At 72.7% G+C, this 56767-nt stretch carries 48 protein-coding genes and 3 pseudogenes (1 of these 51 cut by a window edge); 16 read left to right on the top strand and 35 right to left on the bottom strand.

Translation table 11 applies throughout. The annotated features are described in order from the left end of the window. A protein-coding gene (locus AB0L21_RS14925; protein WP_365784311.1) for a hypothetical protein crosses the window boundary here: on the bottom strand, window positions 1–232 show its beginning. The gene continues 1124 nt to the left of window position 1, outside the view; only the first 232 of its 1356 coding nucleotides appear in the window; its start codon is at window positions 230–232; the stop codon falls past the left edge of the window. 112 nt (window positions 233–344) lie between these two features. Here AB0L21_RS14925 and AB0L21_RS14920 point away from each other — a divergent pair, with 112 nt between their 5' ends. Next, window positions 345–1610 (top strand): molybdopterin-dependent oxidoreductase, encoded by a 1266-nt coding sequence (locus AB0L21_RS14920; protein ID WP_365707245.1) that lies wholly within the window; start codon window positions 345–347, stop codon window positions 1608–1610. A gap of 313 nt (window positions 1611–1923) precedes the next feature. On the opposite strand, the gene AB0L21_RS14915 is transcribed toward AB0L21_RS14920, so the two are convergent. Genes AB0L21_RS14915 through AB0L21_RS14905 form a run of 3 tightly spaced genes read right to left on the bottom strand, consistent with a single transcriptional unit; the run spans window position 1924 to window position 4015 of the window. Next, window positions 1924–2718 (bottom strand): methyltransferase domain-containing protein, encoded by a 795-nt coding sequence (locus AB0L21_RS14915; RefSeq protein WP_365784309.1) that lies wholly within the window; start codon window positions 2716–2718, stop codon window positions 1924–1926. Continuing rightward, window positions 2715–3347, bottom strand: coding sequence for a DUF2064 domain-containing protein (locus AB0L21_RS14910; RefSeq protein ID WP_365707241.1), 633 nt, complete (start codon window positions 3345–3347; stop codon window positions 2715–2717). Before AB0L21_RS14910 ends, AB0L21_RS14915 begins: the two co-directional genes overlap by 4 nt. Further along, window positions 3344–4015, bottom strand: coding sequence for a glycosyltransferase family 2 protein (locus tag AB0L21_RS14905; protein ID WP_365707333.1), 672 nt, complete (start codon window positions 4013–4015; stop codon window positions 3344–3346). Before AB0L21_RS14905 ends, AB0L21_RS14910 begins: the two co-directional genes overlap by 4 nt. A 193-nt stretch (window positions 4016–4208) precedes the next feature. Between AB0L21_RS14905 and AB0L21_RS14900 the strand changes: the two genes are divergently transcribed. Beyond that, window positions 4209–4955: a response regulator transcription factor gene (locus AB0L21_RS14900; RefSeq protein WP_365784345.1), complete on the top strand. Its 747-nt coding sequence runs from the start codon at window positions 4209–4211 to the stop codon at window positions 4953–4955. A 1-nt stretch (window position 4956) separates the two neighbouring features. Beyond that, complete coding sequence (locus tag AB0L21_RS14895) at window positions 4957–6066, top strand: HAMP domain-containing sensor histidine kinase (RefSeq protein WP_365784307.1); 1110 nt, start codon at window positions 4957–4959, stop codon at window positions 6064–6066. Between the two features lie 84 nt (window positions 6067–6150). On the opposite strand, the gene AB0L21_RS14890 is transcribed toward AB0L21_RS14895, so the two are convergent. Then, a complete protein-coding gene (locus AB0L21_RS14890; RefSeq protein ID WP_365784305.1) occupies window positions 6151–7140 on the bottom strand; it encodes an NAD-dependent epimerase/dehydratase family protein in 990 nt (329 codons plus the stop codon). A gap of 95 nt (window positions 7141–7235) precedes the next feature. Further along, window positions 7236–8162 (bottom strand): RNA polymerase sigma-70 factor, encoded by a 927-nt coding sequence (locus AB0L21_RS14885; protein ID WP_365784303.1) that lies wholly within the window; start codon window positions 8160–8162, stop codon window positions 7236–7238. A 189-nt stretch (window positions 8163–8351) separates the two neighbouring features. Between AB0L21_RS14885 and AB0L21_RS14880 the strand changes: the two are divergent. Continuing rightward, window positions 8352–8669 (top strand): annotated as a pseudogene (locus tag AB0L21_RS14880) (protein kinase); the annotation flags it as partial. A gap of 64 nt (window positions 8670–8733) precedes the next feature. Here AB0L21_RS14880 and AB0L21_RS14875 read toward each other — a convergent pair. The 4 genes from AB0L21_RS14875 to AB0L21_RS14860 are packed head-to-tail and all read right to left on the bottom strand — an operon-like array spanning window position 8734 to window position 13236. Beyond that, window positions 8734–10131, bottom strand: a complete 1398-nt coding sequence (locus AB0L21_RS14875; protein ID WP_365784301.1) for a GH1 family beta-glucosidase — start codon at window positions 10129–10131, stop codon at window positions 8734–8736. 32 nt (window positions 10132–10163) lie between these two features. Continuing rightward, window positions 10164–10991: a carbohydrate ABC transporter permease gene (locus AB0L21_RS14870; protein ID WP_365707231.1), complete on the bottom strand. Its 828-nt coding sequence runs from the start codon at window positions 10989–10991 to the stop codon at window positions 10164–10166. 5 nt (window positions 10992–10996) lie between these two features. Beyond that, window positions 10997–11950, bottom strand: a complete 954-nt coding sequence (locus AB0L21_RS14865; protein WP_365784299.1) for a sugar ABC transporter permease — start codon at window positions 11948–11950, stop codon at window positions 10997–10999. A gap of 11 nt (window positions 11951–11961) precedes the next feature. Next, on the bottom strand, window positions 11962–13236 hold the full coding sequence (locus AB0L21_RS14860) for a sugar ABC transporter substrate-binding protein (RefSeq protein WP_365784297.1): 1275 nt from the start codon (window positions 13234–13236) through the stop codon (window positions 11962–11964). Between the two features lie 280 nt (window positions 13237–13516). Between AB0L21_RS14860 and yicI the strand changes: the two genes are divergently transcribed. Beyond that, on the top strand, window positions 13517–15787 hold the full coding sequence (yicI, locus tag AB0L21_RS14855; RefSeq protein WP_365784295.1) for an alpha-xylosidase: 2271 nt from the start codon (window positions 13517–13519) through the stop codon (window positions 15785–15787). Between the two features lie 328 nt (window positions 15788–16115). Here yicI and AB0L21_RS14850 read toward each other — a convergent pair whose 3' ends face one another. The 8 genes from AB0L21_RS14850 to AB0L21_RS14815 form a co-directional block, all read right to left on the bottom strand. Beyond that, entirely contained in the window at window positions 16116–18533 is a 2418-nt protein-coding gene (locus AB0L21_RS14850) for a SpoIIE family protein phosphatase (protein WP_365784293.1), read from the bottom strand. 103 nt (window positions 18534–18636) lie between these two features. Further along, window positions 18637–19485 (bottom strand): oxidoreductase, encoded by an 849-nt coding sequence (locus tag AB0L21_RS14845; RefSeq protein WP_365784290.1) that lies wholly within the window; start codon window positions 19483–19485, stop codon window positions 18637–18639. Window positions 19486–19776: 291 nt separating this feature from the next. Continuing rightward, a complete protein-coding gene (locus tag AB0L21_RS14840; protein WP_365784288.1) occupies window positions 19777–21987 on the bottom strand; it encodes a xanthine dehydrogenase family protein molybdopterin-binding subunit in 2211 nt (736 codons plus the stop codon). Then, window positions 21984–22973 carry a xanthine dehydrogenase family protein subunit M gene (locus AB0L21_RS14835; RefSeq protein ID WP_365784286.1) on the bottom strand — a complete coding sequence of 330 codons (990 nt, stop codon included), beginning with the start codon at window positions 22971–22973 and terminating at the stop codon, window positions 21984–21986. The genes AB0L21_RS14840 and AB0L21_RS14835 overlap by 4 nt, the downstream gene beginning before the upstream one ends. Window positions 22974–22975: 2 nt before the next feature. Then, the gene (locus tag AB0L21_RS14830; protein ID WP_365707215.1) at window positions 22976–23494 is read right to left on the bottom strand and encodes a (2Fe-2S)-binding protein; all 519 of its coding nucleotides are present in this window, start codon (window positions 23492–23494) and stop codon (window positions 22976–22978) included. 183 nt (window positions 23495–23677) lie between these two features. Further along, window positions 23678–24574 carry a helix-turn-helix transcriptional regulator gene (locus AB0L21_RS14825; RefSeq protein ID WP_365707213.1) on the bottom strand — a complete coding sequence of 299 codons (897 nt, stop codon included), beginning with the start codon at window positions 24572–24574 and terminating at the stop codon, window positions 23678–23680. A 43-nt stretch (window positions 24575–24617) separates the two neighbouring features. Continuing rightward, window positions 24618–25466: an oxidoreductase gene (locus AB0L21_RS14820; RefSeq protein ID WP_365784284.1), complete on the bottom strand. Its 849-nt coding sequence runs from the start codon at window positions 25464–25466 to the stop codon at window positions 24618–24620. A 49-nt stretch (window positions 25467–25515) separates the two neighbouring features. Continuing rightward, window positions 25516–26772 (bottom strand): MFS transporter, encoded by a 1257-nt coding sequence (locus AB0L21_RS14815; protein WP_365784282.1) that lies wholly within the window; start codon window positions 26770–26772, stop codon window positions 25516–25518. Between the two features lie 737 nt (window positions 26773–27509). On the opposite strand from AB0L21_RS14815, the gene AB0L21_RS14810 reads away from it, so the two are divergent. The 4 genes from AB0L21_RS14810 (at window position 27510) to AB0L21_RS14795 (ending at window position 33752) form a co-directional block, all read left to right on the top strand. Then, the gene (locus tag AB0L21_RS14810; protein ID WP_365784279.1) at window positions 27510–27968 is read left to right on the top strand and encodes a hypothetical protein; all 459 of its coding nucleotides are present in this window, start codon (window positions 27510–27512) and stop codon (window positions 27966–27968) included. Window positions 27969–28522: 554 nt separating this feature from the next. After that, window positions 28523–28912 carry a hypothetical protein gene (locus AB0L21_RS14805; RefSeq protein ID WP_365707205.1) on the top strand — a complete coding sequence of 130 codons (390 nt, stop codon included), beginning with the start codon at window positions 28523–28525 and terminating at the stop codon, window positions 28910–28912. A 56-nt stretch (window positions 28913–28968) separates the two neighbouring features. Further along, window positions 28969–30783 carry a peroxidase family protein gene (locus AB0L21_RS14800; protein ID WP_365707203.1) on the top strand — a complete coding sequence of 605 codons (1815 nt, stop codon included), beginning with the start codon at window positions 28969–28971 and terminating at the stop codon, window positions 30781–30783. A gap of 74 nt (window positions 30784–30857) precedes the next feature. Continuing rightward, entirely contained in the window at window positions 30858–33752 is a 2895-nt protein-coding gene (locus tag AB0L21_RS14795; protein ID WP_365784277.1) for a hypothetical protein, read from the top strand. 414 nt (window positions 33753–34166) lie between these two features. Here the strand turns inward: AB0L21_RS14795 and AB0L21_RS14790 are convergent, their stop codons facing one another. From AB0L21_RS14790 to AB0L21_RS14770, 5 genes are all read right to left on the bottom strand, one after another. Further along, window positions 34167–35132: a pirin family protein gene (locus AB0L21_RS14790; protein ID WP_365784275.1), complete on the bottom strand. Its 966-nt coding sequence runs from the start codon at window positions 35130–35132 to the stop codon at window positions 34167–34169. A 53-nt stretch (window positions 35133–35185) separates the two neighbouring features. Beyond that, complete coding sequence (locus AB0L21_RS14785; protein ID WP_365784273.1) at window positions 35186–35527, bottom strand: hypothetical protein; 342 nt, start codon at window positions 35525–35527, stop codon at window positions 35186–35188. Beyond that, window positions 35524–36204: a sigma-70 family RNA polymerase sigma factor gene (locus AB0L21_RS14780; RefSeq protein WP_365707193.1), complete on the bottom strand. Its 681-nt coding sequence runs from the start codon at window positions 36202–36204 to the stop codon at window positions 35524–35526. Before AB0L21_RS14780 ends, AB0L21_RS14785 begins: the two co-directional genes overlap by 4 nt. Before the next feature lie 63 nt (window positions 36205–36267). Then, complete coding sequence (locus AB0L21_RS14775; protein WP_365784271.1) at window positions 36268–36714, bottom strand: hypothetical protein; 447 nt, start codon at window positions 36712–36714, stop codon at window positions 36268–36270. Between the two features lie 200 nt (window positions 36715–36914). Beyond that, window positions 36915–37610, bottom strand: coding sequence for a type 1 glutamine amidotransferase domain-containing protein (locus AB0L21_RS14770; protein ID WP_365784269.1), 696 nt, complete (start codon window positions 37608–37610; stop codon window positions 36915–36917). 167 nt (window positions 37611–37777) lie between these two features. Here AB0L21_RS14770 and AB0L21_RS14765 point away from each other — a divergent pair. Next, window positions 37778–38335: pseudogene (locus AB0L21_RS14765) on the top strand (LysR family transcriptional regulator); the annotation flags it as partial. 459 nt (window positions 38336–38794) lie between these two features. Continuing rightward, window positions 38795–39130: pseudogene (locus tag AB0L21_RS14760) on the top strand (LysR substrate-binding domain-containing protein); the annotation flags it as partial. 18 nt (window positions 39131–39148) lie between these two features. Here AB0L21_RS14760 and AB0L21_RS14755 read toward each other — a convergent pair. After that, the gene (locus AB0L21_RS14755) at window positions 39149–39727 is read right to left on the bottom strand and encodes a GNAT family protein (RefSeq protein WP_365707185.1); all 579 of its coding nucleotides are present in this window, start codon (window positions 39725–39727) and stop codon (window positions 39149–39151) included. A 2-nt stretch (window positions 39728–39729) separates the two neighbouring features. Next, window positions 39730–40329, bottom strand: coding sequence for an HD domain-containing protein (locus AB0L21_RS14750; protein WP_365784267.1), 600 nt, complete (start codon window positions 40327–40329; stop codon window positions 39730–39732). 205 nt (window positions 40330–40534) lie between these two features. On the opposite strand from AB0L21_RS14750, the gene AB0L21_RS14745 reads away from it, so the two are divergent. Next, window positions 40535–40891: a cupin domain-containing protein gene (locus tag AB0L21_RS14745; protein ID WP_365707181.1), complete on the top strand. Its 357-nt coding sequence runs from the start codon at window positions 40535–40537 to the stop codon at window positions 40889–40891. A 70-nt stretch (window positions 40892–40961) separates the two neighbouring features. Here the strand turns inward: AB0L21_RS14745 and AB0L21_RS14740 are convergent, their stop codons facing one another. The 3 genes from AB0L21_RS14740 to AB0L21_RS14730 all read right to left on the bottom strand — a co-directional run bounded on the left by AB0L21_RS14740 (window position 40962) and on the right by AB0L21_RS14730 (window position 44275). Then, window positions 40962–41936: a D-cysteine desulfhydrase family protein gene (locus AB0L21_RS14740; RefSeq protein ID WP_365784265.1), complete on the bottom strand. Its 975-nt coding sequence runs from the start codon at window positions 41934–41936 to the stop codon at window positions 40962–40964. Between the two features lie 129 nt (window positions 41937–42065). Then, on the bottom strand, window positions 42066–43421 hold the full coding sequence (locus AB0L21_RS14735) for a VWA domain-containing protein (protein WP_365784263.1): 1356 nt from the start codon (window positions 43419–43421) through the stop codon (window positions 42066–42068). Continuing rightward, a complete protein-coding gene (locus AB0L21_RS14730; RefSeq protein WP_365707175.1) occupies window positions 43418–44275 on the bottom strand; it encodes a MoxR family ATPase in 858 nt (285 codons plus the stop codon). Before AB0L21_RS14730 ends, AB0L21_RS14735 begins: the two co-directional genes overlap by 4 nt. A gap of 135 nt (window positions 44276–44410) precedes the next feature. Between AB0L21_RS14730 and AB0L21_RS14725 the strand changes: the two genes are divergently transcribed. The 4 genes from AB0L21_RS14725 to AB0L21_RS14710 all read left to right on the top strand — a co-directional run bounded on the left by AB0L21_RS14725 (window position 44411) and on the right by AB0L21_RS14710 (window position 47724). After that, on the top strand, window positions 44411–44983 hold the full coding sequence (locus tag AB0L21_RS14725) for a TetR/AcrR family transcriptional regulator (RefSeq protein WP_365784261.1): 573 nt from the start codon (window positions 44411–44413) through the stop codon (window positions 44981–44983). A 454-nt stretch (window positions 44984–45437) separates the two neighbouring features. After that, window positions 45438–46118, top strand: a complete 681-nt coding sequence (locus AB0L21_RS14720; RefSeq protein WP_365784259.1) for an ABC transporter permease — start codon at window positions 45438–45440, stop codon at window positions 46116–46118. After that, on the top strand, window positions 46115–46786 hold the full coding sequence (locus tag AB0L21_RS14715) for an ABC transporter permease subunit (RefSeq protein WP_365708362.1): 672 nt from the start codon (window positions 46115–46117) through the stop codon (window positions 46784–46786). Before AB0L21_RS14720 ends, AB0L21_RS14715 begins: the two co-directional genes overlap by 4 nt. Then, complete coding sequence (locus tag AB0L21_RS14710) at window positions 46783–47724, top strand: ABC transporter substrate-binding protein (protein ID WP_365708364.1); 942 nt, start codon at window positions 46783–46785, stop codon at window positions 47722–47724. The genes AB0L21_RS14715 and AB0L21_RS14710 overlap by 4 nt, the downstream gene beginning before the upstream one ends. A 6-nt stretch (window positions 47725–47730) precedes the next feature. Here AB0L21_RS14710 and AB0L21_RS14705 read toward each other — a convergent pair whose 3' ends face one another. The 7 genes from AB0L21_RS14705 to rhaI form a co-directional block, all read right to left on the bottom strand. Then, the gene (locus AB0L21_RS14705) at window positions 47731–48885 is read right to left on the bottom strand and encodes a betaine/proline/choline family ABC transporter ATP-binding protein (protein WP_365708366.1); all 1155 of its coding nucleotides are present in this window, start codon (window positions 48883–48885) and stop codon (window positions 47731–47733) included. A gap of 74 nt (window positions 48886–48959) precedes the next feature. Beyond that, complete coding sequence (locus tag AB0L21_RS14700; RefSeq protein ID WP_365708368.1) at window positions 48960–49601, bottom strand: lactate utilization protein C; 642 nt, start codon at window positions 49599–49601, stop codon at window positions 48960–48962. Next, the gene (locus tag AB0L21_RS14695; protein WP_365784257.1) at window positions 49598–51076 is read right to left on the bottom strand and encodes a LutB/LldF family L-lactate oxidation iron-sulfur protein; all 1479 of its coding nucleotides are present in this window, start codon (window positions 51074–51076) and stop codon (window positions 49598–49600) included. The genes AB0L21_RS14700 and AB0L21_RS14695 overlap by 4 nt, the downstream gene beginning before the upstream one ends. After that, on the bottom strand, window positions 51073–51828 hold the full coding sequence (locus tag AB0L21_RS14690; RefSeq protein ID WP_365708372.1) for a (Fe-S)-binding protein: 756 nt from the start codon (window positions 51826–51828) through the stop codon (window positions 51073–51075). The genes AB0L21_RS14695 and AB0L21_RS14690 overlap by 4 nt, the downstream gene beginning before the upstream one ends. A gap of 72 nt (window positions 51829–51900) precedes the next feature. After that, complete coding sequence (locus AB0L21_RS14685; protein WP_365784255.1) at window positions 51901–53352, bottom strand: rhamnulokinase family protein; 1452 nt, start codon at window positions 53350–53352, stop codon at window positions 51901–51903. A gap of 8 nt (window positions 53353–53360) precedes the next feature. Continuing rightward, complete coding sequence (locus AB0L21_RS14680) at window positions 53361–55400, bottom strand: bifunctional aldolase/short-chain dehydrogenase (protein WP_365784253.1); 2040 nt, start codon at window positions 55398–55400, stop codon at window positions 53361–53363. A gap of 133 nt (window positions 55401–55533) precedes the next feature. Continuing rightward, window positions 55534–56694, bottom strand: a complete 1161-nt coding sequence (rhaI, locus tag AB0L21_RS14675; protein ID WP_365708378.1) for an L-rhamnose isomerase — start codon at window positions 56692–56694, stop codon at window positions 55534–55536. Window positions 56695–56767 lie beyond the last annotated feature (73 nt).

Raw genomic sequence — 56767 nt, 5'->3', positions numbered from 1 at the left:
GCCCGTACGCCACCACGGCGACCGCCACCAGGACGGCGGCCGGGGTGCCCGGGCCCGGATGCGGGTCCCAGTCGGCGAACAGCGGCGGCCAGTGCACGAACAGGGTGCGCCGGGTGTCCTGGATGTGCCGGCCGACCAGCACGGCGACGAGGACGAGCAGGGCGGCGGCCGACGCGGCACAGAGATCGGCGCGCAGGCCGGCGTACCGGTCACGGAGGGGAGCCTGGGTCACACCGGAACGCTAGGGCGGCGAGCGGGGGAACGAGGGGACCGGCGGCCCGACGTCAGGGTTTCGTCATGGGTCGCGGCCCCGGTCAGGGGTGGTTGCGGCCTACCGTCGGAGCATGCGAGACGACGACCCGCGGCTTCCCTCCTCGCCCGGTTTCTGGCGCAGTCCGCTGCGCGGCCCCTGGTTCACCTCGGTGCTCGGCACCGTACTGCTGGCGGGCATCACGGTGCTGTTCGTGACGGGCCTGGTGTCCTACGCCGCCTACAACCCGGGCCTCGCACGGGTGAACGACCAGACGCCGGACAAGGGGATCCTGGGCTTCTACCTCTTCGCCTGGCCGACGAACCCGTACTGGCTGTACCGGCTCACCCAGGGCCTGCACGTCACCCTCGGCCTCGCCCTGATCCCGGTGCTGCTGGCCAAGCTCTGGTCGGTCGTGCCGAGGCTGTTCGCCCTGCCCCCGGCCCGCTCGCTCGCGCACGCCCTGGAGCGGATCTCCCTGCTCCTCCTCGTCGGCGGCGGGCTGTTCGAGTTCACCACCGGCGTCCTCAACGTCCAGCTCGACTACGTCTTCCCCGGCTCCTTCTACCCGCTGCACTTCTACGGCGCCTGGGTGTTCTTCGCCGCGTTCGCGGCGCACGCGGCGCTGAAACTGCCGACCGCCGTACGAAGCCTTTGCCGGCGGCGCGAAGAGCGGGGCGAGCCGGTGTCCCGTACGCCCGAGGCGGGGGAGTTGGTGTCCCCCCGCCCGCTGCCGCCGACCGTGTCCCGCCGTGGGGCGCTGTGGTTCGTCGGGGGTGCCTCGCTGCTGCTCCTGGTCACCACCGCCGGCCAGAGCGTCGGGGGCGTGCTGCGGCGCACCGCCCTCCTCGCACCGCACGGCGGAGCCGACCCCGGCAGCGGGCCCAACGGCTTCCAGATCAACAAGACGGCCGCCTACGCCGGGATCGACGCGGCGGAGACCGGAGAGGAGGCATGGCGGCTCGTCGTCACCGGCCGCACCGGAACGGTCCGCCTCAGCCGCGCCCAGCTGCTCCGACTGCCGTTGCACAGCTCGGCGTTGCCCATCGCCTGCGTCGAGGGCTGGTCGACGGAGGACCAGTGGTGGCGCGGGGTGCGGCTGCGCGACCTCGCCGCGCTCGTCGGGTACGACGGCGACCCGCCGGATCTCTTCGTGGAGTCCCTCCAGCGGCACGGAGCCTTCCGCCGCGCCGCCCTGCGCGCCAACCAGGTGGCAGACCCGCGCTCCCTGCTCGCCCTGTACGTCAACGGCGAGGACCTGTCCCCCGACCACGGCCACCCGGCGCGGATCATCGTGCCCGCGGCGCCCGGTGTGCTCAACACCAAGTGGGTCGCCCGGCTGACCTTCGGAGAGCTGTGATGCGCCCGCGCCCGACCCTCGGCAGCCCCTTCCAGATCCTGCTGCTGGCCTGCTCCTTCGCGCTCGCCGGCTATGCCGGCGTACGGCTGTTCGCGGGCGACTGGCAGGCCGTCGCGCTGTGGCTGGTGGGCGCGGCCCTGCTGCACGATCTCGTGCTGCTGCCGCTGTACGCGGTGGCGGACCGGGCGGTCGTCCGCGCTCTCGGCGCCGCCGGGCGACGGGAGCGGACGATGTACGTCCGGGTCCCGGCCGCCCTGTCCGGGCTGCTGCTGCTCGTGTGGTTCCCGCTGATCACCGGCATGGTGGACCGGCCCTACCGGTCCGCCACCGGCCTGTCGGCGGACGGCTTCCTCGCCCGCTGGCTGCTGATCAGCGCGGTGCTGTTCGCGGGCTCCGCGCTGCTGCTGGCGCTGCGGGGGCTGCGGCTGCGCAGGGCGGCGAAGCGGCGCCCGCCGGCCGTCCACTGACCGGCGGTCCGCCAGCCCGCCCGGCCCGCGTACCGCAGCAGGGCCGGGGTGCCGAGCCGCGCCCACGGGAAGGCGCCATGGCCGCCCGTCTCCACGCCGGTGCCGTCGACGACCTGCACCTCGGACCGTTCGTCGACGTCCACCGCGGCCGTCTCGGCGATCAGCAGACCGCCGGGCCGCAGCAGCCGGGCCACCCGGCCCAGCAGGGCGCACGGGTCGCCGCCGATGCCGACGTTGCCGTCCATGAGCAGCACGGTGCCCCAGCGTCCCTCGCCGGGCAGCGGCTCGAACACCGAGCGTCGCAGCGCCTGGCCGCCGAGCCGCACGGTGTGGTCGACGGCGGCCTCGCTGACGTCGATGCCGAGGACGGTACGGCCCCGGGCGGCGAGTTCCGCCACCAGCCGCCCCGGTCCGCAGCCGACGTCGAGCACGGCACCCTCGCACCGGTCCAGCACCGCCCGGTCGACCGGGTCCGCCCGCGCGCACCACCGCTCGACCTCCAGCGGCAGCAGCCAGCCGTCGGTCCGGCGCAGGAACAGCGGGCCGTGCCCGGTGCGCAGCGCGACGGCGTAGGGACCGGCCCCGGCCCAGGAGACGACCGGCGGCGAGCTCAACGCCCGGTCCCGGCTCCGGGTGCTCATCGCCCCGTCCCGGGTCCGGCGGTGTGCGCGGCGCACCGGGCCAGCCGGGCGGCGAACCGGCCGTACGGCGCCCGGGCGGCGACCGCGACCGCGTCGGCGGCCGTGTCCACGTCCCGCAGCCGGGGCAGTTCGCGCACCCGCAGCCCGGCGGCCACCAGCCGCCGCCGCTGGACGGCACCCGTCCACGGCGTCGACATGGGCACGCCCCGCAGCAGAGCCGGGTCGGGCTCGGCCAGCCCCAGCGCCCAGAAACCACCGTCCTCCGCCGGGCCGAAGCACGCGTCGTACCCCGCGAAGTCCACGGTGAGCAGCTCCGGGGTCACCTGCGGGGTGTCCATGCCGATGAGCAGGGCGGGACCTGTGCACCGCGCGAACGCGTCGGCCAGCCGCAGGTCCAGCCCGCCCGCGCACTGCGGTACGACCTCGAAGCCGGGCGGCAGCCAGGGGCCGGGGCTCCCGTCCAGCACCAGGACGCGCCGGGTGGCGGGGGTCGCCGCGACCGCGCGCAGGGTGTCGGCGAGCGAGGCCTCGGCGAGCGCCGCCGCCTCGGCGGGGCTGAACGGCGGGGTGAGCCGCGTCTTGACCCGCCCCGGCAGCGGTGCCTTGGCGATGACGAGCAGCGTGGTCACGGCGCGGTCCTCCCGCCGGCCGGCGGCTCGGCCAGGACGCGGCTCATGTCCCGCACGGCCTGCCAGGTGCCGCGCCAGGTGCCCGTGACCTTGGAGGTGCCGGTGCGCGGCAGGTACGGCACGTCGTGCTCGGCGATCCGCCAGCCCGCGTCGGCCGCGCGCACCACCATCTGGAGCGGATAGCCGCTGCGCCGGTCGCTGAGGCCGAGCGCCAGCAGCGGCTCCCGGCGGGCGGCACGCAGCGGGCCGAGGTCGTGCAGCCGCAGCCCGGTACGACGGCGCAGCAGCCGGGCGAGCGCGAAGTTGCCGGCCCGGGCGTGTGCGGGCCAGGCACCCCGGGTCCGCGCCCGCCGCCGGCCCAGGACCAGGTCGGCCCGGCCGTCGAGGACGTCCCGGACGAAGGGCACGAGGTGCCCCGGGTCGAGGGAGGCGTCGCAGTCGCAGAAGCAGACGACGTCGGCGGTGGCGGCGGTCAGCCCGGCGTGGCAGGCGGCACCGAAACCGCGCCGCGGCTCGTGCACGACGGTCGCGCCGAGGGCGCGGGCGATGTCCGCCGAGCCGTCGGTGGAGCCGTTGTCGACCACGAGGGCGCGCCAGCCCGCCGGGATCCGGGCGAGCACCCAGGGCAGGGCCTCCGCCTCGTCCAGACAGGGCAGCACCACGTCCACGCTCGCCGCCGATGAGGGGGATGAGGGGGTCACGCCGTTCACCCTACGAAGGGGAACCGGGCATATCGGGCCGGCGCTGCTTACGAAACGCGGACGTCCGGGCCGGAACCCGGCCATGGGTGCGACACCCGCTACGGCCCGGTGCCAGGCTGGAGGCATGCAGCAGCCGCACGTGCCCGCCGGGCGCCCAGCCATGGACGGGACCGCACCCGACACCGCCGCGCCGGCCCCCCGGTCCGCCCCCGGTGCCGCCCGGGTCCTGGTCGTGGACGACGACGCGACCGTCGCCGAGATCGTCGCCGGCTATCTCGGCCGCGCCGGGTACGTGGTCGACCGCGCCGCCGACGGCCCCACCGCCCTCACCCGCGCCGCCGCCCACTGGCCGGACCTGGTGGTGCTGGATCTGATGCTGCCCGGCATGGACGGCCTGGAGGTCTGCCGGCGGCTGCGCGCGCGGGCCCCCGTCCCCGTCGTCATGCTCACCGCCCGAGGTGACGAGGACGACCGCATCACGGGTCTGGAGGTCGGCGCCGACGACTATGTGACCAAGCCGTTCAGCCCCCGCGAACTGGTCCTGCGGGTGCGGTCGGTACTTCGCCGCGCGCTGCCCGGCACGGGCACCGGCCCGCTGGCCGCGGCCGGCGTCACCGTCGACCCCGCCGCCCGCCGCGCCACCAAGAACGGCACCGGACTCGCCCTCACCCTGCGCGAGTTCGACCTCCTGGCCTTCTTCATGCGGAACCCGGGGAAGGCGTACAGCCGGGAGGACCTGATGCGGGAGGTGTGGGGCTGGGACTTCGGCGACCTGTCCACCGTGACGGTCCACATCCGCCGGCTGCGCGGCAAGGTCGAGGACGACCCCGCCCGGCCGCGCCTGATCCAGACCGTGTGGGGTGTCGGCTACCGCTTCGAGCCGAGCGGCGCGGAAGCGGAGGGCTGACGTGCGCGACACCGTCCTCATCGCCCTGCTCGCCTTCGCCGGGGCCGCCGTCACGGGCCTGGCCGGGGCCGCCGCTCTCCGGCTGCTGCGGCGCCGCTCGCTCACCGTGTCCCTCGCCGTGATCGCGGCGGTCGGCGTGGGCGGCGTGCTCGCCGGCACTCTCGCGGTCGCCTGGGCGATGTTCCTGTCCGCCCACGACCTGACCGTGGTGACGACGGTCGTCGCCATGGCGGCCGTGGTGTCCCTGGCGACCGCCCTGATACTGGGCCGCTGGGTCGTCGCCCGCAGTCATGAACTCGCCATGGCGGCACGCTCGTTCGGCGAGGCCGGCGACTTCGCCGCCCCCGAGGGCCCGGCCACCGCCGAACTGGCCGAACTGAGCCGCGAGCTGGCGGCCACCAGCGCGAGACTCGCCGAATCCCGGGAACGGGAACGCCTGCTGGAGACCTCACGCCGGGAACTCGTCGCCTGGATCTCCCACGACCTGCGCACCCCGCTCGCCGGTCTGCGCGCCATGTCGGAGGCCCTGGAGGACGGCGTCGCCGACGACCCCGACCGCTATCTGAAGCAGATCCGCACCGAGGTCGAGCGCCTCAACGACATGGTCGGCGACCTCTTCGAACTCTCCCGCATCCATGCCGGCACGCTCCCGCTGAGCCCGTCCCGGATCTCGCTCTACGACCTGGTCGGCGACGCCCTCGCGGGAGCCGACCCGCTCGCCCGCGCCCACGGCGTACGGCTGGTCGGCGACCGGGTGGAGCCGGTCCCCGTCGAGGTCGACGCCAAGGAGATGAGCCGCGTCCTGGGCAACCTGCTGGTCAACGCCATCCGCCGGACGCCCGCCGACGGCACCGTCGCCGTCGCCGCCGAGCGCTCGCCCGACGGCGTGGTGCTCTCCGTGACGGACGGCTGCGGCGGCATCCCGGAGGACGACCTGCCCCGCGTGTTCGACACCGGCTGGCGCGGCACCCACGCCCGCACCCCGCCGGCCGGCGCGGGCCTGGGCCTCGCCATCGTGCGCGGAATCGTGGAGGCCCACCAGGGCCGGGCCACCGTCCACAACATCCCCGGCGGCTGCCGCTTCGAGGTCACGCTTCCCGCGGCTCCCTAGGCGCCTTCCCCCCCCCTTCTGCGTCAGCCGGACACCGAGGACGATGCCGGCTGAGCGGGGTTCCGAAGAGACCGCCGGCCCCGGTCACCCCGAGGCCGCGAACTCCCGCATGCCCTCCTGGAAGCCGACCTCCGGCTTCCAGCCCAGCTCCGCCCGCAGCCGTGAGGAGTCGGCGGTGATGTGCCGTACGTCGCCCAGCCGGTACTCCCCGGTGACGACCGGCGCGGGACCGCCGTGGGCGTCGGCCAGCGCGCGGGCCATCTCCCCTACGGTGTGCGGCTCGCCGCTGCCGGTGTTGTACGTGGTCAGCGCGCCCGGCGCGGACCCCGCCTCCAGCGCCACGACGTTGGCCGCGGCCACGTCCCGGACATGCACGAAGTCCCGGCGCTGCCGCCCGTCCTCGAAGACGCGGGGCGCCTCACCCCGGGCGAGTGCGGAACGGAAGAAGGAGGCGACGCCGGCGTAGGGGGTGTCGCGGGGCATCCGGGGCCCGTACACGTTGTGGTAGCGCAGCGACACGGCGGATCCGCCGGTCGACCGGGCCCAGGCGGCGGCCAGATGCTCCTGCGCCAGCTTGGTCGTGGCGTACACATTGCGCGGATCGGCCGGCGCGTCCTCGCCGACCAGCCCGGGGGTCAGCTCCGCGCCGCACAGCGGGCACCTCGGCTCGAACCGCCCCGCGTCCAGATCGGTGACGGCCCGCGGCCCCGGCCGTACGACCCCGTCGCGCGGGCACACGTACCGGCCCTCGCCGTACACGACCATCGACCCGGCCAGCACGAGATGCCGTACCCCGGCGTCCGCCATGGCGGTGAGGAGTACGGCGGTGCCCAGGTCGTTGCGGGAGACGTACTCCGCCGCGTCCGCGAACCCCGCCCCCAGCCCGACCATCGCGGCCTGATGGCAGACGGCGTCCACGCCGGCCACGGCCCGCGCGACCGCCAGGGGATCGCGTACGTCGGCGGCCGGGGCCGTACGCACGTCGAACACGACCGCCTCGTGCCCGCGCGCCGTCAGCGCCTCGGCCACATGAGACCCGATGAACCCGGCGCCGCCGGTGACCAGTACCCGCATGCCCCCCACGCTAGGCCCGCCGCCGTACCGGGCCGGGAGGCCGCGCCCGCACGTCACGACTCCGTAAGACGGGCGCGCAGCAGGGGGGAGGCGGTTCAGCGGCGCAGGACGGTCTCACGCTCCATGCGCGACAGCTTCTCGGGGTTGCGGACGGCGTAGAGGCCGGTGATACGGCCGTCGCTCAAGTGCGCCGCGATCACCGTGTCGATCCTGCCGTCGATCCGGAAGACCAGCGCCGGGTAGCCGTTGACCTGGGCCGGCTCCAGCGACGCGGCGGGGCCGAACCTGTTGAGCCCGGCAGCCAGCGGAGCCACCCGCTCCGCACCCACGACCGGCACCGGTGTGGCCTGGGCGACTCCGCCGCCGTCGCCGAGGAAGACGACGTCGGGCGCCAGGATGTCGAGCAGGCCTTGCAGGTCGCCCGTTTCGACCGCCCGCCGGAACGCCTCCAGCGCGGTGCGGGTCTCGGCCGCGGAGACGGCTCCGCGGGGCCGGCGCGCGGCGACGTGCGCGCGTGCCCGGCGGGTGATCTGGCGGACGGCGGCCTGGCTCTTGCCGACGGCCTCGGCGATCTCGTCGTACTCCACGCCGAACACCTCGCGGAGCACGAACACGGCCCGTTCGGTCGGTGTGAGCGTCTCCAGCACCAGCAGCATCGCCATCGAGACGCTGTCGGCCAGCTCGACGTCCTCGGCCACGTCGGGGGCGGTCAGCAGCGGCTCGGGCAGCCAAGGGCCGACGTAGGACTCCCTGCGCCGGGCCAGCGTACGCAGCCGGCCCAGCGCCTGGCGGGTGGTGATCCGGACCAGGTACGCCCGCTGGTTCCGCACCGTCGCCGGGTCGACGTCCGCCCAGCGCAGCCACGTCTCCTGCAGGACGTCCTCGGCGTCGGCGGCCGAACCCAGCATCTCGTAGGCGACGGTGAACAGCAGATTGCGGTGGGCGAGGAAAGCCTCGGTCGGGGAGCCCAGACGGCTCCCGCCCGCGAGGTGCCCGGCTCCGCCCGTCTCCCGTTCACCCATGTCCGGCCCCCGCTTCTTCGCGCTCGACTCTGCCACTCCCACGAGATGCCGGTCTCCGTCGCCGTGTGACAGTCTCGGTCCGTGGCGTGCGTCACACCCCGTCAGAATCTGTCGCGGTGGGGCGCGTTCGTTCACGCCGTCGATCGCTCGACCGCCGGTTCAGCCCGTCGGCGCCGCGCACCCGCCGGGATGGGCCGCGTCCACCCGGGGCGCACGCCGGCCGGCAGCGCGGCGGCGGTCGAGGTCGTCCACCGCGCATACTGGGGCGGTCCGTCCTTCCGCCAGCGCTTCGAACAGGAAGTGGCCGCGGCCCGGCGCGTCCAGGGCCTGCACACCGTGCCGGTGGTCGACGCGGACCTGCGGGCCGACCAGCCCTGGCCGGCCACGGCCTACGTCCCCGGGTCCTCCCTCCAGGGGAGCGGGCCGCAGCCGGTCGACGCGGCCCTGGCGCTGATCGCCAGGGTGGCCGAAGCCCCGCAGTCCGTCCACGCCGCCGATGTGGTCCACATCGCCCGGGCCGCGGACGTCACGGCCGTGACCGCCACCCCAGCGCGTCCGCCAGGAACCCGCGTCACCCCCGCTGTGCCGCGATCATCGCCTTGTACCAGTGGTAGCTGTCCTTCGGTGTGCGTCGCTGGGTGTCGTAGTCGACCCGGACGATCCCGAAGCGCTTGTCGTAGCCGAAGGCCCACTCGAAGTTGTCCAGCAGCGACCAGACGTAGTAGCCGCGGACGTCGACGCCGGCGTCGATCGCGGCGCGCAGCGCGGTGAGGTGGTCGCGCAGGTAGGCCACCCGGTCGGTGTCGTGCACCGCGCCGTCGGCGGAGAGCGTGTCGTCCTCCGCGGAGCCGTTCTCCGTGATGTGGACCGGCGGCAGCGCGTCCCCGTACCGCTGCTTGAGCTGGACCAGCAGATCGGTGAAGGAGCCGGGGACCACGGGCCAGTCCATCGCCGTGTGCCGTACGCCCGGCAGCCTGACCTCCGCGTAGCGGTTGTCCGTGGCCACCCGCCGTGCCGGGTCGGCCTCGCGGTGGGGGGCGTCGGCGACCACGATGGGCCGGTAGTAGTTGATGCCGAGGAAGTCCAGCGGCTGGGAGATCAGTTCCAGGTCGCCGTCCCGCCGGAAGTCCGCACCGGCGATCAGCTCGCCCCAGGTCTCCTCCTCGGTGGCCGGATAGCGTCCCGCGAGGATCGGCTCGGTCCACACCAGGTTGTGCTGGGTGTCGGCGCGGACCACGGCCGCGAGGTCGGCGGGGGAGTCGCCGGCCGGCAGATTGCGGTCGAGGTTGAGGGTGATGCCCACCTCGCGCACCCCGGCCGCCCGCAGTGCCTCGACCGCCAGGCCGTGGCCGACCAGCAGGTGGTGCGCGGCGGCCAGCGCGCCCCGGCCCTCCTGCGCGCCGGGCGCGTGCCGGCCCACGGAGTAGCCGAGGAAGGCGCTGCACCACGGCTCGTTGAGGGTGATCCAGCGCGGCACCCGGTCGCCCAGGTGCTCGGCCACGACGGCCGTGTACGCGGCGAACCGCTCCGCCGTCTCCCGCACCCGCCAGCCGCCCCGGTCTTCGAGCGCCTGCGGCAGGTCCCAGTGGTAGAGGGTGGCGGCCGGCTCGATGCCCGCCGCCAGCAGTTCGTCGACGAGCCGGGAGTAGAAGTCCAGCCCTTTCGGGTTCACCGGGCCGGAGCCGTCGGGCACGATCCGCGGCCAGGCGATCGAGAAGCGGTACGAGTCCACGCCCAGGTCGCGCAGCAGCGCCACGTCCTGCGGGTAGCGGTGGTAGTGGTCGCAGGCCACGTCTCCGGTGTCGCCGTTCGCCGTCCGGCCCGGCGTGTGGCTGTAGGTGTCCCAGATCGACGGCCCGCGGCCGTCCTCCCGGGCCGCGCCCTCGATCTGGTACGAGGCCGTCGCGGCACCGAAGACGAAGCCGGGCGGGAAACCGGGGAAGCCGGTGGCGTCGGGGAAGTCAGTCATGGAGGCCGTTTCCAGGTGTGCGGTGGGGCGGGTCACTTGACGGAACCGCCGGTGATGCCGGCGGCGATGTACTTCTGGGCGAGCACGAGCAGGATCGCCGCGGGCACCGCGGACAGCACGGACGCGGCCATCACCGAGCCCCAGTCGCCGACGTGCGCGCCGATGTACTGGTAGATACCCAGGGTGACCGGCTTGACGTCGTCGGTGGTGTTCAGCGTGAGGGCGAACATGAAGTCGCTCCACGAGAAGAGGAAGGCGAACAGACCCGATGTGATCAGCGAGTTGCGGCTCATCGGCAGCACCACCCGCAGGAACGTCCGCACCGGCCCGGCACCGTCCATCTGCGCCGCCTCGATCACCTCACCCGGGATCGACACCATGAAGGACCGCATCAGCACGATCGAGAAGGGGATGCCGAGCGAGGCGTCGGCCAGCATCAGGCCGAAGTAGGAGTTGACGAGGCCGAGATCGACGTACGAGTTGTAGAGCGCGTTGGCGATGACGATACCCGGCACCATCTGGGTGATCAGCGTGCCGAACACGATCGTCCGCGAGCCGCGCAGGCCGAACCGGGCCAGCCCGTAGGCCGCCGGGGCGGAGACCGCCAGGCAGATGACGACCGCGCCGAGCGAGACGGCCAGCGAGGTCAGCAGGTGACCCCCCTGGTCGTCCAGGGCCTTGGAGAAGCCGGACAGGTCCAGGCTGGAGGGGACCGGGTCGACCTGGAGCAGACCCGAGGCGGGCTGGAGCGCGGTGTTGAGCATCCAGTACAGCGGGAAGAGCATCACGCACAGGATGAGCACACCGGCGATGGTGGAACCCCAGCGGCGCCCGGATGTCGTGGGCGTGCGAGCGGCCATGGACGTCACTTCCCCTCGGTGCGGTTGGCCCGCAGGTAGAACACCGCGAACACCGCGGAGACAAGGATGAGTACGTTGCCGACGACCGCGCCCGCGCCGAAGTCCAGCCGTACGAACGAGTTCTGGTAGGTCAGCGTGCCCAGGGTCTGGGTGGCGTCGGCCGGCCCGCCGTCGGTGAGCGCGAGGATCAGGTCGAGGATCTTCACCGTCGACATGAAGCCGAGCACGAGGACGACGGTGATCACCGGCTTCAGCTGCGGCAGGGTGATGGAGCGGAAGGTCCGCCAGGCCGAGGCGCCGTCCAGGGAGGCCGCCTCGTACAGCTCCTTGGGGATCTCCTGGAGACCGCCGTAGAGGATGACCATGTTGAACGGGATGCCGATCCAGATGTTGACCAGGATCACCGACAGCAGGGCCATGCCGGGACTGGTCAGCCACGGGGTGTGGCCGCCGAGGCCGAGCGTGTCGAGGAACGAGTTCAGGACGCCCGTGTCCTGGTCGAGGACGCGGCGCCACACGATGCCGGACACCACCATGGGCACCAGCCAGGGCAGCAGGATCAACGACCGCAGGACGCCGTTCAGCGGGAAGCGGCGGCTGAAGAACACCGCGAGCGCCAGCCCGATGCAGAACTGTCCGAGCAGCGACCCGGCGGTGAAGACCAGGGTGTGCCAGAGCGCCTTGCCGAACAGCGGGTCCTGGAACACGTTCGACCAGTTGTCGGCGCCGTTGAAGGGCGCCTCACCGGTGAAGAACGTCTTCGGTGTGAAGTGCTGGAAGCTCATCACGACGTTGCGGACGAGCGGATAGCCGAAGAACAGCAGCATGAAGACGACCGCGGGGGCGACGAACCCCCACTGGGCCAGTCTGCGGCGGCGGCGCAGCCGGGCCGGGTCCGGCGCGGCGGCCGTCCTGGACGCCTTCTGGGGCGCCTGAGCGGTGACGATGGACGTGGTCATGGTGGCTTACCTCAGTTCCCGCTCGTGGCCCGCTGCTGGGCGCGCTTCAGAGCGGCCTCGCTGGACTGGCCGGTCAGGGCGGACTGGAAGGCGCTCTGCAGGGCGAGCGACACGCTCGGCCAGCCGGCGCCGAGCTTGGCGGTGCGGGACCGGGCGGCGGCCACCTGGTCGGCGAGCGCGTCCAGCTCGGGCACCCGCATGCGCCAGACGGCGGCGGCCTTGGCGTTGGCCGGGACCATCCAGCTGTTGAGCGCGTAGGTCAGCTGTTCCTTCTGGCTCGCCAGACAGGCGACGATCTCGCCCGCCCGCTTCTCCCGCGCCCTGTCACCGGTGTTGGGCACGGTGAGCACGGCACCGCCGAGCGGGCCGACGGAGGGCGCGCCCGGCCGGGGGACCGGGATCCGCGCGATGCCCCAGTGCAGCGACTTCTTGGTGTTGAGCGTCTCCACCTGCCAGGGGCCGTTGATCATCATCGCCGCGTTGCCGGCCATGAACTGGTCGTTGACGTCCGCCTGCGTCCAGCTGACCGTCGACTTCGACACCGAGCCGTCCGCCAGCAGGGCCTTCCAGTAGTCGAGCGCGCCGACGACCTGCGGGCTGTCCAGCTCGGTCTCGTCACCGCCGTTGGACCACATGAACGGCGTGAACTGGAAGACGCCGTCCTCCGCGCCGCCCGCGCTGAGCGCCAGCCCGTACCGCTTGCCCCCGGTGAGCTTCTTCGCGGCCTGGCGCAGCTCGGCCCAGGTGGTGGGGACCTTCACGCCGGCCTGGCCGAGGATGTCCTTGTTGTAGAACAGCGCCAGGGTGTTCACCGACCGGGCCGCACCGTAGTACGTCCCCTTGTACGAGCCGAAGTTCACGATGCCCTGGGGGATGTCCCGGGTGCTCAGGCCGAGCGTCTTGAGGTCGACCAGGCCGCCCGCCTCGGCGAACGTCGGCATCTCCGAGGCGTCGAACTGGACGATGTCGGGCAGCGACTTCGAGGACGCCATGCGCAGCGCCTTCGTCATCACCTGCGCGGCCGGGACGCTCTGCTGCTCGATGGTGACCCCGAGCTGCTTGCCGCAGCGGGCCATCGCCTCGGCGTCCCAGCGGTGGTAGGTCTCGTCGGTCGAGGAGTTCATCACGCTGTAGACGTCGCTGCCGCGCTGCTGACCGCATCCGGTCAGGGCCGCCCCGGCGACCAGGACCGACACGGCGGTGAGCGGTGCCACGGCCCTGCGGGAGCGTCCCCGGCGCCAGGCGGCCGGAGACCTCTCGGGAATGCGATTGAAGCGCTTCGACATGCTGCGGCCCTTGCTGTCGTCTGCCCGGCTTCGTCGCCGGGGCTTTTGTTTGGCGTGATGACTAATACGTCAATCCGGGGGTGTCACGCTAGACCCGAGTCCGTGTCGGTCCGGCCACGCAGCGAAGTGGCACTCCGTAACTCGATAGGAAAAGCGCAGGTCAAAGCGCTGATAGTCGGGTGAAGCAGGCTCGGCGACGATTTCTTCTGTGTACGATCAACTCGCCGGGCGACAGCCTCCGCCGTCCCCGCCGAACAGCCCCGCTCCCCCGAGGAAGACCATGAAGTTCACCAACGGGTTCTGGCGCATCCGCGACGGTGTCCAGGTCGCGTACGCCACCGAGGCGCGCGATGTGCGCGTCGAATCGAAGCGCTTCACCGCCCATGCCGCCGTGCAGAAGGTGACGCGCAGAGGGGACACGCTCAACGCACCGCTCCTCACCGTCGACTGCTTCTCACCCGCCGACGGCGTCATCGGCGTGCGGGTCACCCACCACGCCGGCAAGCGCCGTCCAGGACCGGACTTCGCCCTCGCGGCCGAGCCCGGCGGTGCGGGCGAGGTCCGCCGGAACGGCACCGTCACCGAGCTGACCAGCGGCCCGCTGACCCTGCGCCTGGACCGGGCCGCCCCGTGGTCGCTGACCTTCCACGACGCGGACGGGCGGGAGCTGACCCGGGCGGGCCGCAAGGGCACCGCCTTCGCCACCACCGACGACGGCGCCCACCACGTCCTCACCCAGCTCACGCTCGGCGTCGGCGAGCAGATCTACGGCCTCGGCGAGCGCTTCACCCCGTTCGTCAAGAACGGCCAGGTGGTCGACATCTGGCAGGCCGACGGCGGCACCAGCAGCGAGCAGGCCTACAAGAACATCCCCTTCTACCTGTCCTCACGCGGCTACGGCGTCTTCGTCAACCACCCCGGCGCGGTCTCCTTCGAGGTCGGCTCCGAGTCCGTCGGGCAGGTGCAGTTCAGCGTCGAGGACCAGACGCTGGAGTACTACGTCGTCGCCGGCCCCACCCCGAAGGACGTCCTCACCCGGTACACCGCCCTCACCGGCCGCCCGGCCCTGCCGCCGGCCTGGTCCTTCGGCCTGTGGCTGACCACGTCCTTCACCACGGACTACGACGAGCCGACGGTGATGTCGTTCGTGGACGGCATGGCCGAGCGCGGCATCCCGCTGTCCGTCTTCCACTTCGACTGCTTCTGGATGCGCGAGTACCAGTGGTGCGACTTCGAGTGGGATCCCGAGGTCTTCCCCGATCCCGAGGGAATGCTCGCCCGGCTGAAGGCCAAGGGGCTGAAGATCAGCGCCTGGATCAACCCGTACATCGCGCAGAAGTCCCCGCTGTTCGAGGAGGCCGCCACGCTCGGGCACCTGGTGCGCCGGCCGAACGGTGACGTGTGGCAGTGGGACCTGTGGCAGGCCGGCATGGGACTGGTCGACTTCACCAGCCCCGACGCCCGCGCCTGGTTCCAGTCCAAGCTGAAGCCCCTGCTGGACCAGGGCGTGGACTGCTTCAAGACGGACTTCGGCGAGCGCGTCCCGACCGACGTCGTCTGGCACGACGGCTCCGATCCGGAGCGGATGCACAACTACTACACCCATCTGTACAACCAGACCGTGTTCGAACTCCTCGAAAAGGAGCGCGGACAGGGCGAGGCCGTGCTCTTCGCCCGCTCCGCGACCGCGGGCGGTCAGCAGTACCCCGTGCACTGGGGCGGCGACTGCTGGTCGTCCTTCGAGGCCATGGCCGAGTCGCTCCGGGGCGGCCTGTCCCTGTCGCTGAGCGGCTTCGGGTTCTGGAGCCACGACATCGGAGGCTTCGAGGGCACGCCCGACCCGGCGGTCTTCAAGCGCTGGCTGGCCTTCGGCCTGCTGTCCTCCCACAGCCGGCTGCACGGATCGTCGTCCTACCGGGTGCCGTGGGCGTTCGGCGACGAGGCCGTCGACGTCGCCCGGCGGTTCACCCTGCTCAAGCACCGCCTCATGCCCTACCTGTACGGCGCCTCCGTCGAGGCACACCGCACCGGCGTCCCGCTGATGCGGCCCATGGTCCTGGAGTTCCCGCACGACCCGGCCTGCCGTCCGCTCGACCGCCAGTACATGCTGGGCGCCGACCTCCTGGTCGCCCCGGTGTTCAGCGAGGACGGCGAGGTGGAGGTCTACCTCCCCGAGGGCACCTGGACCCACCTCCTCAGCGGCGAGCGGGTCACCGGCCCGGTGTGGCGCACCGAACGGCACGGCTACGACAGCCTTCCGCTCTACGTCCGCGAGGGCGCCGTCCTGCCGCTGGCCACCGACGACAAGCGGCCCGACGGCGACTGGCTGGACGACCTGGTCCTGCTGGTCCACCCGTCGGCCTCGGCGACGTACACCCGTCAGGTCGGCGTCCCCGACCTGACGGGTGCGCAGGCCGCGGTGTTCCACGTCCGCCGGGACGGCGACCTGCTGCGTGTCACCGTGGACGGCACCGACCGCCCCTTCACCGTGCGCGTCGCCGGCGGAGCGAGCGCCGGGGGCAGCGGCGAGGTGACGGTCCCGCTGCGCTGACCGGGGAGCCGCACGCAGACCCACGGCGGTGGTGACCGGAGCTCCGGTCACCACCGAGAGGGTCCTGCGCGGGTACTTCCTGGAAGAGGTCGTCGCCTGGCTTCCGCGGTCGAGCGGGTACGAGTTGCTCTCCGCGGCGGACGACAGGGAGACGCACCCCGCACCACCGCGTCCTCGCAGAACGGCCCAGCGGGCCGGCCGTGCGCGGCAGGGGCGGGCCCCGGCGGCGGCGTCGACGGCCTGACCCGTAGCTATGAGCTGATCCTGCGGCATTACCGCGAACACGCGGCGCAGCAGGTGCCGGACAGCGACGACAGCGAGGACGCCGTCATCGCCCACGCTCGGGACAGTTCTGCTCGACCCAGACGGTCTTGCCGTCCTCGGTGTAGCGGGTGCCCCACCGTTCGGAGCACCGGGCGACGAGCAGCAGCCCCCGGCCGCCCTCGTCGGTGGTGCGGGCGTGCCGCAACCGTGGTGAGGTGCTGCTGCCGTCGGAGACCTCGCAGGTCAGTACGTGGCCGCGGATGAGGCGCAGCCGCACGGGAGGCCTGGCGTAGCGGATGGCGTTGGTGACGAGCTCACTGGCTATGAGCTCGGTGGTGAACGCCGCTTCCTCCATGCCCCACGCCGTGAGCTGCCGGGCGACGAGCGACCGGGCCCTGGAGACCACGGACGGATCGCTCGGCAGGTCCCACGACACGACCCGGTCCGGCCCCAGCGTGTGCGTGCGGGCGATCTGGACGGCGGCGTCTTCGTGGACGGGGTGCGGGATCAGTGCTTCGATCACCATGCCGCAAGCCTGGCGCGCGGAGCCGGGAAACCCGGCGAGGAGGGCGGCCAGGCGCTCGCGGCCACGGTCTCCGGGCTGCTGGAAGAGGCCTGGCGTGTACAGGGCGAGCATCGAGCCCTCGGGAAGGTCGATGTCGACTTTCTCGAACGGCTCATCGGCGCGGGCCAGGGCGGCGCCGACCGGCGCCTCCAGGGTCGCCACCGTGCCGTCGGGGTGCACGATCACGGGCCCGGGGTGGTCCGCACTGGAGACGGAGCAGCGCCGTGACACCGGGTCGTAGATCAGGTAAAGGCACGTCGCGCCGGCCCCGGTTCCGCCCGCGGACCTCAGCATGGCGCGCGCCGGCCCTTGTCGGCGCTCCCCGGTCCCGTGCCCGTTGTCGCCGTCGAGCCGGCGCACCAGATCGTCGAGCCTGGCGAGCAGTTCGTCCGGCTCCAGGTCCAGGTCCGACAGGGTGTGCACCGCTGCGCGCAGCCGTCCCGCGGCCGCGGCGGTCTGTACGCCGTGACCGGGCACACGGCCCGCGACGAGGGCCACCCGTGCTCCGGAGAGCGGTATCGCGTCGACCCAGTCGCCGCCGGAGCCCGCGTGCACGTACTCGTGCGCCACATCGAGAGCGTGGTCGGGAGGAAGTCCGCCCGGACGCAGCGCGTACCGCAGGGCGGTCAGGGAATGGCGCTCCCGCAGGTAGCGGCGGGTGTTGTCGAGGCACGCCGCCGTGCGCGACGCGAGTTCTCCGGCCAGGGTCAGATCGTCGGGTTCAAAGGCCCTGCGCTGTCCCCAGCGGCAGAACGTGGCCAGCCCGAGGGCCCGGCGCTGGGAGAGCAGCGGTACGAGCATCAGCGAGTGGACCTTCTCCCTGGGCGCCCGCAGGCTGTGCAAGGCCCGCTGTCCGAGGGAACTCAGCGGATCGACCATGCGCGGCTCGAGAACGGCGAGTGCCTCCGCTGCGGCCACCGGCGGCAGGGCACCGTCCTGGTCGCAGGCCGTCCAGTGCTCCGCGTCGTCCCGGGACCGGCATGCCGCCCGGCGCAGCACGGTGTCGCCTCGTACGGGACCGGGTTCGAGGTCCTCTCCCGCCAGTACCGGCTCCACCACCTCCACGGCCATGCCGTCGGCCAGCCCCGGAACGGACACCTCCGCGAGACCCCGAACGGTGTCGAGCACATCGAGGGCGGAACCGATCCGTGTGCCGGCGCGCGCGAGCACCTTCAGCCGTTCCTGCGCCAGATGAAGGTCGGTGACGTCGACAGTGGCGTCGGCTACGCCCAGCAGCCGGCCATGGTCGTCCTGCAGGGGGAAGACGGAAGCCGAATAGACGTGTTCGTGCTCGGGGTCTCCCGGCGGGCGCAGGTGCTTCTCGACGCCGATGACCGGCTGCCCCGTGGCGAGCACCTTTTCCATCACGCGCTCCACCGATTCCGCGGGCAGGCCGGGCCACACCTCCTTGGGACGTCTGCCGACTGCTTCCGCGACGGAGGAGCCCTGCATGCCCTCGGCGGCGGGGTTGAACCGGACGATCCGCAGATCGGGATCGAGGAGGTACAGACCCACGGGGGACACGGTGAAAAGTGTCTCCAGGAGGGCCCGGTCGAGTGCGGCGGTCGGACTCGCCTGTTCCACCGGGGTGAGGGTCACCGCCCACCCCCTCTCCGCCTCGTCGTCGCGCGAGGGGCGGACGGTCAGCCGGCAGGGCAGGCAGGCACCGTCCTGGCAGCGCAGTGGTACGGCGATGTCGCTGATGGCTGCGAGCGGGCGCGCGGTGGGGCCGGCACCGCTGAGCAGGTCGGCCACCGGGCGGCCCACCATGGCACGAGCCGGGTAGCCCAGCAGCTCTTCGGCCGCCGGACTCCACTCGACCACGGTGCCCCGCTGGTCCATGACCATGTGGGCCTGGTTCTCCGCCGGGACGCCGTCGTGGGGGTCACCGCGGTTGGTGGCATGAGATGCACCCATGGTCATCAGCTCTCACTTGCCTCAGAGCTCGGTACGCCCCTCAGTGTCCTCCAGGAGGGGCGTCCGCGACATCCGGGCCGCCCGCCGGTCCTGGAAGTGACCTTCAGGCGATCTGCTGCCCGTCGGGGTAGTCGGTGGACCTGGACAGCTCGCTCCAGGCGGCCGTCTCCGCGTCGAAGGCGGAGCGGGCCTCGGCGACCAGCCGGAGCGCGTCGCTGCCTAGGATGAGGTGGGTCGGCGGGTTCTCGGCCTCGACGACCGTGAGCAGGGCACGGCCGGCCTGGGCGGGATCGCCGAGCTGCTGACCACTCATGTCGAGGCGGCGTTCGCGGACCGGGGCGAAGAGCGGTTCGTAGTCGGCGACGGTGCTCTCGACCCGGTCCATGGAGCGGCCCGCCCAGTCGGTGCGGAAGGAGCCGGGCTCGATCGCCGTGACGTGGATGCCCAGCGGGGCGACCTCCTGGGCGAGCGTGGCGGCGATGCCCTCGACGGCGAACTTGGAGCCGTGATAGGCGGCCAGGCCGGGGAAGGCGCGCAGACCGCCCATGGAGGTCACGAAGAGGATGTGACCGGCGCGGCGCTCGCGCATCCGGGGCAGGACGGCCTGGGTGACCGCGACCGCGCCGAAGACGTTGACGTCGAACTGCCGGCGGAAGGTGCTGAGCGGCGTCTCCTCGAAGGTGCCCTCGACCCCGTAACCGGCGTTGTTGACGAGCACGTCTATGGGGCCTGTCCCGTCCTCGATCGCCGCGACGGTCGGCGCGACGGCGTCGGTGTCGGTGACGTCGAGCACGCGGGCGTGGGCGCGGCCCGGGGCGAGCTGTTCGAAGGCGTCGATCTGGTCCGGTCTGCGGACGGTGCCGACGACGGTGTGGCCGGCCTGGAGGGCGGCGGTGGCGAAGGCGCGGCCGAGGCCGCTGCTCACGCCGGTGATGAGGAACGTGCGGGGCATGTGTCTCTCCGTTCGCGTCGCGGGATGTCCGCAGCTTCCGCCCAGGTCCGTCCCGGGCGGCACAGGGCCGCTGTGTCAGGGGGGAGGGGAGTACGCGCGCCGGTCAGGGTTCCGGTCGGCGACACCAGCTGGCGCGACCCTGTTTCGTGAGCGTGTGGCCGGCAGCGCGGACCCCGGGCCGGGTCACCGGCACGCGGACGAGCCGACGTCCGTGCCGGGCTCGTCCACGGCAAGCCGGACATCACGGGCTCGCTCGGTCATGGGGCACAGCTGGCGCCGGGGAGCCGTCTTTCAGAGCATGAGCTGGTCGATGGTGATCGGCAGGGAGCGGAGGCGGCGTCCGGTGGCGTGGAAGACGGCGTTGCCGATGGCCGCCGCCAGGCCGACCAGGCCGATCTCGCCGACTCCCTTGGTGCCGACGGCGGTTGCCCGGTCCGGGCCGCCGACGAACAGCACCTCCATGTCGGGGATGTCGGCGTTGACCGGCATCAGGTAGTCGCCGAAGGTGGCGTTGGCGATGCGTCCGGTGCCCGGGTCGGTGGCGGTCTCCTCGAACATGGCCTGGCTGATGCCGCCCACGGTGCCGCCGACGATCTGGCTGGTGGCGGTCTTCTCGTTGAGGATGCGGCCGCCGTCGATGGCGGAGACCACGCGTGCCACGCGCAGCAGGCCGAGTTCCCGGTCGATGCGCACTTCGACGAATTTCGCCCCGAAGGCGCCCGCCATGGCCATGCCCAGTTCCTCGCTGCTGGGCGGCGTGCTTCTGCCGTCGGCGCTGAGTTCCTCCAGGCCGTGCCGGGCGAGGATGTCGATGTAGGACTCGCCTTGTTCGGGATCCGTGATGCGGTGGATGCGCCCGTCGGTGACGGTCACCTCGTCCACGGTGGCTGCGCGCAGGGGGGAGTCCGTGTCGTCGCGGACCACGTCGAGGAATTCCCGCACCAGGCGCCGGCAGGCGGCGTGGACCGCGTTGCCGAGGGCACCGGTGAGACCGGAGCCGCCGGCCTGGGGCGCGTAGGGCATGTCGGAGTCACCGAGGTCGAAACGCACCCGGGTGACGTCCAGGCCCAGGAGTTCGGCGGCCAGCTGGGTCATGACCGTGTAGGTGCCGGTTCCGATGTCGGTGGCGGCACTGCGGACATACGCGGAGCCGTCGCGGCGCACGGAGGCACGGGCCTGGCACGGCACCTGGTAGAAGGGATAGGAGACACCCGCCATGCCGTAGCCGACGAGCCAGCGGCCGTCCCGCATGGAGCCCGGTTCCGGCGTGCGCCGCGACCAGCCGAACCGCTCGGCACCCTCCAGGAAACACTCCCGCAGCGCTTTGCTCGACCAGGGAAGGCCCAGGACCGGGTTCTCCTCCGCGTAGTTGCGCAGCCGGAACCGAAGGGGGTCCATGCCGACGGCGTGGGCGACTTCGTCGATCGCGGACTCCAGAGCGAAGTTGCCCTGCCCCTCGGCCGGCGCGCGCATGGAGCCCGGACAGGGGATGTTCAGCCGCGCCTGCCGGTCGCGGGTCAGGACATGGGGGCAGGCGTAGGCCACCGCGGATCCGAAGGAGACGGGTTCGTAGTCGTCGTCCTCCATCGCGACCGACGAGATGCCGTGATGCTCGATGGCGACCAGGTCCCCGTCACGGGTGGCACCGATCTTGATCTGCTGGACGCTGTTGGGCCGGTGTCCGACGGAGGTGAACATCTCCGGCCGGGTCAGGACCAGCTTGACCGGGCGGTTGACCTCGCGGGCCGCGAGCACGGTGAGGATCGTGTGGGGCCACACCCGCAGTCCCGCGCCGAAGCCGCCCCCGACGAAGGGGGCCAGCACGCGGATGCCGCTCTCGGGGACCTTGAAGATGGTGGCCAGCGAGGTCCGCACGTTGTGGGGCCACTGTGTGGAGTCGTGCACCGTCAGCGCGTCGCCGTGCCAGGACGCGACGGTCGTCATCAGACCGAGCGGGTTGTTGGTGTTGTCCGGGGTCGTATACGTCCCCTCGACCACGACATCCGCCTGGGCGAAACCGGTCTTCACGTCTCCGCGTTGGGTGTCCAGTCCCCAGGGGTTCTCGACGATCTCGGCACGCGGGTCTTCGACGTCGAGGAGGGCCTCGGTCGCCTCGTACTCGGCGCGTACCAGCCGTGCGGCGTGCCGGGCCTGCTCCGCGCTCTCGGCCACCACGACCGCGATGTGCTGACCGTAGTGCAGCACGCGGTCGTCCTGCAGCGGAGCCGGGGGTGATCCGCCCAGCAGCGTCATCGGGCCGCGTTCCAGCTTCGGCGCGTTCAGATGGGTGAGGACGGTCAGCACACCCGGTGCCGCCAGGGCATCGGTCACGTCGATGCCGCTGATGCGTCCCGCGGCGATGGTGCTGCCCACCAGGGCGGCGTGTGCCATACCGGGGAAGGAGAAGTCGTTCGGGTAGCGGGCCTCTCCGGCCACCTTCAGCGGGGCGTCCACGCGGTCGATGCCCGCACCGACGACCTTGCCGGCTTCCACAGTCGTCATGACAGCACTCCCGCGACGGTCTCCAGCGTGCGCACGAGCGTGCGCTTGGCCAACTCCACCTTGAACGCCGTACCAGGCAACGGCCTGGCCCCCGCCAGGGCCGCCTCCGCCGCGCCGCGGAAGGAGTCGGAGCCCGCGCGGGCACCCCGCAGCGTCTCCTCGGCGTCCCAGGCACGCCACGGGACGGTGCCCACCCCGCCCAGCGCCACGCGGGCCTCCCCGATGACGCCGTCCTCCATCACGAGAGCGACGCCGGCCGAGACCAGCGCGAACTCGTAGGAGACCCGGTCACGGACCTTGAGGTACTGGGAGCGCGTGCCTTCGGGCAGCAGGGGGACCTCGACCGCGGTGATCAGCTCGCCGTGCCGCAGTACGTTCTCGATGTGGGGGGTGTCGCCCGGCGGCAGGTAGAACTGGGTGAGGGGGATCGACCGGGATCCGTCAGCGCCCTGGACGTGGACGATCGCGTCGAGCGCGGTCAGCGGCACCGCGACGTCCGAGGCGTGCAGGGCGATGCAGTGGTCACTGGTGCCCAGGATCGCGTGCATCCGCTGGATTCCCGCGATGGCGGCACACCCGGAACCCGGGGCGCGCTTGTTGCAGGCGGCCACGGTGGGGTCTCTGAAGTAGCGGCACCGGGCTCGCTGGAGCAGGTTGCCGCCGATGGTGGCCATGTTGCGCAGCTGCGTCGAGGCGCCGAGCAGCAGAGCCTCCCGCACGAACGGCAGTCGCTCGCCCACGACGGGATCGGCGGCCAGTTCCTCCATCGTCGTCAGCGCGCCCACCCGGATCGACGAAGCGGTGTGCGTGATGCCGCCGAGCGGGAGACGGGTGATGTCGATGAGCCGGTCGGGGTGCAGAACCCCGTCCTTCATGAGGTCGAGCTGCGTGGTTCCGCCGGCGAGGAACGAGGCGTCGGGATCGGCGGTCACCACGGCCACGGCCTGGTCGGCGTCGGTGGCCCGGGCGTACTCGAAGGGGTGCATGGTCAGCCTTCCGCCGTGACGTCGCGGATCGCCGCGCGGATGTTCGGATAGGCGCCGCAGCGGCAGATGTTGCCGCTCATGAACTCACGGATGTCCTCCTCCGAGTTCGCACGTCCCTCGGCGATCAGGCAGACCGCGGACATGATCTGCCCCGGCGTGCAGTAACCGCACTGGAACGCGTCGTGCCGGGCGAAAGCCGCCTGCATCGGATGCAACTCGCCATCGACCGACAGGGCCTCGACGGTGGTGATCTCGCGCCCCTCGTACTGGGCGGCCAGCGCCAGACACGACACGATGCGCCTGCCGTCGACCATGACCGTGCAGGCCCCGCACGCGCCCTGGTCACACCCCTTCTTCGCGCCGGTCAGGCCCATGTGATCACGCAGCGCGTCGAGCAGCGTGACCCGCGCATCCAGCCGGAGCCGGTGCAGTGTGCCGTTGACATTCAAGGTGATGTCGACCTCGGGCACTGGTGGCCGTGACTGGGGGGCCGGGCGTGCATCGGGTTCCAGATGCTTCATGGTGCCTCACTTCTGATCTTCCCTGCGGGATTGGTGCGGAAGGGACATTCCGTTCAGGGGAAGACGCGGCTGCACACCTGCGGGAGGTTGTCGCTGGTGCGAAATTAGTCCGAGTAGGTGGGTTTGTAAACTTAGAGCCAAACCCCCCTTTTGTCGGAATTGACGGAGGGCGGTCCCCGCCGGTCACCGACGCGGCGACTGCTCGTCCTCGGACTCGGCCGCCGCGCCCGTCGCCCCCGCGGGGAGCTCGGTGGCGGCCCAGCCCGTCAGGAAGGTCAGGGCCTGCGCGCTCGGCGAGTGCGGTTCCGCGGTGTACACGAGCAGGCTCTGGTCCGTGGAGCCGCGCACATCGAGCACCTGGAAGTCCAGGCTGAGCTGGCCGGCGATCGGGTGGACGAACTCCTTGCGGCCATGCCGCTGGGCCCGGACCCTGTGGTCGGACCACCATCGGCGGAAGTCGGGGTCCTTCACGGAGAGTTCCCCGACGAGGCGGGCGAGTTCGGGATCGTTCGGGTAGCGGCCGGCATCCATGCGGAGATAGGCCACGCACTCCTGGGCGACTCTCTCCCAGTTCGCGTACAGCCCGCGGACCTCGGGGTCGAGGAAGGTGAGCCATATGTGGTTGCGGCGCTTGGCCGGCAGTCTGGCGTAGTCGGTGAACAGCGCCGCGCCCAGGCTGTTCCACGCCAGGATGTCCATACGGCGTCCGAGCACGAGCGCGGGGACGTTCACCATGCTGTCCAGGAGGACCTGGGTGGCCTGCGACACCTGCTGGTTTCTCGGCGCCGCCGGCTTCGCCTGGTCGGACAGGCCGGCTTCCGCCGCACACCGCAGGAGGTATTCCTCCTCGTCGGGACGGAGCTCCAGTGCCCGGGCCAGGGCGGTGAGGATGGCGGGCGAGGCGGACTTCACGCGGCCTTGTTCCAGCCTGACGATGTAGTCCACGCTGACGCCGGCCAGCGAGGCGAGTTCCTCGCGCCGCAGTCCCGGCACCCGGCGGTGCCCGGACGTGGGCAGCCCCACCTGCTCCGCACTGAGCCGGGCACGGCATGCGCGCAGGTATGCACCGAGCTCTGTCACGGCAGCCTCCTTCTCGTACGAGCCGTGCGCGTCACACGGCGGCTCACTTGGTGCCCTTCGCGTCGTCATGGTCGGTCGACAGGGCCAGCTGCCGCCAGGTGTCGGTCTCCTCGCGAAGCTGGGCGATCTTGTGGTCCATGGCCGCGGCGGAGTCGCTGCCGAGCTGGGCGCGCAGCGGCGGGTGGGCGGCGTCGGCGAGGGCGAGGATGGCCGTGGCGCCCTTGACGGGGTCACCGGGCTGGGCGTGGTTGAGCCCGGGAACGGCCTGGCGCACGGCGCCGGCGGTCTCGGCGTAGTCGGAGATGATCCGGCCCTCCGTGAGCAGGCTGGTGGCGTCGAGGAAGTCGGTGCGGAAGTATCCCGGCTCGACGATCGTGACATGGATCCCCAACGGTGCCAGTTCGGCGCGCATGGCCTCGGACAGGCCTTCCACGGCGAACTTGGTGGAGCAGTACACGCCGAAGCCCGCCACGCTCTCGAAGCCGCCGATGGAACTCAGGTTGAGAACGCGGCCCGACCTCTGCCGGCGCATGACCGGCAGTACGGCGCGGGTGACGTTGGCCAGACCGAAGACGTTGGTGTCGTAGACCGAGCGGAACGCGGCATCGGAGGTTTCCTCCACCGCGCCCAGCACGCCGCGTCCCGCGTTGTTGACCAGGACGTCGATCGTCCCGAACCTCTCCACGGCCGCCCCGGCGGCCTCGTGGGCCTGTGCCTCGTCGGTGACGTCCAGGGCGACGGCAAGCAGGCTGTCCCCGTACCGGGAGAGCGCGTCCTGTACGGCCTGGGGCCTGCGGGCCGTCGCCACGACCTTGTCGCCCCGCTCCAGTGCCTGACGGGCGATCTCCAGGCCGAAACCGCGGGACGCGCCGGTGATGAACCAAGTGGCCATGCCACTGCCTCTCATTCGTTTGATTCTAGAAAAATCGGGTGGGATGCAGCTATTTCTTCCGGGACTCGGCCCGGGCCGAGCGGACAGCGATGGCCCCTGCTGCTACGGCCAGCAGTGCCACGAGCAGCCCGAACCACGAGAAGGCTGCCGCGACGCCGAACCGGGGAACGGCGGCGCCCAGGGCGACCACCGGCACACTCACCGCCAGGTAGGCCAGGGCGAAGAACCCCGGCAGGAGCTGGGGATGGCCCCCCGCGATCACCGCCGCCGTCACGGTGCTCGTGGACCCCATGAAGGTCAGGCCGAACCCCGCGCCGGTGATCGCCGCGCCGATGAAGAACAGCACCGGGTGAGCCGTGTCGAACCCGGTCACGGACACCCCGACCCCGGCCACCAGCAACGCGCACCCCGTCACCGACGCCGCCCGGTCGCCAAGCCTGCGCAGCAGCATCGGAGCGATGCCGCCGCAGCCCTGCACCACAAGGATGACCAGCGAGGACAGCGCCCTGTCCGTGGTGTGCAGCAGCCCGGCGACCAGGTCGACACCCAGTGCCAGATACAGGCCCACGACCGCCCAGCCGGCCGTCACGATGGGGGCCACCCGGAGCAGGGTCCCGCGTGGCTCCGCGCCCAGCCGCAGCACCCGGGGGCGCCAGGGGCCGAGCCGGTCCGGCACGGTCTGCCAGGCGGGGATCGACCGCACCAGGAGCAGCCCGCCGATGGACAGGACGGTCAGCACGACGAACGGGGTGACCAGCGGCGCGGGAGCGAACTGAACGGCGAGACCGGAGAAGACCGCGCCCAGCGCGATGCCTGTCGAGGTCGCCGCGCTGTTGGCGGCCGACGCGGCCCGGTGACTGCGGTCCCGGTGAAGGTCGGCCAGTGCCGAGCCCGCGCTGCTGGTGAGCAATCCGACCGCGACGCCCTGGATCAGGCGGGCCAGGCACAGCGCCCAGGCCCCGGTGGCCACGAGGAACACGACGAAGCTGACGACGACGGTGGCCAGCGCCCCCACGATCGTCCGTTGCGTCCCCAGATGCTCGGCCAGGCCCCCGGCGAGGAGGAGGGTCACGATCGCACCGAGGGCGTAGCAGGCGTACACGACCGTCGAGGTGGTCGTGTCGAAGTGCCATCGCTGCTGGTAGAGCCCGTACAGCGGAGACGGCGCGCTGCTGGCGGCCATGACGACGAACACCACGCCGACCACGGTGCGGAAATGCCAGGGACGGTACGTCCGGCCGTGGTGAGCGGTGCGGTGCCGGGCCCTCCGGGACTGGAGGACAGCCGGCTTGTCGGTGGCGTTCATGAGGCTTGCCATCTCCGTGGGACGCTCGGTTCGCCGCCACATGGGCAGGTGTGGGGCGGGGGCGCCTTTCTGTGCGAAGGCGCCTTGCGGAATCCATCGTCGTGACGGAGAGCCCCGGCATACAGGGAGGCCTTTTCCTGGGCATGGCTCCCTAGGAAAGCCAGTACCAGGCACGCGGTGCGGGCCCGCCCGCGACGCGGCCAGGGCGGTTCGTGCCGCGCCGGGCCCCGGCCGGCCGGCCCCGTTCCACCATCCGTTTCAGCCGGGCTCTCCCCTCTTCGAGCCGGGAGGCGTACGCGCAGTCCCAGCCCGGCGCCACCGCCGCCCGCCGGGAGCCCAGCCCATCTCCTCCCGCTCCACGGCAGCGGCCGTCCACGCCTGGTGCTCCACCGACAACGCTCAGCCCTGGCCGCGCTGTCCGCCCGCCCTCAACTGGCGCGTGGCAGTTCCAGGGTTCCCTGCTCCACCACCCACCGTTGGGCACCCAGCGCCGAGTCCACCTGATGCCAGGTCGGGTCCCAAAGCCTCGCGCGCCTCAAGCGACAGCCTCGTCGGTTCGTTTGTTCACGATTCAGCAATCTTTGGCGGCCTGCCCCTCGTCCCCATCGGGCGCGCACCGCGCGGCTGTCGCATCGCACGGCCGCCGGGATGCCGGGGACGGACCGGCCGAAATAGGATGGCCGTAGCGACGGTGCACGGGAACGCATGCCCACGGCAGTGGGCCATGGAGGTGCACGATGAGCCACGCCACCGACACCGGCGCCGAACGGCTGCTGGGCATGTCGCGGCCCGACCTGGACCGGTTGTTCCGTTCCTCCCCGCCCGGGGAGATTCCCCGGGGAAAGGGCCTGGGGACGGTGCTCCTGGGTCTCGGCCCGAAGACGAACGCCGTGGCGGCCGTGCTGGCGCGCCGTCTCGTGTGGCAGGGCAAGGTCTTCGACCCCGACGGCCGTGAACTGCGCAACTGTGTCACGCCGTTCGGGATCCGGGCGGTGCGGGCGCGGGTCTACCCGGACTCCAGTTGGTCGGACAGGGGCGCGTGCATCGTCCTCGACTACTCGCACACCTCGCTCGTGGCCCACTGGATCCGGGACGAGATCCGCAGCGTCGGGCAGGGGGTCTACCTCGGCAACGTCTACTGGGGGCGGCGCAAAGTCCTGGATTTCAGCCTGACGTTCCCGGATGCGCGGACCTGAAGTCCTGCATGGCCTGGCCCGCGCCGAGGAGGTACGGTGCGCAGCTGCGGTAGCGGGCGACGGCAAAGGGGAACAACTCACCGGCGGTCCGCAGGCAGGGCGGTCTGGACGGTGACCGCCGTCTGATACGGCTTCGTGCCCCGCGACGGGACCCACAGCCGGGTGCCCCGGCACCCGCCCGACCACTACGGACAGACGCCCACCGGATGCCGGCCGAGAACGCGTCCGTGGTGCGGCCCGAACGTCTCTCGCCGTTCGTGCCGGTGGCCACCCTGCGCCTGCTCCGGCAGGACTGCGATCCGCGGACCGGTTCGCCCGTGCCGACCGGCTGTCCTTCGACCCCTGGAGCGCCGTGCCCGAACACCGGCCGCTGGACAGCCGGAACCGTGCCCGCCGCACGATCCAACTGCGGATCGCGCGGCTCAGACAGGCCATGAACGGCACACCGCACCAGGAGCGCCCCGCGGCCCGACGCGCGTATCAGGACCGCTTCCCATATCGTAGGGACGAGGGCGCGAACATCCTCTGGATGCCCGCCTGGAAGGGACGCTGAGATGGACGTGCGGACAGCCGCGCGCGGTTCTCTGGCCGTGATCCGACTGGTGAACGGCGCAGCGGCGCTGCTGACCCCGCGAGTGATGGCCCGCCGTCTGGGCGCGGACCCCGGACAGCCCGCCCTCGTCTACGTGCTTCGTATGTTCGGCGTGCGCACCGTGGTCATCGGCGCCCGACTGCTGTGCCCTGTGGACGCGGACGAACTCGACCGGGAGCTGCGGACCGGCACGCTCATCCACGCGAGCGACACCCTGGCAGCCGCCTGCGCCGGCCGCGAGGGCCTGCTGCCGCGCCGCATGGCCGTCGCGGCCACGGCGATCTCGACGGTCAACGTCGCCCTGACACTCGTCGCCCGGGGGTGGCCGTGCCGGCTGCCGGACGTCCGCTGACCCCGCGGGCCGCCGCGCCGGGCCTCCCGGGATGGGACGCCGGAAGGAATCCCCTCATGAGCACAGCACCACAAGGCCGGGCCCCGTGGTTCGTGCGGCTGCACGACCGGCTGGCGGTCGCCGTCGACCGGAAGGTCGGCTGGCAGCGCCTGCCCAAGCCCCTCGGTCTGCTGACCCTCGTCGGCCTGCGGGACAACCTGCGCCGCAAGAACCTCTTCGACACCGCCTCCTACCCGTCGTGCGACCTGCCGGAGGTCGGCCCCCCGAACGTGCAGAATCTGACGGCGCGCACGGCCGACGGGACCTACAACGACCTGGCCGACCCCCGCATGGGCATGGCCCGTTCGCGTTTCGGCCGCAACGTGCCGCCGGACCGGGCCTTTCCCGAACCCGAGCCACGCCTGCTCTCCCCGAGCCCCCGCGAGGTGAGCCGGGCCCTGCTGACCCGGCACGCGTTCGTCCCGGCAGAATCCGTCAACGCCCTGGTCGCCGCCTGGCTCCAGTTCATGATCAGGGACTGGGTCAGTCACGGGCAGGGCACCATGGACCGCCCCTGGCGCATCGATCTGGCCGACGACGACCCATGGCCCGCGCCACCGATGCTCGTGCCGCGGACCATCCCGGATCCCACCCGCCCGGACGGGCACGACCGTCTGCCGCCGACCTTCCTCAACGACAACTCGCCCTGGTGGGACGCGTCCCAACTGTACGGGAACAACCTGGACGAGCAGCGGTCGCTGCGCACCGGCCAAGGCGGCAGGCTCCGGGTCCCCGACGGCCCGCTGTTCCCAAACGACCCGGACAAGGACCCGGCGGGCGTTCCCGGTTTCTGGGTGGGACTGGCCATGATGCACATGGTCTTCCTGCTCGAACACAACGCGATCTGCGACGCGTTGCACGACGCCTACCCGGCGTGGTCCGACGAGGAGCTCTTCCAACGGGCACGGCTGATCACCGCGGCGCTCATCGCCAAGATCCACACCGTGGAATGGACCCCCGCCGTCATCAGTCACCCGACGACCGTCACCGCCATGCACGCCAACTGGTACGGCCTGCTGGGCGAGCGCCTGCACAAGCTGCTCGGCCGTCTCAGCGGGAGCGAGGTGCTCAGCGGCATCGTGGGAGGGCGCACCGACCACTTCGGCGTCCCGTACTCGCTCACGGAGGAGTTCGTCGCCGTCTACCGTATGCACCCCCTCATCCCGGACGACTGGAGCTTCCGGTCGGCCGCCGACGACTCGCTCCTGCAGGAGGCCTGCTTCCGGGAACTGACGGGGTGGCACGCGTACGACATCCTCGGCAAGCACACCCTGAGCGACCTGCTCTATTCCTTCGGCACATCGCACCCGGGCCTGGTGACCCTGCACAACTACCCCCGGTTCCTCCAGGAGTTCCAACGGCCCGACGGCAAGCTCATGGACCTCGGAGCCGTCGACATCCTGCGTTCGCGTGAGGTAGGCGTGCCCCGCTACAACGAGTTCCGGCGCCAGCTCCATCTCCGCCCTGCCGAGGACTTCCACACCCTCACGGACAACCCCGTCTGGGCCGAGGAACTGCGCCGGGTCTACGACGGGGACATCGAGCGCGTCGACCTCTCGGTGGGCATGTTCGCCGAACCCCGCCCCAAGGGCTTCGCGTTCAGCGACACGGCGTTCCGTGTCTTCGTCCTGATGGCCTCCCGCCGCCTCAACAGCGACCGGTTCCTCACCAGGGACTACACCCCGCAGGTGTACACCCGGACCGGCCTGGACTGGATCGAGAACACCAGCATGACCAGCGTGTTGCTACGGCACTTCCCGGGGCTGCGGGCGTCCCTGCGCTCGGTGGACAACGCCTTCGCCCCGTGGGCCGCGGCGGGGGTCCCGCAGTGAGACAGGATGCCGATGACGGGACGCGCAGCCTGCCGGCCTCGCCGGGAGACGCACGCCCCGCCACCCTGTCGCGCGTGCACAGCTGCGTCCTGGCCGTAGCGGCCCTCGTCGTCTTCGGCGCAGGGCTCTGGATCCGCCACCGTGCCCCCGCCGTAGACGACGTGGGGCTGCAACTGGCCGGCGGCGCGCGTGCGGCGCACACCCTCGTCGGCGACCGGGCGGCCGACTACCGTACGGCAGTGACGGCCGACTTCGTCCTCACAGGGACGTACACCATCAGCACGGCGCTCGCGTTCTCGCTGAGCGGCCGCACCATAGCGGTGCGCATGAGACACCGCTGCCTGCTCGTGTACGGGATCGGCGCGGTCGTCGCGGCGTGTGTGTGCGCCGTGACCGAGAAACTGCTGCTCCTCCATGGACTGAGCGGCGCGGACTGGGCGTTCGCGTGGGCGGCGGGCTTCGCGACGGTCAAGTGGCTGCTGCTCGTCGTCACCGTGCCGGTCGCCGCGGTCCTGGTCGCGATCGTCCTCAAACGGGCCGCGTTCTACGGCTGTGCCCAGCGCAGGTACGCCAGGGAGCGCGCATGCCACCGGACATGCGTGTGCGGAAGCAAGCACAGGGGCGACACGACCGACTCGGGCCCCGAGGGGCCCGACGTCGTCGCGCCCTGGCCCGTGATGGCGTGGGGCCGGATGCGCTGGCCGGGTACGGCGCGCGGCGACCCTCCCCGTTCCAGGGCGGCACGCTGGGAGAACGGCAGCCGGGTGCCGCCCGGCCGGGAACAGGGCGGGCTCGGCTTCTGCGTCTCGGGCGGCGGCATCCGCTCGGCCTGCGTCACCCTGGGCGCGCTGCAGGCCCTCCGCCCCCAGCTGCGCAGGGCGCGCTACCTGGTGTCGGTCTCCGGAGGCGGCTACACCACCGGTGCCCTGCAACTGGCGCTGGCCGGGACGAGCCGGTGGCGTGGGGAGGACCCGTACAGGGCTGGTCCCGGCGACGTCTTCATGCCCGGCACGCCGGAGGAGGACCACACCCGCCGGCACTCGAAGTACGTCGCGGAAGGCACCGGCCAGTGGCTGGCCGCCATCGGGGCCGTACTGCGGGGCCTGCTGGCGTCCCTCGGGCTGCTCACCGTGACTCTGCTGGTCCTGGGGCTCGCCCTGAGCTGGGGCTACCACCTCGTTCCGCTGGCAGACCCGACCCGGCTCCCGGGCTTCCGGGGACCCGCGCTGTGGGCCGTTCTGGCCCTCCTGTGCGCCGCGGCCGTGTTCTGGTTCCTCTGGCTGGTGTCCTTGTTCCTCGCCAGACAGTTCCTGTCGGAGGTGTTGAAGCAGGTCTTCCGCACGTTCGTGGTGGCGGGCCTGCTGCTGGCCGTCGTGGTGGTCGTCCTCCCCGCCCTGGAGTGGGGGACGGCGCGTCTGTGGACGCTCCATGCCCCGGCGACCGCAGTGAGCGGCGGAGTCGTGGGGCTGCTCACCTATCTGACCGTGCTGGTCGGCACCTCATGGCGGCGCATCGAGTCCACCGAGCACGCCGTCGAGTCCGCCAGGCGTTCACGACTGGTGCGCGCCGTGCCTGTGCTCGGCAAATATCTACTGGTGTGGGCGGTTCTCCTTGTGGTGACAGCGGCCTCGCTGCTCGTTCTGGGCTGGGCGATCCACGTCGGGCGGACATGGCCTGCGGCCGTCCAGATCGGCCTTCCCGTCGTCCTCTGCGCGGTCGCGCTGAGCCTCGACCAGACGTGGACCAGTCTCCACCCCTTCTACCGCGCCCGGCTGGCCACCGCCTTCGCCGTCCGCCGCAAGACCGACCCGGACGGCGAACAGGTGGCGGTCCCCTACGACTTCGACGAGCCGACCCCGCTCGCCTGCTACGGCAGGCGGCACCCCGGCTTCCCCCAGGTCGTCTTCGCCGCGGCGGCCAACCTGTCCGGCGCCGACCGCACACCGCCGGGGCGGCACGCGGTGTCGTTCACCCTGTCGTACGACTACGTCGGCGGTCCGGACGTCGGCTACGCCCGGACGGACGTCCTGTGGAACCGCACCAGACCGGTCATCCGCAAGGACCTGACCGTCGAGTCAGCCGTCGCCGTCTCCGGTGCGGCCTTCGCCTCCGCCATGGGACGCCAGGCGCGCGCGTTCCAGACGCTGTTCGCGCTCTCCAACGCCCGGCTCGGCACCTGGCTCCCCAACCCCGGTGTGCTCGGAGCCCTCTGGGGCGAGCGTGCCGACTGGGGGCTGCCTCCGATGCCCGGCATCCGCCGCCTGCCGTACCTGCTGCGGGAAGTGTCCGGCCGCTACCCGTTGGACGACCGGATGCTGCTGGTCACGGACGGCGGGCACTACGAGAACCTCGGCCTGGTCGAACTGCTCCGGCACGGTGTCACCACCGCCGTGTGCGTGGACGCCAGCGGGGGCTCCGGGGCCTTCGCCCCCGCGCTGGGCGAGGCCATCGCCCTGGCCAAGGAGGAGCTCGGGGTCGAGATCAGGATCGCGCGCGAGGACTGGCAGAAGCTCGTTCCCGGCAGCGCGCCTCCCCTCACACCGCAGCCGGCCCCGCCGGCCCCGCCGAGCCCACTGGCCGCCCTCGACCTCCGGCTCTCGGCCGACACGGTGGCCGAGGGTGAGATCGTCTACCCGCGCGCACTGGTGGACGAACGCGGCCGAACGCTGGGGACGCGGGGACGGCTGATCGTCGCCCGGGCCACGCTGACCCCCGACATGCCCTACGCACTCCTCGCACACGCCCAGGCCCACCGGGCATTTCCCCACGACGGCACCAGCGACCAGTGGTTCGACAGCCAGCGCTTCGACGCCTACCAGGCACTCGGCCACTGGATCGGCGAACGGGTCGCGAAACTGCTCCCGGTGGAGAGCGGCGCACCCCGGCATCCGGTCCGGGGTCCCGGAAGCCCGGGCGCCGCGCAGCAGACCCCGGTGCATGACGGGAGGGCGGGCGGAACAGTGCCCTGATGCATACTGTGATCCCCCGCGGCGCTCCCCTCCGGAACCGGCAGGCTCCCCAGGGGCGGATCGTGAGAAGGTGCGGTACGGCCCAGCAGAGGGGGGAGAATGGGACTGACCTACGGCTACGACATCTACCTGCGTCCCCGGAACGTCGCCAGGGCGCTGGCCCGTCTGGCCGATGGCGACGTCGGCGATGAGCCGCGTGTTCGCGCGGTCGGCCCGCGTCAGGGAGGTGTTCACCTCCCTCACCGCCGCCGGCGGCGGAGTGTGCTGCCTGTTCGACACCGGCGACGGAGGCCCCGAGCAAGTGTGCTGGCTCAACGGTGAGACGAGCCAGGAGATGGTTCCCGGTCCCCGCTTTCCGGATCTGCGCGCCCTTGCGGCGACTTGGCCCTGAGAGCGGTGACCGCGATTCCCGGGTCAGCGCACCCGTCCTCGGGGCTTGAGCGGCACGTCCGGCAGTTCGGGCGCGCGCAGCGGAGCTCCGTCGTAGCCCTTCACCTCGCCGAAACGGACCCCCTTCATCCAGTCCTCGCGCGCCTGTGCGATCTCCTCGTGAGACCGGCAGACGAAGTTCCACCACATGACCAGCTCCTCGGCGAACGGCTCGCCGCCGAGCAGCATGATGCCGGCGTCCGACTCGGCGCGCAGCGGGAGTTCGAAGCGGCCGCAGCCGAGGTAGAGCAGGGAGCCGGGGAGGACCGGCACGCCGTCCACGTGCACCTCGCCGGACATGGCCAGCACGCCGTACTCGAAGTCGGGCTCCAGCGGGAGGCGGGCCTCGGCGCCCCGGCGCAGGGCGAGGTCGGCGCCGATGATCGGGGTGTACGCCGTACCGGGGGAGCGGGCGCCGTCCAGGTCGCCGAGGATCACTGTGGCGGTCAGACCGGGCGCGGTCACCGCGGGCAGCTCGGGATGGTACTCGAACGTCGGGTCGGTGTGCCGGTGTTCGCCGGGCAGGGCGACCCACAGCTGGGCGCCGTGCAGGAAGCGTGCGTGCGGGCGGGGGCTCTCCTCGGAGTGGCTGATCGCGCGGCCCGAGGTCATCAGGCCCAGCTGCCGGGGCCCGATCGTCTGCAGGCTGCCGGTCGAGTCCCGGTGCAGCACCTCGCCCTCGTGCAGCCAGCTGACCGTCTGCAGCCCGATGTGCGGATGCGGCGGGACCTGCATGCCGGGCTCGTCGGCGATGTCGTCCGGGCCGTAGTGGTCGACGAAGGCCCACGCGCCGATCATGCGCCGGCCCAGGTTCGGCAGCAGCCGGCGCACCTCGGCCGACTCGCCCAGCCTCACCCGACGGGGACTCAGCAGTTCGCGCACGGGCTCGGCGACGACGAATCCGCGGCCACCGCAGACACTGGGCACGGGCGCGCGGTCAAGGTTGCTCATGCCGCCCAACCTAGCGCCCCGCGGTCCGTTGCGGAGGAGCCGTGCGGGTGGGCTCAGGGTTGTCGCGCGCTCGGGGACGGCTGGGTGGTGGACGGGTTCACCGGCCTCGGGACGGGGGCCGGCGTGCCGGTCGGTGGATGCGGGGAGCGGGCCGGCTCGGCCGGGCGGGCCGGCTCACGGCGCACCGAGAGGAACACCAGCGCGGCCACGGCGGCCAGGACCAGCACGCCCGCCACCGCCCGGCGCACCAGCACCCGCCGGGACCGCACCGGCCCGGTCGGCGGGCGCAGGGGCCGCAGGTCGGCCGGACCGACGGAGTGCGCCCGCGCGGCCAGTGCGGCCCGCAGCCGCTCCTCCACCGGCGTCGCCGTGGTCCCCGTACCGGACTCGTTCATCGCAGCCCCTCCAGACGCCGGCCCAGGGCGTCCAGCGCCCTGCTGGCCGTGGACTTGACGGCACCGCGCGACAGACCGAGCGTCGTCGCGATCTCGGCCTCGGTCAGATGCGACCAGTAACGCAGCACCAGTACCTCGCGCTGCCGCCGGGTGAGCGTGCCCAGCGCCGCCAGCACCTCCCGGTGGTCCTCGTGCAGCAGCACGTCCTCCTCGGGGGCGGGCGCGTGTCCCTCGGGGGCGGGGGTGTGCGCCCGTGCGGTCCTGCGCCGGCGCAGCACCGAGCGGGCCGCGTTGACGACACTGGTCCGCAGATACGCCTCCGGGTCGTCCAGCCGCGCGAGCCGGTGGCCGTGCCGCCGGAACAGTGCGGTGAACGCGTCCTGTACGACGTCCTCGGCCGTGGGCAGGTCGTCCACCAGCAGAACCGCCAGGCGCACCAGGGACAGCCGGCGGTGGTGGTACAGCTCCTCGATGCCCGGGGGCCGCCCGGCGTCCACGGCGGTCCGGGTGCCGGTACGGGGCTCGGTGCCGGGCGCGGCCGGTGTCGTACCCGTGCGGGTGCGGGCGAGGACGCGGGCCCGCAGCGCTCCTGTGAAGCGCCGCCAGGACGCGGCGGGCTTCCGGGTGCCGGGCCGCTCCCAGGGCACGGCCGTCGCCGGTGGTGTCGCTGTCGTCATGAATCTCCCCGAGCCGGCGGCGGGGGAGCCGCCGCGCGACGGCTCCCCCGCACCGGCCCTGCCTCAGTGCTGCTGCGGAACCGGCGCCGGAGTGGCGTGACGGTGGTGCGGTACGGGCGCCGGACGCGCGTGGTCCGGAGCGGGTGCCGGGTGCCGGGGCGCGGGAGCGGCGGTGGACGGCACCGGGCTCGGGGCGGCCGGACCAGGGGTGGCGGGGGCCGGGGCAGGGCTCGTCGTACGTACGGGGGACGGGACGGGGGACGGGGTTTCCGTGCGGACCGGCGACGGCACCGGGGACGGGGTCGCCTGGTCACGCGCCGGGGCCGGGGCCGGGGCGGTGGCACTCTCGGGGTGGGCGGCGCGGCTGCCGGCCGTGGCCGGGCTGTCGTCCTGGGCCGCCTGGGCGGTCAGGGCGCCGGCGACGGCCAGGGCCGCGCCTACGGCGGAGACCCCCAGGGCGGCGCGCAGCCGGTGGGTGCGGTTCGGGTGCGGGGCACGGTGTGCGGACATGTCTTCCTTCGGTCGCTCAGGGTCGGACAACGGACGGGGTGGAGGCCTCCACCCCGACAGACGTCCGACCCCGGGCGAGGTTGCGGGTGACGTCCGGGGAATTTTTCCGCCACCCGTTTCCGCCCCCGGTGCCACCACCCGCTTTCCGCACCCCGTTTCCCCGCCCCTCGCGAGCGAGGGCCCGCCCCGCCCGAGGTGTCTCAGCCCAGCCGCTTCAGCAGTTCCTCGGCGACCGGGGCCGAGGAGGCCGGGTTCTGGCCGGTGATCAGGTTGCGGTCCACCACGACGTGCGGCGCCCACGGCTCAGCCGCCCGCACCTCGACACCCGCCTCGGTCAGCCGGTCCTGGAGCAGCCACTTGGCCTGTCCGGCGAGGCCGCCCTGGGTCTCCTCCTCGTTGGTGAAGGCCGCCGCGCGGTAGCCGGCGAAGGCGTTGCCGCCGTCGGAACGGACCGCGGCGAGCAGGGCGGCCGGACCGTGGCACACCACGGCCAGCGGCTTGCCCGAGTCCAGGGCCGCCACCAGCAGCCGGCCCGACTCGGCGTCCACGGCCAGGTCCTCCATGGGGCCGTGCCCGCCCGGGTAGAACACGGCGGCGAAGTCGGCGAGGTCCACCTCCGCGAGCTTCACCGGCGTGCGCAGCTCGGTCATCTCCTCCAGCCCGCGGGCGATCTCGTCGGCCTTCTCCTGGCCGCCGTTGACCTCGGCGGCCAGGCTCGCCCGGTCGACCGGCGGCACCGCACCGCCCGGCGTGGCGACGACGACCTCATGACCGGCGGCCTTGACGGCGCGGTAGGGGACCACGGCCTCCTCGGCCCAGAAGCCGGTCGGGTGCGCGGTGCCGTCGGCGAGCGTCCAGTGATCGGCGCCGGTCATCACGAACAGGATCTTCGACATGGGGTTCTCTCTCCAGAAGGCTTGCGTCCACAGGCGGCTCGGGGCCGCGGATGCGGCGGCTCGGGCCTGTGACAAAGAACGTAGGCGAGACGAACCATAGGCATCCAATGAAGCACCGAATGGCTGACATTGGATTTCCTATGGCGCCCGGGGAATACTCGGCGCCCATACTCGGACCCGTGGAGACCGCTTCCCTCGCTTCCCTCGACCTGAACCTGCTGCGCACCTTCCTCGCGGTGTACCGCTCCGGTTCCTTCACCGGCGCCGCCCGGCTGCTCGGACTGTCACAGCCCACGGTGACGACGCAGATGCGCGCGCTGGAACGGCAGACCGGCCGGGAGCTGTTCGAACGGCTGCCGCGCGGGGTCACGCCGACCCCGGTGGCGGACGAGCTGGCGGCCCGGATCGCCGCGCCCCTGGACGAGCTGGCCGCCGTCGCCGGCCCCACCCCGCCGGCCGGGACCCGGGCCGAGCCCGTCCATCTGGCCGGCCCGGCGGAACTCCTGTGCACCAGAGTCCTGCCGGCCCTCGCGCCGCTGATCGCCGAGGGCGTACGGCTGCGGGTGGCGACCGGGCTGACCGATCCGCTGCTGGACGAACTGCGCGCCGGCCGCCACGACCTGGTGATCGCCACCACCCGCCCGCGCGGCCGTACGTTGCACGCCGTCCCGCTCACCGACGAGGAGTTCGTGCTGGTCGCGGCCCCGACCTGGGCCGAGCGGCTGACGGGGCGCGGACCCGCGCGGGACGCCGAGGGCGAGGGCGCCGGCGGGCGGGAGGCCGAGGGGGACGGGGCCGGCGGGCGGGATGCCGTGGGCGAGGGGTTCGGCGGGCGGGATGCCGTGGGTGAGGGGTTCGGCGGGCGGGATGCCGAGGGGAGGGGGGTGGTCGTGCGGGGCGCGGACGCCGGTGGGGCCGTCGGATCGGAGGGCGAGGGCCGGTTCCCTGGTCAGGGGCCCGCCGGGCAGGGCTCCGAGCGGCAAGGGGGTGCCGGGCGGGATGCCGGCGGGCGGGAGGCCGAGGGCGCGGGGGCCGGCGCGCGGGATGCCGAGGGCGAGGGCGCCGCCCGGCGGGATGCCGTGGGTGAGGGGGCCGCCCGGCGAGATGCTGTGGGTGAGGGGGCCGGCGGGCGGAGAGCCGAAGGCCGAGTGCCCACCCTGCCGGGCTCCTTCGACCCCGCCGTCCTGCACGAGGTTCCGCTCATCACCTATGCCGAGGACCTGCCGATCGCCCGCCGTTACTGGCGGCACGTCTTCGGCCGGCGTCTGTCGCGTACCGCCGCCGTGACCGTCCCCGACCTTCGCGGGGTGCTCGCGGCCGTGGCCGCCGGCGCCGGGTTCAGCGTGCTGCCCCGCTATCTGTGCCAGGATCTCCTGGCATCCGGCGCGCTCGTCGCGCTGCTGGAACCGGAGGACCCGCCGATCAACACCGGCTTCCTCGTCCAGCGCCCCGGCGCCTCCGACAACCCCGACGTGGCCCGCGTCCGCGCCCTCCTGCTGCGCGCGGCGCGCAGTTGGTAGGCCGGTGGGCAGGGTCGTTCAGGACGACGACGAGGACGAGGTGTCTCCCTGCCCGGCCGTCCACTCCGGGGCCAGGACCGCCCAGATCTCCTCGTCGTGCCGCTCGCCCCGGTACAGGTGACTCTCCCGCAGCACGGCCTCCCTGCGCATGCCGAGCCGGCGGGCGACCGCGATGCTGGGCGCGTTGCCGGCCGACACCCACCACTCGACGCGGTGGATGCCCCGCTCCCGGATCGCCCAGTCGATGAGCAGGCGTGCCGCCCGGGTCACCAGACCGCGCCCCACCGCGGCCGGTTCCAGCCAGCAGCCGGCCTCCGCCGTACCCTGCGGCACGTCCATCCGGCGCAGGACGACCGCCCCCACCAGCGTTCCGTCGAGGCGGATGGCCCGGATGAGCCCCGCGTCGGCCGCCTCCTTGTCGGCGTACGCCTCCAGGAACGCCCGGCCGGAGGCGAGATCCGTGACCACGTCCGGCAGTCCGTTGAACCGCCCGATGAACTCCCGGCCCCGGTCCACATGGGCGAGGAACTCCTCCGCCTGCCAGGGCTGGAGAGGACACAGCTCGGCGCCGTCGGCACCGAGAGAAGCCGCGAACATGGTCACCTTCGGCTGAGAGGGTGGGACATCTGGTACGCCAGCCTACGGTCCGCGCCCTCCCCGACGGCGGTCAGGGCTTCGTCCAGCTCCATGAACCACTGCCAGGCCGGCCGTCCGTCGGCCTCGGCCAGCCGCGCCACCACCAGGTCCTCCAGCTCCGGGACGCGCTTGTTCTTCCAGACCTTGTCGGCCAGGCTCACCAGCAGGTCCTCCACGCCGGTCCCGGGAGCCGTCCAGGACGCGTGGGTGCCGGCGAACCGGGCGAGGCCGGCCGGCACACCGTGCTCCAGCAGCAACTCCCGCCCCGCCGCCTCGTGCAAGGCGCCGGGACCGGACAGCTCGGCCGGGTGCAGGGCCTTGCCGATGTCGTGGGTGGCGGCACCGAACAGCACCGCCTCCGCGTCCGACTCCAGCCGCGGGCAGCGCAGTCGCACCCACGCCACGAGCTGTGCCGCGACATCGTGCACCGCGCGCAGGTGGGCCACCAGCCGTGGCGGCGCGTCGACTTGCTCCAGCAGCAGCGCGACCCGCTCGGGAAGGGGGCGCAGGGGCGGATCATCGAGGTCGTCCGTCGCGATCGACGGTATGTCGCCGGCTGTCACCGCGCCAGAGTAACGGTGCCGCGCGTCCACGGTCCGTTCGCCGCTGACATCGTTGTCTCCGCTTCCTGTCTGGCGGTGCCGGGTTGCGGGGCCGACGATGGTGGTGTGGGTACGGCCGCCGCCGCAGCGCCGGTGCCGTCCGAGGCCGCCGGGGGACGGAGGCCGGCCCCGGCCGCGGTCAGCGGCCGGAAGGGAGGACACCGTCATGCTGGAAGTGAAGACGGTCGAGAAGCCGGACGAACGGCGCGACTTCCCCCGCGGCCACCTCGAAGCGCTCCACCTGACCGGGCTCGACTTCGCGGTGGGCACGTTCGAACCCGGGTGGCGCTGGTCGGAGTGCGTGGCGCCGATCGCGGGCACCGAGAGCTGCATGGTCCACCACAACGGGTACGTGGCGCAGGGTCGGCTGCACATCCGCATGGACGACGGCGGTGAGAGCGAGGTCGGCCCCGGCGACGTCTTCGTCTGCCCACCCGGCCACGACGCCTGGGTGGTCGGCGACGAGCAGGTCGTGGTGTACGACTTCGCCGGGACCATGGCGAACGAGTACGCGAAGGGTTAGCCGAGCACCGAGTCCATCAGCCGTTTCCCCGCCCGCCGGGCCGCCCTGGGTGCGGTCCGGCGGAGTCGGTCTACGCGTCGAAGACCCGCGCCCCCTGCTCCGCGAAGGCGATCGTGTCCGTGTGGCCGAACAGGCCCGGCAGGCCGCCGGTGTGGAGGAAGACCGTCCGCTCGCCCGGGCGGACGGTGCCGTCGCGGACCGCGGCGTGCAGGCCGGCCAGGGCGCGGCCGGTGTAGATCGGGTCGAGGACCAGGCCCTCGGTGCGGGCGGCGAGGCGGAGGGCTTCGCGTACCGGGGCGGTGAGCGCCGCGTAGCCGGCGCCCACCTGGTCCCGGCGGATCCGCAGTGTGCCCGGCGTGATCTCCTCCGCCGTGAGCGGTGCGGCGAACTCCGCGACCGCCGCGGCCGGGTCGGCCAGCGCGCCCACGTCGACGCCGAGTACCGACCCGCTGCCCAGGGCCGCGACCAGCCCGGCCATCGTGCCGCCCGAGCCGAGGGCCACGACCGCCGTACGCAGGTCCGGCAGTTGCTCGCACAGCTCCGTGCCGCAGCGTACGTACCCTCTGGCTCCCAGCGTGCTGGAGCCGCCGAACGGGATCAGCGCCGGGCGGGCGCCGTCGGCCCGCAGGCTTGCGCAGACCTCGGCCGCCGCCGTGTCCAGCCCGGCCTGGTCCACCTCGCCGGCCCAGGCGAGCCGCGCCCCGAACAGGCCGTCCAGGGCGAGGTTCCCGGAGCGGGAGGCGCCCGGGGTCCCGCGCAGGACAAGGACGACGTCCAGCCCGAGCCGGGCGCCCGCGGCGGCGGTCAGGCGGGCGTGGTTGCTCTGCGGGGCACCGGTCGTCACGAGCGTGTCGGCGCCTTCGGCGAGGGCCGCGCCCACCGTCCACTCCAGCTTGCGGATCTTGTTGCCGCCGCCGCCCAGGCCGGTCAGGTCGTCCCGCTTCACCCACAGGTCCTCCGGCCCGAGCCCGAGCGCGGCGGCGAGCCGGGGCGCCGGTTCCAGAGGGGTGGGGAAGGTGCCCAGCGGCACGGGCGGGTGGGTCATGGGACGTCCTTGAGTCGGTGTCGGCGTTGAGGCCAGTCGATCACGGCCGGGCACCCGGCGTCATACCGACGGCAAGGCCCGTGATCAGCGCACGGAACAGGTCAGCCGCTCATCGCCACGTGCCCCGCCTCACACCGGCAGCAGGCCCGCGATCAGCGCGCTGAGCTGGGCGGCCGTGCGGCACTCGTGCATCTCCACCAGCTCGGCGTACGCGGGCGCGGCCGAGTCACCGGTGCCCCAGCGGTCGCGTGGCTCGGGGTTGAGCCAGTAGACGCGCCGGGCCCGCCGGGCCAGCTCCCGTACGGCGGGGAGGTTCGGGTCGCTCATGTTCGTGCGGGCGTCACCGAGGACGAACACCGTCGTACGCGGCCCCACCGCACCGCCGTACCGCTCGGCGAACTCGCCCAGCGCCACGCCGTAGTCACTGCTGCCGTGCCAGCCGGTGAGCGTGGCCTCGGCGCGGATGCGGGCGCTGAGCCCGTCCGGGTCGGCGCGGCCGTGGTCGAGCAGGCCGGTCACCTCGTCGAGCCGGTTGACGAACGCGAACACGCGCACCTTGCTGAACTGGTCGTGCAGGGCCTGCACGAGGAGCATGGTGAAGTCCGAGAAGCCGGACACCGAGCCGGACACGTCGCAGAGCAGCACCAGTTCGGGCCGGACCGGGCGGCGCCGCCGCAGCACCGGCCGCATCGGCACGCCGCCCGTGGACAGCGAGGAGCGAAGGGTGCGGCGCAGGTCGATCGTGCCGCGCGCGGCCCGGCGGCGGCGCGCGGCGAGCCGGGTGGCCAGCTTGCGCGCCAACGGCTGGACCGCCCGGCGCAGTTCGGTCAGCTGGTCGCGGTTGGCGATCAGGAAGTCGACCCGGTCGGCGGTCGGCCGTACACCCCGCCGCGCGATCTCGTCCCGTCCGCGCCGCTCGGCCACCCGGCGCCGGGCCTCCGCCCCCACCAGCCGCCGGAACAGCTCGATGCGGCGCCGGATCTCGTCGTCCAGCAACCGGTCCGCGAACCCGGCGCCGCTGTCGCCGTTCCGGCCCCGGACGTCGGCCCGCACCCGGGCCAGCAGGGTCTGGGGTCGCAGCCGGTCCAAGGTCTGGTACGCCGACCAGCCGTCCGAGCCCGGTGAACTCCCGTACCCGCCCAGGCCGTCGACCGCCTCCGCCGCCAACTGGGCCATCATCGCCCGGTCGTCGGCGGCCAGCGCCTCGGCGAGCCGGTCGCGCAGGGTCTCCCGGTCCCGGGGAGCGTCCTCGGGACCGCCGACTCCACGTGGGAAGTAGAGGTCGAAGACCGAGTCGAACAGGGCCCGTTGGCCCGGTCCGTGCAGCAGCGTCGCCGCCAGCCCCTCACGCAGGCGCTCCCGGTCCGCGAGGCCCAGCGCCTCCACCGCCCGCGCCGCGTCCACGGTCTCCCCGGTGCCGATCCGCACCCCGTGCGCGCGCAGCGCCGCGGCCAGGCCGGTGATCCGGTCGGCGACGGCGGTCACAGCGCGTCCAGGTCGAGCTTGGCCGCCGCCTTCTGAATGTCGTCCTGATGCTTGAGGATCACCCCGAGGGTGTCCCGTACGACGGTCTCGTCCAGCGTGCCGGCACCCAGGGCGAGCAGGGTGCGGGCCCAGTCGATGGTCTCGGCGACGGACGGCACCTTGCGCAGGTCCATCGCGCGCAGCGCCCCGACCACCCGGACCACCGACTCGGTCAGCGCCGCGCCGAGGCCCGGCACCTTCAGCCGTACGATCCGCCGCTCCAGCTCCTCCTCCGGGAAGCCGATGTGCAGGAACAGGCAGCGCCGGCGCAGCGCCTCGGACAGCTCCCGGCCGGCGTTGGAGGTGAGGACGACGAACGGGCGGCGGGTCGCGGTGACCGTGCCCAGCTCCGGGACCGTGACCTGGAAGTCGCTGAGCACCTCCAGCAGCAGCCCCTCCATCTCGACGTCGGCCTTGTCGGTCTCGTCGATGAGCAGCACGGTCGGCTCGTCGCCGCGGATGGCGGTCAGCAGCGGGCGGGGGAGCAGGAACTCCTCGGTGAAGATGTCGGTGCGGGTCTCGTCCCAGCTCTCGCCGCGGCCCGCGCTGATGCGCAGCAGTTGCTTGGCGTGGTTCCACTCGTACAGGGCCCGGGACTCGTCCACGCCCTCGTAGCACTGGAGCCGGACCAGCCGGGCCCCGGCCACCTGGGCGACGGCCTTGGCCAGCTCGGTCTTGCCGACCCCGGCGGGGCCCTCCACCAGCAGCGGCTTGCCCAGCCGGGCGGCGAGGAACACGGTCGTGGCGACGGCGGGCGAGGCGAGATAGCCGGTCTCGGCGAGGCGGGCGGAGACGTCGTCGACGGACGTGAACAACAGGGCCTCCGGCGGGGTCGGGGACAGGGTCCGGGAGGAGCAGGTCCGGTCTCCTATCTAAGCGCTTGTTCAGCTCCGGCGCCACGGCATACACCGATCGGTCTCCATCGCCCGGCGTCGCGGTAACCTCGCGGTATGACCAGCACAGAGAAGGCGTCGCCCCGCGACCGGCTGCTCGACGCCGCCGCACGGCTCTCCTACCGCGCCGGTGTGTCCATCGGCATCGAGGCGCTGTGCCGGGAGGCGGGCGTCTCCAAGCGGTCGATGTACCAGCTCTTCGACAGCAAGGACGAGATGCTGGCCGCCAGCCTGGAGCGGCGGATGCCCGGGTACCAGGCCCGGCTGACCCACCCCGACCCGTCGGCCGCGACCCCGCGCGAGAGCATCCTGTACGTCTTCGAACAGCTGGAGAAGGGCTCCGTGGACCCCGAGTACCACGGCTGCCCCTACCTGGCCGCGCTGGTCGAGCTGAAGGATCCCGGGCATCCGGCGAGCGCCGTCGCCCGCGAGGCCAAGGACACCCTGCTGAGCGCCTTCCGTGCGGAAGCCGAACGGGGCGGCGCGCGGGACCCCCAGCTGCTCGCCCGTCAGCTCCTGCTCCTCTTCGACGGCGCCAGCGCGCGCGCCGGCGCCCGCGTGGAACACCTGGACGACGGACTCGCCACGACGACGGCGACGGCCCTGCTGGACGCGGCGGGAGTCCACTAGCCCCCCGGTATCGGTCGGCGGCGCACGTGCGGCCTGCTCCTAGCCGACAGGCCACGCGCCCTGTGTACGGGTTGCCGGCACGTCCCCGCCGGTCCGGGTCGGCAGGGCATACGCCGGCTGGTCCGGGCCGTCAGGGGCAGTGGCCCCGGTGTGGGTCGGCTTGGGCATGTGGCGCCTGCTTCGGGCCGGCAGGCCAGGCGCCCTGTGTACGGGTTGCCGGCACGCGCCTCCGGTCCGGGCCGTCACGGGCGCGTGGCCCCGGCACGCGGGCGGCAGGGCACCTGCTGCCGGTTCGGGCCGGTAGGGCACGCGCCTTCTGTACGGGTTGCCGCCACGGCGCCCCCCAATCCGAGCCGCCACGGCACCCCCCATACGAGCCGGATCACGGCACCCGCCCCCCCGTCCGGGCCACCACAACGCGCCACTCCCCTCGGCCACCCCGTCCAATGGAGCCGTGACCGCGCCCCCGGACGACTGCCTCGCGCGCAACGAGTGGATCTGCGGCGCCTATCTGAGCACCCGCCGCCAGATCCTGCTCGACGCGGTCGTCCAGCACCTTCAGCTGACCTTCCTGTCGGTCCTGATCGGCCTGGTCATCGCGCTGCCGCTGGCGGTGCTGGCCCGCCGCTGGGGCTGGGCGGCCGGTCCGGTCCTGGTCGTGACGACGATCCTCTACACCATCCCGTCGCTGGCCATGTTCTCCCTCCTCCTGCCCCTCTACGGCCTCTCGGCGACCCTGGTCGTCGCCGGGCTGGTGCTGTACTCGCTCACCCTGCTCGTCCGGAACATCCTCGCGGGCCTGCGCGCGGTCCCGGAGGAGACCCGGCAGGCCGCGCGGGGTCTCGGTTACGGCCCCGTCCGCCTTCTCCTCACCGTGGAGCTGCCCCTGGCCCTGCCCGCCGCGATGGCCGGCCTGCGCATCGCCACCGTCTCGGCGGTCTCTCTGCTCACGGTCGGCGCGATCGTCGGCTTCGGCGGTCTCGGCAACCTCATCTACGCCGGCATGAACACCTACTTCAAGGCGCAGGTGCTCACCGCGTCCGTGCTGTGTGTGCTGATCGCCGTCGCCGCCGACCTGCTCCTGCTGGGCGTACAGCGGCTGATCACCCCTTGGACGCGGGCGGCTCGCTCATGAGCACCCTCGCCGCAGCCTGGGACTGGCTCACCGACCCCGCGCACTGGCCGGGCGACGACGGCATCCGGCACCGGCTGTTCCAGCACCTCCTGCTCACCGTCGTCTGCCTGGTCCTCAGCTGTCTGGTCGCGCTGCCCGTCGCGCTCGTCCTCGGCCACCTCGGCAAGGGCGGCGCGCTCGCCGTGAACATCTCCAACGTCGGCCGGGCCGTGCCCACCTTCGCCGTGCTGGTCCTGCTCCTGCTGACCCCGGTCGGGAGGTGGGGAGACGGCCCGACCGTGGTCGCCCTCGTGCTGTTCGCCGTGCCGCCGCTGCTCACCAACGCCTACGTCGGCATGCGCGAGGTCGACCGTAGCGTCGTCCAGGCCGCCCGGGGCATGGGCATGACCGGCCGACAGCTGTTGTTTCACGTGGAACTGCCCCTTTCGCTCCCCCTGCTGCTGAACGGCGTGCGGATCGCCGCCGTCCAGCTCGTCGCCACCGCCACGATCGCCGCGCTCGCCGGTGGCGGCGGCCTCGGCCGGATCATCACGGCGGGCTTCAACCTCGCCAGCACACCCCAGGTGGTCGCGGGCGCCCTGCTCGTCGCGGTGTTCGCCCTGCTCGTGGAGGGTGTCTTCGAGATCGCCGAGCGACTGGCACCGGTATGGGTCCGGGGCGGCCGATGAGAGGCCGCACCGCACTCGCCACAGCCGCCCTCCTCGCGCTCGGTGCCTGTGCCACCGGCCCGTCCCTGGAAGACCGGGGCCAGGTCACCGCACCTCCCGGGGACAGCCGTCACCTGACCGTCGGCTCGGCCGGCTTCACCGAGAGCGATCTGCTCGCCCAGATGTACGCCCAGCTGCTCGACCGGGCCGGCTACAAGACGTCCCTCCTCACGGTCGCCAACCGGGAGCTGTACGAACCCGCCCTGGAGTCCGGCCAGATCGACGTCGTACCCGAGTACGCGGCGACCTTGGCCGACTGGCTGAGCGCCAAGACCCACGGCGCCGACGCGCCCCCGGCCGGCTCGCCCGACCTCGGCGCCACGATGAAGGCCCTGCGCGCCCTCGCCGCGCCCCGAGGCCTCACCGTCCTCCCGCCCGGCCGGGCCGTCGACCAGAACGCGTTCGCGGTGACCGCCGCCTACGCCCGCCGGCACCACCTCAGAACCCTCAGCGACCTCGGCGCCTCCGGACTGAAGGTACGGCTCGCGGCGGGCGACGAATGCGTGCGACGGCCGTACTGCGCGCCCGGGCTGAAGAAGGTGTACGGCATCCACATCACCGGCATCGATCCCAAGGGTGTCGGCACCACCCAGGCCAAGCGGGCCGTGCAGGAAGGCCGCGACCAGATGGTGCTGACCACCACCACCGACGCCACCCTGGACTCCTTCGGCCTGGTCCTGCTCGCCGACGACAAGCGGCTGCAGAACGCCGACTACGTCGTCCCGGTCGTCAACCGCTCCCGCGCGGGCGGCCCCGGCGTGGCGAAGGCGCTCGGCAGGCTGGGCGACGTCCTCACCACCGGCGACCTGGCCGCCATGAACCGGCAGGTCGACAGCTGGCGGCGGCTGCCGGCCGACGTGGCCCGTGCCTATTTGAAGGACAAGGGCCTGCTGAAATGACCCGGGTCACGCGTCCGCCACCGAGTCGAACGGCACCTGCCCCCGCGTCACCCCGCGCGCGTCGGCGTCCACCGAGCGGCGCAGCGCCTCATGGAGCTTCGCCGGGGTGAGCACGCCGAGGAACCGGGCCCCGTCCAGTACGGCGACCCACCCGGCGTCGTGCTGGAGCATCACCCCGAACGCCTGCTTCAGCGGCGCGCCGACCGGCACCCAGGCGGTCATGCGGTGGGCGTGGTCCCGGACCGTGCCGCCCGCCGGCAGTTCCTCGATGCCGACCCAGCCGTGCAGGTCACCGCCCGCGTCCAGGACCACCGCCCACCGGGCGCCCTCGGACCGCAGCCGCTCCAGCGCCCGCGCGGCGGGCTCGTCCGGACGGGCCACGGGCGGCTGCTCCAGGTCGTCCGGCTCGATCGCGGTGACCGACAGCCGCTTCAGCCCGCGGTCGGCGCCCACGAAGGAGGCGACGTACGGCGTCGCGGGCGACCCGAGCACCGCGCCCGGCGTGTCGAACTGCTCGATGCGGCCCTGCCCGTACACGGCGATGCGGTCGCCGAGCCGGACGGCCTCCTCGATGTCGTGCGTGACCAGCAGCACCGTCTTGCGCACCGCCGCCTGCATCCGCAGGAACTCGTCCTGCAACTGCTCCCGCACCACCGGGTCGACCGCGCCGAACGGTTCGTCCATCAGCAGCACCGGCGGATCCGCGGCCAGCGCCCGCGCCACGCCGACCCGCTGCCGCTGCCCGCCGGACAGCTGCTCCGGATAGCGCGGCCCGTACGTCTTCGGATCCAGCCCCACCAGGTCCAGCAGCTCGGCCGCCCGGGCCCGCGCCTTCGCCCGCTTCCAGCCGAGCAGCGCGGGCACGGTCGCGGTGTTGTCCAGGACGGTGCGGTGCGGGAAGAGGCCCACCTGCTGGATGACGTACCCGATCCGGCGGCGCAGCCGGACCGGGTCGACGGTCGCGATGTCCTCGCCGTCGACGAGGATCCGGCCGGAGGTCGGCTCGATGAGCCGGTTCACCATCATCATGGTCGTCGTCTTGCCGCACCCGGAGGGCCCGACGAGCGTGACGAGTTCTCCCTCGGCCACCTCGAAGGAGAGGTCGTCCACGGCCGTCGTACCGTCCGGATACCGCTTGGTGACCTGCTCGAACCGGATCATTCCCTCACGCTACGGCAGGACGCCGCCCGCTTCATTCCGTCGTGCCCCGACCGGCGGACGACCGGGAGGTGCGGTCAGCGGAGCAGGATCACCTCCAGGGTGCGCGGGCCGTGCACGCCCTCCACCCGGTCCAGTTCGATGTCGCTGGTGGCCGACGGGCCGGAGATCCAGGTCAACGGGCGGCTGGGGTCGAGGCGTTCGAGGGCCTGGGGGACGGAGGAGACGACCTGGTCCGGGACCCGGACCACACAGATGTGGTGGTCCGGGACGAGCGAGATACGGCGCCGGCCCTGGTCCGGGGAGCCGTCGAGCACGATCGTGCCGGTCTCGGCGATCGCCACGGCACATCCGGTCACCACGCTGTCCACCCGGTCCAGCCGCTGAGCGGTGTCCGCCGCCCGGTCGTGGATCCGCAACGGATCGGCGGCGGACAGCCACTTTGGCGGCAGCCCCGGCGGGACCAGCACCTCCTGGGAGCCGCGCTCGGCCAGCAGCCGCATGACGAGCAGCGGCAGCTCCTCCGCGTCGCAGCGGTGCACGATCGCCCGGTAGTCCACCAGGTTCTCCGCCAGCAGCTCCACCGTCTCCTCGACGGTCCGCTGCCCGTGCTCGCGCAGATAGTCCCGGGTCACGGCCTCCTCGTACGGCCCCTCGTCCGCGGGCACGTCCGCGAGCGCGCGCCGCACCCGGCCCAGGATCCGTTCCCTGCTGCTCACTTCGCACCGTCCTTCCCGCCGCGCGTGCGCTGCCACCAGTCCCGGAACGGTTCCGGCGGCACGGCCGGCAGGTCCCGGGTGCCGCTCCACGCCCGGCCGGGGCCGGGCAGGGCACGGGGGTGCAGCCGGCGGGTCCGCGAGGCCAGCCGCTGGCCGGTGCGCAGGGCGCCGGGGTGCGTGAACGCCCAGCGCGCCGCCCGCATCGCCGCCCGCTCGGCCGCGTGCCCCTTCGCCGGCTGGAGCACCACGGTGTTGCCCTGCCGCACCGCCGGACCGCCCTCCACCACCCGCTCCCGCAGGTGCACCAGCACCTCGGGGATGTCGATGGCGACCGGGCACACCTCGTAGCAGGCCCCGCACAGGCTCGACGCGTACGGCAGGGAGGCGTCGATCTCGCTCGCCGTGCCCCTCAGTTGGGGGCTGAGGATGGCGCCGATGGGGCCGGGGTACACCGAGCCGTACGCGTGCCCGCCCGCCCGCTCGTACACCGGGCACACGTTCAGGCAGGCCGAGCAGCGGATGCAGCGCAGCGCCTGGCGGCCGACCCGGTCGGCGAGGGTGTCGGTGCGGCCGTTGTCGAGCAGGACCAGGTGGAAGGTGCGCGGACCGTCGCCGTCCGTCGTGCCCGTCCACATGCTCGTGTACGGGTTCATGCGCTCGGCGGTGGAGGAGCGGGGGAGGGTCTGCAGGAAGACCTCCAGGTCGCGCCAGGTGGGCACCACCTTCTCGATGCCGACGACCGAGATCAGCGTCTCCGGCAGGGTCAGGCACATCCGGCCGTTGCCCTCGGACTCCACGACGACCAGCGTGCCGGTCTCGGCGACCATGAAGTTGGCGCCGGAGATGCCGACCTTGGCGCGCAGGAACTTCTCCCGCAGGTGCAGCCGGGCCGCCTCGGCGAGTTCGGCGGGCGTGTCCGTCAGGCCCTCCGGGGCCGGGCGGCCCCACTCGCCCATCTCGGTGCGGAAGATGTCCCGGATCTCGCCCCGGTTGCGGTGGATGGCCGGGACCAGGATGTGCGAGGGGCGGTCCTTGCCCAACTGCACGATCAGCTCGGCGAGATCGGTCTCGTAGGCGCGGACGCCCTCGGCTTCCAGGGCTTCGTTGAGGCCGATCTCCTGCGTGGCCATCGACTTGACCTTCACGACCTCCGGCTCACCGGTCTCCTTGACCAGCCGGGCGACGATCCGGTTGGCCTCCTCCGCGTCCGCCGCCCAGTGGACGGTGCCGCCGGCCGCGGTGACCGACTCCTCCAACTGGACGAGATAGCGGTCGAGATGGCGCAGGGTGTGGTCCTTGATCCGCCTGCCCGCCTCCCGCAGCGCCGCCCAGTCGGACAACTCACCCACCGCCTTGGCCCGTTTGGCCCGGATGGTATGGGTGGCGTGCCGCAGATTGCCCCGCAGGACGGGGTTGTGGACGGCGTCGTGCGCGGCCTTGGGGAAGGCCGGCATACCGAGATACGTTCCGGTCATACCGCCGGTTCCTCCTCCGTGCTCGCCAGGATCTCCGCGATGTGCACCGGCCGCATGCCCGTCCGCAGCCGGCTCATCGTCCCGCCGAGGTGCATCAGACACGAGTTGTCGGCCGCGCACAGCACCTCCGCGCCCGTCGACTCCGCGTTGCGCACCTTGTCGGCGCCCATCGCCGCCGACACCTCCGCGTTCTTCAGCGCGAACGTGCCACCGAAACCGCAGCACTCCTCCGCGCCCGGCAGCTCGACCAGCTCCAGCCCCTTGACGGCCTGCAACAGCCGGCGCGGCCGGTCGCCGAGCCCGAGCCCGCGCAGCCCGTGGCAGGTCGGGTGATAGGTCACCGTGTGCGGGTAACAGGCGCCGACGTCCGTCACCCCGAGCACGTCGACCAGGAACTCCGTCAACTCGTACGTTTTCGGCACCACCGGCGCCAGCGTCCGCGCCAGCGTGTCCCCGCGCCCCTCGGCCCGGGCCCGCTCGCCCATGCGCGGATACAGCTCCCGCACCATCGCCCCGCAGGACCCGGACGGGGTCACGATCGCCTCGTACTCCCCGAAGACATCGGAGAAATGCCGGGCCAGCGGCTCGGCCTCGTGCCGGTAGCCGGTGTTGTAGTGGGCCTGCCCGCAGCAGGTCTGCGCCATCGGGAAGTCGACGTCGACACCCAGTCTGGTCAGCAGCTTCACCACGGCCCGGCCGGTGTCCGGATACAGCGTGTCGTTGACACAGGTCAGGAACAGGGCGACACGCATCGCGGCTCCTCGGTGTCGGTCATCGGACGAGTGCAGGGTAGTCGGCGGGTGGCGCCGATGGGAGACCACGGCTCACCGCCTGGCGAGCCGGGCCTGGGCGTCCCGCCACCGGCCGGTGTCCCCGCGGGGCGTGTACCGGGTGAGCGGCTGGGTCCGGGTGAGCAGCCGGCGCAGGGCGGCGAGATCGCCGACGAGCCCGTGCGCGCGGGCCTGCGCGAGCACGTTGCCGAGGGCCGCCGCCTCGGTGGCGCCGGCCACCACCGGCAGCCCGCAGGCGTCGGCCGTCAGCTGGCACAGCAGCGCGTTGCGGGTGCCGCCGCCGACCAGGTACACCACGTCCACCGGATGATCGGCCAGCCGCTGCGCGTCCACCACGGCCCGCCGGTGGGCGAGGGCCAGCGAGTCGAGGATGCACCGGGTGATCTCGCCCCGGGTCTCCGGCACCGGCTGCCCGGACGCGCGGCACGCCTCGGAGATCCGCTCCGGCATCCGCCCCGGCGCCAGGAACGCTTCGTCCCCGGCGTCCACGACCGAGCGCAGCGCCGGTACGGTCGCCGCCTCCCGCAGCAGCACCCCGAGATCCGGCTCGCCCCACGCCCGTACGCACTCCTGGAGCAGCCACAGCCCCATGATGTTGCGCAGATAGCGGACGGTGCCGTCGAGCCCCAGCTCGTTGGTGAAGTTCGCGGCCCGGCTCTCCTCGGTGAGCACCGGAGCGGACAGTTCCAGGCCGGCCAGGGACCAGGTGCCGGTGCAGATGTAGGCGAAGCGCTCCCCGGCCGCCGGGACGGCGGCCACCGCCGACGCGGTGTCGTGCGAGCCGACGGCCGTCACCGGCACCGGACCGGTGAGGCCCGTCTCCGCCAGCACCTCCGGCCGCAGCGTCCCGGCCGGATCGCCCGGCTGCCGCAGCGGCGCGAACAGGCCGAGGTCGATCCCCAGCCGCTCGGCGACCTCGTACGACCAGTCCCGTGTCCGGGGATCGACGAGCTGGGTGGTGGAGGCGTTGGTCAGCTCGGTGCCCTGCTCGCCGGTGAGCCAGTACGTCAGCAGGTCCGGGATGAGCAACAGCCGCCTGGCGTGGGCGAACTGCTCCGAGGTCCGGGCGGCCGTCAGCTGGTAGAGGGTGTTGAACGGCGCGTACTGGATGCCCGTCGCCGCGTACAGCTCCGCCGCCGGCACGGTCGCCCAGACCTTCTCCGCGACGCCTTCGGTGCGGGCGTCGCGATAGTGCACCGGGTTGCCGAGCAGGGCGCCGTCGGTGTCCAGCAGGCCGTAGTCGACGGCCCAGCTGTCGACGCCCACGGAGGCGAGCTGTCCACCGCAGTGGGCACCCGCCGCTCGCAGCCCGTCGAGGACGCCGCCGTAGAGCGCCAGAATGTCCCAGCGCAGCCCCTCCGGGACCCGCACCGGCCGGTTGGGGAACCGGTGCGCCTCGCTCAGCTCCACCGAGTCCGGGCTCACCCGCCCCACCATCACCCGCCCGCTGGAGGCGCCGAGATCGACCGCGGCGTACGACTTCACGCCCGCGCTCACCGCAGGAACGCGGCCGCCACACCCGCGTCGACCGGGATGTGCAGCCCGGTGGTGTGCGTGAGATCCCCGCCCGTGAGCGCGAACACCGCGTTCGCCACGTGCTCGGGCAGCACCTCCCGCTTCAGGATGGTCCGCTGCGCGTAGAACTCGCCCAGCTTCTCCTCCGGCACCCCGTACACCGCGGCCCGCTGCGCCCCCCAGCCCCCGGCGAAGATCCCCGACCCGCGCACCACACCGTCCGGGTTGACCCCGTTCACCCTGATCCCGTGCTCGCCCAACTCGGCGGCGAGCAACCGCACCTGGTGGGCCTGGTCGGCCTTGGTGGCGGAGTAGGCGATGTTGTTCGGCCCGGCGAACACGGCGTTCTTGGAGGCGATGTAGACGATGTCACCGCCCAGCCCCTGCACGGTCATCACCCGCGCCGCTTCCCGCGACACGAGGAAGGACCCACGGGCCATGATGTCGTGCTGGAGGTCCCAGTCCCTCACCGACGTCTCCAGCAGCGGCTTGGAGACGGAGATCCCGGCGTTGTTCACGACGAGGTCCACCCCGCCGAAGGCGAGGACGGCCGTCCTGAACGCGGCGGCGATCTGCTCCTCGTCGGTGACGTCCACGGTCACGGGGACGGCCCTGTCCGGCCCGCCCAGCTCCTCGGCGACCCGCGCCGCGCCGTCGCCGTTCAGATCGGCGACGACGACACACGCCCCCTCCGCCGCCAGCCGGTGCGCGATGGCCTTCCCGATCCCGCTGCCGGCCCCCGTCACCAGCGCGACACGCGTGGCGAGCGGCTTGGGCTCCGGCATCCGCTGGAGCTTGGCCTCCTCCAGCGCCCAGTACTCGATCCGGAACTTCTCGGCTTCCTCGATCGGCGCGTACGACGACACCGCCTCGGCCCCGCGCATGACATGGATGGCGTTGACGTAGAACTCGCCCGCCACCCGGGCCGTCTGCTTGTCCTTGCCGAAACTGAACATGCCGACACCCGGGACGAGCACGACGGCCGGGTCGGCGCCGCGCATGGCGGGGGAGTCGGGCAGGGCGTGCCGCCGGTAGTAGGCGGCGTACTCCTCGCGGTAGGCGGTGTGCAGCTCCCGCAGCCGCGCGACGGCGTCCTCCAGCGGCGCGGCCGGGGGCAGGTCCAGGACGAGCGGCCGGACCTTGGTGCGCAGGAAGTGGTCGGGGCAGGAGGTGCCGAGGGCGGCCAGCCGGGGGTGCTCGGCGCGGGCGAGGAAGTCGAGGACGACCTCGGAGTCGGTGAAGTGCCCGACCTGCGGCCGGTCCTGTGACGCCAGACCCCGGACGTACGGCGCGAGCGCGGCGGCCCGCTCCCTCCGCTCGGCCTCGGGCAGGGCCTCGTACCCCTCGATGACCGGCCCGAACGGCTCCGCCCTCCCCTTCTCGGCGAGGAACGCCTCGGCGGTCCGGATGATGTGCAGCGAGTTCCGCTCGCACTCCTCGGACGAGTCGCCCCAGGCGGTGATGCCGTGCCCGCCGAGAACGCACCCGATGGCCTGTGGGTTGGCCTCCTTGACGGCGGCGATGTCCAGCCCCAGCTGGAACCCGGGCCGCCGCCACGGCACCCACACCACGCTGTCCCCGAAGCACTCGGCGGTCAGCTTCTCCCCGTCGGCCGCGCACGCGAGCGCGATCCCCGAGTCCGGATGCAGATGATCCACGTGCGGGGCGTCCACCAGCCCGTGCATGGCGGTGTCGATGGAGGGCGCGGCCCCGCCCTTGCCGTGCAGACAGTAGTCGAACGCACCGGCCATCTCGTCCTCGCGCTCGACACCGGGGTACACGTCCACGAGGGCCCGCAGCCGGTCCAGCCGCAGCACGGCCAGCCCTGACGCGGTGAGCGTGCCGAGGTCACCCCCGGACCCCTTCACCCACATCAGCTCCACCTCACCTCCGGTGACGGGATCGGTGGCGGTGCCTTTGGCCGACGCGTTCCCGCCGGCGTAGTTGGTGTTCCGGGGATCGGAGCCGAGCCGGTGGGAGCGGGAGAGGAGAGCGTCGACTTCGGGATGGGTGGTCATGACTACCGGTTCTTTCTGGGAGAGGGGAGGTGGTGAAGGGCGCGGGACCGTGTCGCCGCGCGGCTCCGCCGCGTGGGCGCGACCAGCCGCAGACGGCCCGCAGCCCGCGACGGAACAGGAACCCGGCAGACGCTCACGCCCCCCAACCGGCCTGCTCCCCACCGACCCGCTCGGCGACGATCCGCTCGGCCCACCCGGACCGGGCATACGCGCCCATCGGATCGGGGTCCAGCCCCAGCTCCTCGCGGACCTCGCCGAGAAGCCCCCGCACATCCGTGTTGTACGCGTCCATCAACACGGCGTTGGCCGCCAGCACGTCCCCCGAAGCCTGAGCATCGGCCAACGCGGCCCTGTCCACCAGCAGCGCCTTGGCCGTGGCCTCCTGGACGTTCATCACCGACCGGATGATCGCCGGAATCTTCGCCTCGATGTTGTGGCACTGATCGAGCATGAACGCGACGTCGGGGGTGAACCCCCCGCCCCGGATCACCTCGTACATGATCCGGAACAGCTGGAAGGGATCGGCCGCCCCCACCATCAGGTCGTCGTCGGCGTAGAACCGCGAGTTGAAGTCGAATCCCCCGAGCTTCCCCTCGCGCAGCAGCGTCGCCACGATGAACTCGATGTTGGTCCCCGGCGCGTGGTGCCCGGTGTCGACGACCACCTGAGCCTTGTCGCCGAGCTTCAGGCAGTGCGCGTAGGCGGTCCCCCAGTCCGGCACGTCGGTCGTGTAGAACGCCGGCTCGAAGAACTTGTACTCCAGCAGCATCCGCTGCCCGTCCCCCAGCCGCGCGTACACCTCGGCAAGGCCCTCCGCCAGCCGGTCCTGCCGGGCACGGATGTCGTCCTGCCCGGGATAGTTCGTCCCGTCGGCGAACCACAGCTTCAGGTCCCGTGACCCGGTGGCGTCCATGATGTCGACGCACCGCAGCAGGTGACCGACGGCCTTGCGCCGCACCGCCGCGTCCGGATGGCAGATGCTGCCCAGCTTGTAGTCGTCGTCCTGGAAGGTGTTGGAGTTGATCGCGCCCAGCCGCACCCCCCGCTCCTCGGCGTACTTCGTGAGCGCCGCGTAGTCCTCCACGGTGTCCCACGGGATGTGCAGGGCGACCGTCGGCGCCACCCCGGTGAAGGCGTGCACCTGGGCCGCGTCGTCCAGCTTCTCCCACGGTGAGCGCGGCACACCGGCCTGGGCGAACACCTTGAACCGGGTGCCCGAGTTCCCGTACGCCCACGACGGCGTCTCGACGGCCTGGGTCTTGAGCGCGGCCTTCACCGCGGCGAGGTCGGTCACTTCGGGGCTCCTGTGGTGTCGGGGGGACGACTGGGCGGACGGCGGGCGGAACGACTGAGCAGGGGAACGCAGA

The sequence above is a fragment of the Streptomyces sp. NPDC052721 genome (assembly GCF_040678315.1).
Taxonomy (GTDB): Bacteria; Actinomycetota; Actinomycetes; order Streptomycetales; family Streptomycetaceae; genus Streptomyces.
This window is presented reverse-complemented; position numbering and strand designations above follow the sequence as displayed.

Excerpts from the sequence above, each read along its gene's own strand:
- AB0L21_RS14835 (WP_365784286.1), bottom strand. The coding sequence starts at position 22,973 with ATGCACCCCTTCGAGTACGCCCGGGCCACCGACGCCGACCAGGCCGTG.
- AB0L21_RS14830 (WP_365707215.1), bottom strand. The coding sequence starts at position 23,494 with ATGAAGCATCTGGAACCCGATGCACGCCCGGCCCCCCAGTCACGGCCA.
- AB0L21_RS14780 (WP_365707193.1), bottom strand. The coding sequence starts at position 36,204 with ATGACGACAGCGACACCACCGGCGACGGCCGTGCCCTGGGAGCGGCCC.
- AB0L21_RS14775 (WP_365784271.1), bottom strand. The coding sequence starts at position 36,714 with ATGTCCGCACACCGTGCCCCGCACCCGAACCGCACCCACCGGCTGCGC.
- AB0L21_RS14860 (WP_365784297.1), bottom strand. The coding sequence starts at position 13,236 with ATGTCGAAGCGCTTCAATCGCATTCCCGAGAGGTCTCCGGCCGCCTGG.
- AB0L21_RS14770 (WP_365784269.1), bottom strand. The coding sequence starts at position 37,610 with ATGTCGAAGATCCTGTTCGTGATGACCGGCGCCGATCACTGGACGCTC.
- AB0L21_RS14810 (WP_365784279.1), top strand. The coding sequence starts at position 27,510 with ATGAGCCACGCCACCGACACCGGCGCCGAACGGCTGCTGGGCATGTCG.
- AB0L21_RS14745 (WP_365707181.1), top strand. The coding sequence starts at position 40,535 with ATGCTGGAAGTGAAGACGGTCGAGAAGCCGGACGAACGGCGCGACTTC.
- AB0L21_RS14900 (WP_365784345.1), top strand. The coding sequence starts at position 4,209 with ATGGACGGGACCGCACCCGACACCGCCGCGCCGGCCCCCCGGTCCGCC.
- yicI (WP_365784295.1), top strand. The coding sequence starts at position 13,517 with ATGAAGTTCACCAACGGGTTCTGGCGCATCCGCGACGGTGTCCAGGTC.
- AB0L21_RS14845 (WP_365784290.1), bottom strand. The coding sequence starts at position 19,485 with ATGCCCCGCACGTTCCTCATCACCGGCGTGAGCAGCGGCCTCGGCCGC.
- AB0L21_RS14920 (WP_365707245.1), top strand. The coding sequence starts at position 345 with ATGCGAGACGACGACCCGCGGCTTCCCTCCTCGCCCGGTTTCTGGCGC.
- AB0L21_RS14785 (WP_365784273.1), bottom strand. The coding sequence starts at position 35,527 with ATGAACGAGTCCGGTACGGGGACCACGGCGACGCCGGTGGAGGAGCGG.
- AB0L21_RS14725 (WP_365784261.1), top strand. The coding sequence starts at position 44,411 with ATGACCAGCACAGAGAAGGCGTCGCCCCGCGACCGGCTGCTCGACGCC.
- AB0L21_RS14915 (WP_365784309.1), bottom strand. The coding sequence starts at position 2,718 with ATGAGCACCCGGAGCCGGGACCGGGCGTTGAGCTCGCCGCCGGTCGTC.
- AB0L21_RS14890 (WP_365784305.1), bottom strand. The coding sequence starts at position 7,140 with ATGCGGGTACTGGTCACCGGCGGCGCCGGGTTCATCGGGTCTCATGTG.
- AB0L21_RS14800 (WP_365707203.1), top strand. The coding sequence starts at position 28,969 with ATGAGCACAGCACCACAAGGCCGGGCCCCGTGGTTCGTGCGGCTGCAC.
- AB0L21_RS14740 (WP_365784265.1), bottom strand. The coding sequence starts at position 41,936 with ATGACCCACCCGCCCGTGCCGCTGGGCACCTTCCCCACCCCTCTGGAA.
- AB0L21_RS14865 (WP_365784299.1), bottom strand. The coding sequence starts at position 11,950 with ATGACCACGTCCATCGTCACCGCTCAGGCGCCCCAGAAGGCGTCCAGG.
- AB0L21_RS14815 (WP_365784282.1), bottom strand. The coding sequence starts at position 26,772 with ATGAACGCCACCGACAAGCCGGCTGTCCTCCAGTCCCGGAGGGCCCGG.
- AB0L21_RS14870 (WP_365707231.1), bottom strand. The coding sequence starts at position 10,991 with ATGGCCGCTCGCACGCCCACGACATCCGGGCGCCGCTGGGGTTCCACC.
- AB0L21_RS14755 (WP_365707185.1), bottom strand. The coding sequence starts at position 39,727 with ATGTTCGCGGCTTCTCTCGGTGCCGACGGCGCCGAGCTGTGTCCTCTC.
- AB0L21_RS14680 (WP_365784253.1), bottom strand. The coding sequence starts at position 55,400 with ATGACCACCCATCCCGAAGTCGACGCTCTCCTCTCCCGCTCCCACCGG.
- AB0L21_RS14875 (WP_365784301.1), bottom strand. The coding sequence starts at position 10,131 with ATGACTGACTTCCCCGACGCCACCGGCTTCCCCGGTTTCCCGCCCGGC.
- AB0L21_RS14710 (WP_365708364.1), top strand. The coding sequence starts at position 46,783 with ATGAGAGGCCGCACCGCACTCGCCACAGCCGCCCTCCTCGCGCTCGGT.
- AB0L21_RS14885 (WP_365784303.1), bottom strand. The coding sequence starts at position 8,162 with ATGGGTGAACGGGAGACGGGCGGAGCCGGGCACCTCGCGGGCGGGAGC.
- AB0L21_RS14690 (WP_365708372.1), bottom strand. The coding sequence starts at position 51,828 with ATGCGTGTCGCCCTGTTCCTGACCTGTGTCAACGACACGCTGTATCCG.
- AB0L21_RS14715 (WP_365708362.1), top strand. The coding sequence starts at position 46,115 with ATGAGCACCCTCGCCGCAGCCTGGGACTGGCTCACCGACCCCGCGCAC.
- AB0L21_RS14705 (WP_365708366.1), bottom strand. The coding sequence starts at position 48,885 with ATGATCCGGTTCGAGCAGGTCACCAAGCGGTATCCGGACGGTACGACG.
- AB0L21_RS14805 (WP_365707205.1), top strand. The coding sequence starts at position 28,523 with ATGGACGTGCGGACAGCCGCGCGCGGTTCTCTGGCCGTGATCCGACTG.
- AB0L21_RS14850 (WP_365784293.1), bottom strand. The coding sequence starts at position 18,533 with ATGGGTGCATCTCATGCCACCAACCGCGGTGACCCCCACGACGGCGTC.
- AB0L21_RS14790 (WP_365784275.1), bottom strand. The coding sequence starts at position 35,132 with ATGAGCAACCTTGACCGCGCGCCCGTGCCCAGTGTCTGCGGTGGCCGC.
- AB0L21_RS14840 (WP_365784288.1), bottom strand. The coding sequence starts at position 21,987 with ATGACGACTGTGGAAGCCGGCAAGGTCGTCGGTGCGGGCATCGACCGC.
- AB0L21_RS14820 (WP_365784284.1), bottom strand. The coding sequence starts at position 25,466 with ATGGCCACTTGGTTCATCACCGGCGCGTCCCGCGGTTTCGGCCTGGAG.
- AB0L21_RS14695 (WP_365784257.1), bottom strand. The coding sequence starts at position 51,076 with ATGACCGGAACGTATCTCGGTATGCCGGCCTTCCCCAAGGCCGCGCAC.